The sequence below is a fragment of the Mesorhizobium mediterraneum genome, from assembly GCF_002284565.1.
GTDB lineage: Bacteria > Pseudomonadota > Alphaproteobacteria > Rhizobiales > Rhizobiaceae > Mesorhizobium > Mesorhizobium mediterraneum.
The window spans coordinates 55,281-112,068 of record NZ_NPKI01000011.1; the positions used below are offsets into that span (position 1 = coordinate 55,281).

Annotated in this window: 49 protein-coding genes and 1 tRNA gene (2 of these 50 only partly in view); 30 read left to right on the forward strand and 20 right to left on the reverse strand. The window is 63.1% G+C overall.

All coding sequences use genetic code 11. From position 1 onward, the window contains the following. A protein-coding gene (aceA, locus tag CIT25_RS05435) for an isocitrate lyase (RefSeq protein WP_095483543.1) crosses the window boundary here: on the reverse strand, positions 1-345 show its 5' end (the start). 945 nt of this gene lie to the left of the window's left edge; the window shows 345 of its 1,290 coding nt (coding positions 1-345); the start codon lies at positions 343-345; the stop codon falls past the left edge of the window. Positions 346-591: 246 nt separating this feature from the next. Between aceA and CIT25_RS05440 the strand changes: the two genes are divergently transcribed. The 6 genes from CIT25_RS05440 to CIT25_RS05465 all read left to right on the forward strand — a co-directional run bounded on the left by CIT25_RS05440 (position 592) and on the right by CIT25_RS05465 (position 7,606). Continuing rightward, a complete protein-coding gene (locus tag CIT25_RS05440; RefSeq protein ID WP_095483544.1) occupies positions 592-2,046 on the forward strand; it encodes a helix-turn-helix domain-containing protein in 1,455 nt (484 codons plus the stop codon). Between the two features lie 148 nt (positions 2,047-2,194). Beyond that, positions 2,195-3,136 carry a DMT family transporter gene (locus CIT25_RS05445; protein ID WP_095483545.1) on the forward strand — a complete coding sequence of 314 codons (942 nt, stop codon included), beginning with the start codon at positions 2,195-2,197 and terminating at the stop codon, positions 3,134-3,136. A gap of 358 nt (positions 3,137-3,494) precedes the next feature. Then, entirely contained in the window at positions 3,495-4,592 is a 1,098-nt protein-coding gene (locus tag CIT25_RS05450; protein WP_095483546.1) for a polyamine ABC transporter substrate-binding protein, read from the forward strand. 75 nt (positions 4,593-4,667) lie between these two features. Further along, complete coding sequence (locus tag CIT25_RS05455; RefSeq protein ID WP_095483547.1) at positions 4,668-5,807, forward strand: ABC transporter ATP-binding protein; 1,140 nt, start codon at positions 4,668-4,670, stop codon at positions 5,805-5,807. 9 nt (positions 5,808-5,816) lie between these two features. Further along, positions 5,817-6,791 carry an ABC transporter permease subunit gene (locus CIT25_RS05460; protein WP_095483548.1) on the forward strand — a complete coding sequence of 325 codons (975 nt, stop codon included), beginning with the start codon at positions 5,817-5,819 and terminating at the stop codon, positions 6,789-6,791. Further along, a complete protein-coding gene (locus CIT25_RS05465; RefSeq protein WP_095483549.1) occupies positions 6,788-7,606 on the forward strand; it encodes an ABC transporter permease in 819 nt (272 codons plus the stop codon). The genes CIT25_RS05460 and CIT25_RS05465 overlap by 4 nt, the downstream gene beginning before the upstream one ends. Before the next feature lie 69 nt (positions 7,607-7,675). Here CIT25_RS05465 and CIT25_RS05470 read toward each other — a convergent pair whose 3' ends face one another. Further along, on the reverse strand, positions 7,676-9,526 hold the full coding sequence (locus CIT25_RS05470) for an AsmA family protein (protein ID WP_095483550.1): 1,851 nt from the start codon (positions 9,524-9,526) through the stop codon (positions 7,676-7,678). Between the two features lie 182 nt (positions 9,527-9,708). Here CIT25_RS05470 and CIT25_RS05475 point away from each other — a divergent pair, with 182 nt between their 5' ends. Then, positions 9,709-11,679, forward strand: coding sequence for an acetoacetate--CoA ligase (locus CIT25_RS05475; RefSeq protein ID WP_095483551.1), 1,971 nt, complete (start codon positions 9,709-9,711; stop codon positions 11,677-11,679). 281 nt (positions 11,680-11,960) lie between these two features. Here CIT25_RS05475 and CIT25_RS05480 read toward each other — a convergent pair whose 3' ends face one another. Next, positions 11,961-15,647: a PAS domain S-box protein gene (locus CIT25_RS05480; RefSeq protein ID WP_095483552.1), complete on the reverse strand. Its 3,687-nt coding sequence runs from the start codon at positions 15,645-15,647 to the stop codon at positions 11,961-11,963. Positions 15,648-15,900: 253 nt separating this feature from the next. Between CIT25_RS05480 and CIT25_RS05485 the strand changes: the two genes are divergently transcribed. Together CIT25_RS05485 and CIT25_RS05490 are read left to right on the forward strand one after the other, a co-directional pair. After that, positions 15,901-16,359: a phasin gene (locus tag CIT25_RS05485; protein ID WP_095483553.1), complete on the forward strand. Its 459-nt coding sequence runs from the start codon at positions 15,901-15,903 to the stop codon at positions 16,357-16,359. A gap of 450 nt (positions 16,360-16,809) precedes the next feature. Next, positions 16,810-16,886 (forward strand) — tRNA-His (locus CIT25_RS05490). Between the two features lie 47 nt (positions 16,887-16,933). Here the strand turns inward: CIT25_RS05490 and CIT25_RS05495 are convergent. Together CIT25_RS05495 and CIT25_RS05500 are read right to left on the reverse strand one after the other, a co-directional pair. After that, a complete protein-coding gene (locus CIT25_RS05495) occupies positions 16,934-18,403 on the reverse strand; it encodes an ROK family protein (protein WP_095483554.1) in 1,470 nt (489 codons plus the stop codon). 150 nt (positions 18,404-18,553) lie between these two features. Continuing rightward, positions 18,554-19,459, reverse strand: a complete 906-nt coding sequence (locus CIT25_RS05500; RefSeq protein ID WP_095483980.1) for a tagatose-bisphosphate aldolase — start codon at positions 19,457-19,459, stop codon at positions 18,554-18,556. A 286-nt stretch (positions 19,460-19,745) separates the two neighbouring features. Between CIT25_RS05500 and CIT25_RS05505 the strand changes: the two genes are divergently transcribed. The 5 genes from CIT25_RS05505 to CIT25_RS05525 all read left to right on the forward strand — a co-directional run bounded on the left by CIT25_RS05505 (position 19,746) and on the right by CIT25_RS05525 (position 24,983). Further along, entirely contained in the window at positions 19,746-20,651 is a 906-nt protein-coding gene (locus CIT25_RS05505; protein WP_095483555.1) for a sugar-binding transcriptional regulator, read from the forward strand. 468 nt (positions 20,652-21,119) lie between these two features. Then, the gene (locus tag CIT25_RS05510; protein WP_095483556.1) at positions 21,120-22,100 is read left to right on the forward strand and encodes an ABC transporter substrate-binding protein; all 981 of its coding nucleotides are present in this window, start codon (positions 21,120-21,122) and stop codon (positions 22,098-22,100) included. Between the two features lie 101 nt (positions 22,101-22,201). Then, entirely contained in the window at positions 22,202-23,263 is a 1,062-nt protein-coding gene (locus tag CIT25_RS05515) for an ABC transporter permease subunit (protein ID WP_095483557.1), read from the forward strand. Then, complete coding sequence (locus tag CIT25_RS05520) at positions 23,256-24,011, forward strand: ATP-binding cassette domain-containing protein (RefSeq protein WP_095483558.1); 756 nt, start codon at positions 23,256-23,258, stop codon at positions 24,009-24,011. Before CIT25_RS05515 ends, CIT25_RS05520 begins: the two co-directional genes overlap by 8 nt. Before the next feature lie 717 nt (positions 24,012-24,728). Next, entirely contained in the window at positions 24,729-24,983 is a 255-nt protein-coding gene (locus tag CIT25_RS05525; RefSeq protein ID WP_095483559.1) for a DUF768 domain-containing protein, read from the forward strand. Between the two features lie 93 nt (positions 24,984-25,076). On the opposite strand, the gene CIT25_RS05530 is transcribed toward CIT25_RS05525, so the two are convergent. The 3 genes from CIT25_RS05530 to CIT25_RS05540 form a co-directional block, all read right to left on the reverse strand. Next, the gene (locus CIT25_RS05530) at positions 25,077-26,210 is read right to left on the reverse strand and encodes a DmpA family aminopeptidase (RefSeq protein ID WP_095483981.1); all 1,134 of its coding nucleotides are present in this window, start codon (positions 26,208-26,210) and stop codon (positions 25,077-25,079) included. 58 nt (positions 26,211-26,268) lie between these two features. Further along, positions 26,269-27,834: an exodeoxyribonuclease VII large subunit gene (xseA, locus tag CIT25_RS05535; RefSeq protein WP_095483560.1), complete on the reverse strand. Its 1,566-nt coding sequence runs from the start codon at positions 27,832-27,834 to the stop codon at positions 26,269-26,271. A gap of 68 nt (positions 27,835-27,902) precedes the next feature. Then, positions 27,903-28,859, reverse strand: coding sequence for a LysR substrate-binding domain-containing protein (locus tag CIT25_RS05540; RefSeq protein WP_095483561.1), 957 nt, complete (start codon positions 28,857-28,859; stop codon positions 27,903-27,905). A 231-nt stretch (positions 28,860-29,090) separates the two neighbouring features. Here CIT25_RS05540 and CIT25_RS05545 point away from each other — a divergent pair, with 231 nt between their 5' ends. After that, positions 29,091-29,381 (forward strand): DUF1127 domain-containing protein, encoded by a 291-nt coding sequence (locus CIT25_RS05545; RefSeq protein ID WP_095483982.1) that lies wholly within the window; start codon positions 29,091-29,093, stop codon positions 29,379-29,381. Positions 29,382-29,509: 128 nt separating this feature from the next. On the opposite strand, the gene CIT25_RS05550 is transcribed toward CIT25_RS05545, so the two are convergent. Further along, positions 29,510-30,601: a DUF937 domain-containing protein gene (locus CIT25_RS05550; RefSeq protein ID WP_095483562.1), complete on the reverse strand. Its 1,092-nt coding sequence runs from the start codon at positions 30,599-30,601 to the stop codon at positions 29,510-29,512. 269 nt (positions 30,602-30,870) lie between these two features. On the opposite strand from CIT25_RS05550, the gene CIT25_RS05555 reads away from it, so the two are divergent. Beyond that, complete coding sequence (locus CIT25_RS05555; RefSeq protein ID WP_095483563.1) at positions 30,871-31,614, forward strand: class I SAM-dependent methyltransferase; 744 nt, start codon at positions 30,871-30,873, stop codon at positions 31,612-31,614. Positions 31,615-31,637: 23 nt separating this feature from the next. Here the strand turns inward: CIT25_RS05555 and CIT25_RS05560 are convergent, their stop codons facing one another. The 3 genes from CIT25_RS05560 to CIT25_RS05570 all read right to left on the reverse strand — a co-directional run bounded on the left by CIT25_RS05560 (position 31,638) and on the right by CIT25_RS05570 (position 34,528). Further along, complete coding sequence (locus CIT25_RS05560) at positions 31,638-33,011, reverse strand: glutamate--cysteine ligase (RefSeq protein WP_095483564.1); 1,374 nt, start codon at positions 33,009-33,011, stop codon at positions 31,638-31,640. A 103-nt stretch (positions 33,012-33,114) separates the two neighbouring features. Next, positions 33,115-33,849 carry a 16S rRNA (uracil(1498)-N(3))-methyltransferase gene (locus CIT25_RS05565; RefSeq protein WP_095483565.1) on the reverse strand — a complete coding sequence of 245 codons (735 nt, stop codon included), beginning with the start codon at positions 33,847-33,849 and terminating at the stop codon, positions 33,115-33,117. A 31-nt stretch (positions 33,850-33,880) separates the two neighbouring features. Then, positions 33,881-34,528, reverse strand: a complete 648-nt coding sequence (locus tag CIT25_RS05570; protein ID WP_095483566.1) for a hypothetical protein — start codon at positions 34,526-34,528, stop codon at positions 33,881-33,883. Between the two features lie 87 nt (positions 34,529-34,615). Between CIT25_RS05570 and CIT25_RS05575 the strand changes: the two genes are divergently transcribed. Then, positions 34,616-35,314 (forward strand): type 1 glutamine amidotransferase, encoded by a 699-nt coding sequence (locus tag CIT25_RS05575; protein WP_095483567.1) that lies wholly within the window; start codon positions 34,616-34,618, stop codon positions 35,312-35,314. A 269-nt stretch (positions 35,315-35,583) separates the two neighbouring features. Then, positions 35,584-35,715, forward strand: coding sequence for a hypothetical protein (locus CIT25_RS38060; RefSeq protein ID WP_280953354.1), 132 nt, complete (start codon positions 35,584-35,586; stop codon positions 35,713-35,715). A 100-nt stretch (positions 35,716-35,815) separates the two neighbouring features. On the opposite strand, the gene CIT25_RS05585 is transcribed toward CIT25_RS38060, so the two are convergent. Genes CIT25_RS05585 through CIT25_RS05595 form a run of 3 tightly spaced genes read right to left on the reverse strand, consistent with a single transcriptional unit; the run spans position 35,816 to position 38,620 of the window. Then, positions 35,816-36,589 carry a metallophosphoesterase gene (locus tag CIT25_RS05585; RefSeq protein WP_095483983.1) on the reverse strand — a complete coding sequence of 258 codons (774 nt, stop codon included), beginning with the start codon at positions 36,587-36,589 and terminating at the stop codon, positions 35,816-35,818. A gap of 35 nt (positions 36,590-36,624) precedes the next feature. Further along, complete coding sequence (locus CIT25_RS05590) at positions 36,625-37,761, reverse strand: alpha-hydroxy acid oxidase (RefSeq protein WP_095483569.1); 1,137 nt, start codon at positions 37,759-37,761, stop codon at positions 36,625-36,627. A 55-nt stretch (positions 37,762-37,816) separates the two neighbouring features. Then, a complete protein-coding gene (locus CIT25_RS05595) occupies positions 37,817-38,620 on the reverse strand; it encodes a FadR/GntR family transcriptional regulator (protein ID WP_095483570.1) in 804 nt (267 codons plus the stop codon). A 196-nt stretch (positions 38,621-38,816) separates the two neighbouring features. On the opposite strand from CIT25_RS05595, the gene CIT25_RS05600 reads away from it, so the two are divergent. The 6 genes from CIT25_RS05600 to glcF all read left to right on the forward strand — a co-directional run bounded on the left by CIT25_RS05600 (position 38,817) and on the right by glcF (position 45,511). Next, the gene (locus CIT25_RS05600; RefSeq protein WP_095483571.1) at positions 38,817-40,139 is read left to right on the forward strand and encodes a DUF3422 family protein; all 1,323 of its coding nucleotides are present in this window, start codon (positions 38,817-38,819) and stop codon (positions 40,137-40,139) included. Positions 40,140-40,422: 283 nt separating this feature from the next. Further along, a complete protein-coding gene (locus CIT25_RS05605) occupies positions 40,423-41,919 on the forward strand; it encodes an FAD-linked oxidase C-terminal domain-containing protein (protein WP_095483572.1) in 1,497 nt (498 codons plus the stop codon). A gap of 50 nt (positions 41,920-41,969) precedes the next feature. Further along, positions 41,970-42,437, forward strand: coding sequence for an endonuclease domain-containing protein (locus tag CIT25_RS05610; protein WP_126103627.1), 468 nt, complete (start codon positions 41,970-41,972; stop codon positions 42,435-42,437). Between the two features lie 76 nt (positions 42,438-42,513). After that, the gene (locus tag CIT25_RS05615; protein ID WP_095483573.1) at positions 42,514-43,770 is read left to right on the forward strand and encodes an FAD-binding protein; all 1,257 of its coding nucleotides are present in this window, start codon (positions 42,514-42,516) and stop codon (positions 43,768-43,770) included. Beyond that, positions 43,767-44,168 (forward strand): DUF4870 family protein, encoded by a 402-nt coding sequence (locus CIT25_RS05620; protein ID WP_095483574.1) that lies wholly within the window; start codon positions 43,767-43,769, stop codon positions 44,166-44,168. The genes CIT25_RS05615 and CIT25_RS05620 overlap by 4 nt, the downstream gene beginning before the upstream one ends. Positions 44,169-44,179: 11 nt before the next feature. After that, the gene (gene glcF / locus CIT25_RS05625; RefSeq protein ID WP_095483575.1) at positions 44,180-45,511 is read left to right on the forward strand and encodes a glycolate oxidase subunit GlcF; all 1,332 of its coding nucleotides are present in this window, start codon (positions 44,180-44,182) and stop codon (positions 45,509-45,511) included. A 28-nt stretch (positions 45,512-45,539) separates the two neighbouring features. On the opposite strand, the gene CIT25_RS05630 is transcribed toward glcF, so the two are convergent. Together CIT25_RS05630 and CIT25_RS05635 are read right to left on the reverse strand one after the other, a co-directional pair. Next, positions 45,540-46,460, reverse strand: a complete 921-nt coding sequence (locus CIT25_RS05630; protein ID WP_095483576.1) for a bifunctional 5,10-methylenetetrahydrofolate dehydrogenase/5,10-methenyltetrahydrofolate cyclohydrolase — start codon at positions 46,458-46,460, stop codon at positions 45,540-45,542. 278 nt (positions 46,461-46,738) lie between these two features. Then, positions 46,739-47,485, reverse strand: a complete 747-nt coding sequence (locus tag CIT25_RS05635; protein WP_095483577.1) for a L,D-transpeptidase — start codon at positions 47,483-47,485, stop codon at positions 46,739-46,741. Positions 47,486-47,698: 213 nt separating this feature from the next. Here CIT25_RS05635 and CIT25_RS05640 point away from each other — a divergent pair, with 213 nt between their 5' ends. Next, positions 47,699-48,334, forward strand: a complete 636-nt coding sequence (locus CIT25_RS05640) for a DNA-3-methyladenine glycosylase I (RefSeq protein WP_095483578.1) — start codon at positions 47,699-47,701, stop codon at positions 48,332-48,334. Between the two features lie 175 nt (positions 48,335-48,509). Here the strand turns inward: CIT25_RS05640 and CIT25_RS05645 are convergent, their stop codons facing one another. Then, positions 48,510-48,764 (reverse strand): hypothetical protein, encoded by a 255-nt coding sequence (locus tag CIT25_RS05645; RefSeq protein WP_095483579.1) that lies wholly within the window; start codon positions 48,762-48,764, stop codon positions 48,510-48,512. Positions 48,765-48,979: 215 nt separating this feature from the next. Here CIT25_RS05645 and hisS point away from each other — a divergent pair, with 215 nt between their 5' ends. The 5 genes from hisS (at position 48,980) to CIT25_RS05670 (ending at position 55,069) form a co-directional block, all read left to right on the forward strand. Then, entirely contained in the window at positions 48,980-50,479 is a 1,500-nt protein-coding gene (hisS, locus tag CIT25_RS05650) for a histidine--tRNA ligase (protein ID WP_095483580.1), read from the forward strand. A gap of 171 nt (positions 50,480-50,650) precedes the next feature. Then, positions 50,651-51,772, forward strand: coding sequence for an ATP phosphoribosyltransferase regulatory subunit (locus CIT25_RS05655; RefSeq protein ID WP_095483581.1), 1,122 nt, complete (start codon positions 50,651-50,653; stop codon positions 51,770-51,772). Further along, positions 51,769-52,464 carry an ATP phosphoribosyltransferase gene (gene hisG / locus CIT25_RS05660; RefSeq protein WP_095483582.1) on the forward strand — a complete coding sequence of 232 codons (696 nt, stop codon included), beginning with the start codon at positions 51,769-51,771 and terminating at the stop codon, positions 52,462-52,464. The genes CIT25_RS05655 and hisG overlap by 4 nt, the downstream gene beginning before the upstream one ends. Before the next feature lie 289 nt (positions 52,465-52,753). Next, positions 52,754-54,526 carry an AMP-binding protein gene (locus tag CIT25_RS05665; protein WP_095483583.1) on the forward strand — a complete coding sequence of 591 codons (1,773 nt, stop codon included), beginning with the start codon at positions 52,754-52,756 and terminating at the stop codon, positions 54,524-54,526. 123 nt (positions 54,527-54,649) lie between these two features. Beyond that, on the forward strand, positions 54,650-55,069 hold the full coding sequence (locus CIT25_RS05670) for a VOC family protein (protein WP_095483584.1): 420 nt from the start codon (positions 54,650-54,652) through the stop codon (positions 55,067-55,069). Positions 55,070-55,234: 165 nt separating this feature from the next. Here CIT25_RS05670 and CIT25_RS05675 read toward each other — a convergent pair whose 3' ends face one another. Beyond that, the gene (locus CIT25_RS05675; protein WP_095483585.1) at positions 55,235-56,101 is read right to left on the reverse strand and encodes a haloacid dehalogenase type II; all 867 of its coding nucleotides are present in this window, start codon (positions 56,099-56,101) and stop codon (positions 55,235-55,237) included. A gap of 275 nt (positions 56,102-56,376) precedes the next feature. After that, a protein-coding gene (locus tag CIT25_RS05680; RefSeq protein WP_095483586.1) for a hypothetical protein crosses the window boundary here: on the reverse strand, positions 56,377-56,788 show its 3' portion. It continues 113 nt past the right edge of the window; 412 of the gene's 525 nt are visible here — the last part of the coding sequence; the start codon falls outside the window, past its right edge; it ends in the stop codon at positions 56,377-56,379.

Consider the following 56,788-nt stretch of genomic DNA (forward strand, 5'->3'; position numbering starts at 1 on the left):
CTTGACCAGTTCGGGCGCGGCATTGGCGGGATAAAGCGACTGGTCCGGATACATGGCGGAGGCGGTGTTGGCGTCGGCGGCGACCTGCCATCCAGACAGGTAGATCGCCTTCAGCCCGGCCCGGACCTGCTGCATCGCCTGGTTGCCCGACATGGCGCCAAGCGCGTTGACAAAGTCCTCCTCGTGGATGAGCTGCCAAAGCCGGTTGGCGCCCATTTCGGCGAGGCTCTGCCGGATCTGGACCGAACCGCGCAGTCGCTTCACATCGTCCGGCGAATAGGGCCGCTCGATGCCGTCGAAGCGGCCTTCCGGCGCCGAGGGGACGAGGTTGTAAAAATCGGTCATTGGTCGCTCCGGATAAATCGTTACTGGGAGAGAGAACGCCGCCTCATGCAGATTTCGCGCCGTTTTGGTGTGACAGCATTTACATTTTGGCGCGAAACAGGCGAGAAAAACCGTAGATTTGGCTGAGGAATAAGAGAAAACCTGTGTTGCGTTTGACAGCCAGGCGCTGTAAATTTGTCATGATTGTAAAGACCGGCGTGACATCGCCGTGCAGAAGCAATGTAAATTTCTGTCAAGGACAGTCGAGTGGCCGATCAAAAGATCTTCGCCGGGCCGCGCATCCGCCGTATCCGCAGCGCCAAGGGCCTGACCCAGACGGCGATGGCCGAAGGGCTCGGCATCTCGCCGTCCTATCTCAATCTCATCGAGCGTAACCAACGGCCGCTGACGGTCCAGCTGATCCTAAAGCTGGCATCTGTCTACAAGGTCGACCCGCATGAATTGCAGGGCGAGGCGAGGGGGTCGGTCGCCGCCCTGAAGGAAGTGTTTTCAGACCCGCTGCTGGTCGGCGAATTGCCTGGAGACCAGGAGCTGATCGAGCTTGCCGAGGCGGCGCCCAACGCTTCCGCCGCGGTGATAAAACTGTTTCGCGCCTATCGCGAGCAGGCCGAGCGCCTTTCCGACCTCAACGAGCTTCTCGCGCGTGACGGCAAAGCGACGGCGCTCTCCGGCGCCCGCTTGCCGATTGACGAGGTGCACGAGATTTTCGAGCGCCGGCCGAACCATTTTGCCGCGCTCGAAGAGGAGGCCGAGGCATTCACGTCGGTGCTCGATCCCGGCGACGATCTGCTCGGTGCGCTCAAGGCCTGGCTGAAGCGCGAATACGGCATCGTGGTCAAGGTGCTGCCGGTCGCCACCATGCCGAACTGGCGCCGCCGTTACGACCGCCACTCGCAGCGTCTGTTTCTGTCCGAGCGCCTGTCGCCGTTCGACCAGTTGCGCGAGGTGGCGATGGAGGCCTGCCTGATCCGCATGACGGTCGCGGTGGCAGGCGAGATCCAGGCGCTGAAGCTGACCACGGATGAGGCCCGCCGGCTCGCCCGCTTCGAGCTTGGCCGCTACGCCGCCCACGCGCTGATGATGCCCTACCAGTCCTTCCATGCGGCCGCGACCCGCGCGCGGTACGACATCGACGTGCTGCGCTCGCGCTTCGGCGTCTCCTTCGAGCAGGCGGCGAACCGCCTGACAATGCTGCAGCGGCCGGGCACGCCGGGCGTGCCGTTCTTCATGCTCGAGGTCGACAATGCCGGCAACCGCTTCCGTAAGGCGGGCAGCCAGGGTTTTCCGCAAAGCCGCTTCGGCGGCGGCTGTCCCAAACTTCCCGTGCATGCCGCCTTTACCCAGCCCGGCCAGATCTTCGTCGAGGCGGTGGAAATGCCCGATGGCGCCGAGTTCCTCTGCGTCGCCCGCACGCTCGAAGGGCCGCAAGGCTCGTTTTCGGAGCGCCCGCGCCGTACCGCGCTTCTGCTCGGCTGCGACATCGGCTTTCGTGACGAGATCGTCTACGGCACGGCACTGCCGGGGCCAGCCGCCGCAACGACAGGAAAAGCCGGACAGGGCATCAATCCGGCCACACCGATAGGCCCGGCCTGCCGGCTGTGTGAGCGCATCGGCTGCCTCGCCCGCGCCGAGCCGCCGGTGACGCGCCCGCTCGGCCTCGACGAAATGGTGACCGGGCTGAGCGCCTTCGATTTCCAGTGAGGCCCCAGATCGCCGACTGCCGCCTTTGCCACAACCGTCGCCGTCCGGTGGACCACGCTCCGCCGCTGCCTTTGCGCTACGCGAATGAAGCACGTTCTTGTCGTCCGTTGCGCATCGTGCCGCCCTGAAATCGTCGACAGTCGCGCCAATGACCGATACCGCATCATCACCGATTGCCGTCTCGCCGCGCGAGGAGCGCGTCGGCTTCCTGTTGATATTTCTGTCGGCGCTGATGTGGAGTTTCGGCGGCGCCATCGCCCGCTTCATCGAAGCGGGCGACAGCTGGACGGTGGTGTTCTGGCGCTCGGTCTGGGCCGCCGCCTTCCTGGTCTGCTTCATGATCTGGCGCGACGGCTGGCACGGCACGGTGAAGCTGTTCCGCGGCATGGGCCTGCCCGGCCTTGCCGTGGCGTTCTGCTTCGCCACTGCATCGACTTGCTTTGTCGTGGCGCTTGCCTACACCACCGTCGCCAACATCCTTTTGATGCAGGCCGGCGTGCCGCTGCTGGCAGCGCTGTTTGCGTGGGTGCTGTTTCGCGAACGGGTCGGCATGGCGACCTGGGTAGCGATTGCAGCCGTCATTGCCGGCGTTGCCATCATGGTATCGGAATCGCTCGATGGCGCCGTGTCGCCCATCGGCGACGGCTTGGCGCTGCTCATCGCGGTGATGTTTTCGATCGCCACCGTCATCACGCGGCGCTTTGCCCATGTGCGCATGACGCCAGCGACCTGCCTCGGCACGATGCTTGCCGCCGCATTCGCGGCGTCCCAGGCATCGCAATTCGGCGTTTCCAGCAGCGACATGGGCTTCCTGTTTGCGTTCGGCGTGGTCAATCTGGGTCTCGGCCTTGCCTTCTTCGCCACCGGCGCCCGGCTTGTTCCGGCGGCGGTCGCGGCACTCCTCGGCACCTTCGAGCCGATCCTCGGCCCGATCTGGGTCTGGCTCATCCATTCCGAGGTGCCGTCGGGACGCACCATCGTAGGCGGCGCGGTGGTGGTCACGGCGCTGCTCGTCCATATCGGCCTCGAATTCAAGCGTCAGGCGCGGCCCGTGCGGCCGGGTGTCACCGGCATGCCGTCGCCTAATTGATGCAGCGCACGCGCCAAAGCGAGATGAGCCATTGACAACGCCGCAGCCGCGCGGGCAGGCTGCCAATACGGCAACAACAAGACAGGCGTATCTTGCCAAGTCTCCCCTCCGGCCCGATCGAGACCGGACAACATCGTCGTATCCCTGCCCGCGTCGTGGCGAGAGCCTCTGACGGCGCTGGAACGCCATCCGGATCACGACATGGGAACGGGAGCCTTGGCCGCTGCACATCGAACCACCAAGGTGTCGGCGGTTCGCGCTTGTCGCTTGCCGGAAAGCCCAATAATCTGAAGCAAACGCCCAGCCGCGCAGCCCTGCGACGAGCTGGCGATGGAACACTCATCAAAGGAGAGACTCAATGACCCGCAAAGCGTTCTGGCTTTCGGCGACCTCGGCATTTCTGACGCTTTTCACCCTCGGCGCTCATGCCCAGGACCGTGTCGTCAATGTCTATAACTGGTCGGATTACATCGACAGCTCGATCATCGAGGATTTCACCAAGGAAACGGGCATCAAGGTCACCTACGACACCTTCGATTCCAACGAGCTTCTGGAGACGAAACTGCTTGCCGGCGGCAGCGGCTACGACGTCGTCGTGCCGACCGCCAATTTCCTCGCACGCCAGATCCAGGCAAGTGTGTTCCAGAAGCTCGACAAGTCGAAGCTGCCCAACATTTCCAACATGTGGGACATCGTCTCGGAGCGCACAGCCAAGTACGATCCGGGCAACGAATATTCGATCAACTACATGTGGGGCACGGTCGGCCTCGGCTATAACGTCAAGAAAGTGCAAGAAGCACTCGGGACCGACAAGATCGACAGCTGGGACGTGTTCTTCAATCCGGAAAAGCTGGCCAAGCTGAAGGATTGCGGTGTCTATGTCCTCGATTCCCCGAGCGACATCCTCCCGAACGCCTTCAAATATCTGGGCATCGATCCCGAGACCACGTCGCTGGACGATTTCGCCAAGGCGGAGGAACTGATGCTGAAGATCAGGCCTTACATCCGCAAGTTCCACTCGTCGGAATATATCAACGCACTGGCCAATGGCGACATCTGCCTGGCCGTTGGCTGGTCGGGCGACGTGTTCCAGGCGCGCGACCGTGCGACCGAGGCCAACCATGGCGTCGAGATCAGCTATTCCGTGCCGAAGGAGGGTGCCGAAATGTGGTTCGATCAGATGGCAATCCCGGCCGACGCGCCGCATGTCGCCGAGGCGCATGAATTCCTGAACTACATGATGAAGCCGGAAGTGATCGCCAAGTCGAGCAACTATGTCTTCTACGCCAACGGCAACAAGGCGTCGCAGCAGTTCATCAGCAAGGAGATACTCGAGGACCCGGCGATCTACCCGGACGAGGCGACGCTGGCGAAGCTGTTCACCATCTCCCCTTACGATTCCAAGACCCAGCGCGTGGTCACCCGCACCTGGACCAGGATCGTCACCGGGCAATAAGAGACGATCAAGGACCCCGGCACAGCGTGCCGGGGTCAAATCTTTTTTGGGGATAGAACCAGGACGGAGTGGGACATGAAATCGCTTGGCAGCATCCGCAGGGATTTCGCGCCATGGAACGATCCGAACGCCAAGCCATACATCCAGTTCGACAAGGTCACCAAGAAGTTCGGTGACTTCACCGCCGTCAATAACTTGTCGCTGACCATATTCGAGCGCGAGTTCTTTGCCCTGCTCGGGGCGTCGGGTTGCGGAAAATCGACGCTTCTGCGGATGCTCGCCGGCTTCGAGGAGCCGACCGCCGGCCGCATTCTGCTCGATGGCCAGGATCTGCGCGGCATCCCGCCTTACCGGCGGCCGGTCAATATGATGTTCCAGTCCTACGCGTTGTTCCCGCATATGACGGTCGAGAACAACATCGCTTTCGGCCTCAAGCAGGACGGCATGCCGAAGCCCGAGATCGCGGCGCGCGTTGGAGAGATGCTGAAGCTGGTCAAGCTCGAGCAGTTCGCCAAGCGCAAGCCGCACCAATTGTCCGGCGGCCAGCGCCAGCGCGTCGCGCTTGCCCGCTCGGTCGCCAAAAGGCCGAAGGTGCTGCTGCTCGATGAGCCATTGGGCGCGCTGGACAAGAAGCTGCGCGAGGAAACGCAGTTCGAGCTGATGGATCTGCAGCAGTCACTCGGCCTCACCTTCGTCGTCGTCACCCACGACCAGGAAGAGGCGATGACCATGGCCGACCGCATCGCCATCATCGACAAGGGCGAGGTGATGCAGGTGGCGACGCCGGCGGAAGTCTACGAGGCGCCTGGTTCCCGCTTCGTCGCCGGCTTTGTCGGCAACGTCAACATGTTCGAAGGCAAGATCGCGCGTGGCGAGGCCGGCGCGGCAAGCATCGACGCCGGCAACGGCATCACCATCCGGACCGAGAATGCCGGCGATGCCGCCACCGGCGCGGCCGTCGCTTTCGCGATCAGGCCGGAGAAGATCAAGATATCGTCGAAGAAGCCGGCCGGAGCCGTCAACGCCATCGAAGGCGAGGTCTACGATATCGCCTATCTCGGCGACATGACCGTCTATCACGTCAGGCTCGACGACGGCCACGTGGTGCGGGCAAGCACGATGAACGCGGCCCGCATCACCGAGGATCCGCTGAGCTGGAACGACCGTGCCTGGGTGTCGTTCCGGCCGGACGCCGGCGTTGTGCTGACGCGATAGGGGACGGTCATGTCGAATGCCGCTGTCACCGCCGCAGCAACCTCTCAGGCCACCGATGCTGGCAAATCCGCCTTGGCCAGATTGAGTGCCGCCTTCATTGGCCGTCTCGTCATCATCATCCCGTATCTCTGGCTGGTGTTCTTCTTCCTCATTCCGTTCATCATCGTCTTCAAGATTTCGCTGTCGCAGACGGCAATCGCCATACCGCCCTACACGCCGGTGCTTGACTTCGGCGACGGCCTTTCCGGTTTTCTCGCCCAGCTGAAACAGCTCAGCATCGATAACTACACATGGCTGACGCAAGATGCGCTGTACTTCAATGCCTATGTGACGAGTGTCATCGTCGCCGCCATCTCGACGGTGCTGACATTGCTTGTGGGCTACCCGATCGCCTATGGCATGGCCCGCGCGCCGGCGACGCTTCGTCCGACTTTGCTGATGCTGGTGATCCTGCCGTTCTGGACCTCGTTCCTGATCCGCGTCTACGCCTGGATCGGCATTCTCAAGCCCGAGGGGCTGCTCAATCAGCTGCTGCTCGCCACCGGCGTCATCAGCCAGCCGCTCATCGTCCTCAACACCTACACGGCGATCTTCATCGGCATCGTCTATTCCTATCTGCCGTTCATGGTGCTGCCGCTCTATTCGTCCTTGGAAAAGATGGATTACTCGCTGATCGAAGCGGCCAAGGATCTTGGCTGCCCGCCGACCAGCGCGTTCTGGAAGATCACCTTTCCGCTGTCGGTGCCCGGCGTCATCGCCGGCTGCCTGCTGGTGTTCATCCCCGCCGTCGGCGAGTTCGTCATTCCCGACCTGCTCGGCGGATCGCAGACGCTGATGATCGGCAAGACGCTGTGGAACGAGTTCTTCGCCAATCGCGACTGGCCAGTGTCGTCGGCGGTCGCGGTCATCCTGCTGTTGCTGCTGATCGTGCCGATCATGCTCTTCCAGCGGGCGCAGGCCCGCGCCCAGGAACAAGACAAATGAACCCGACCTGGAGCCGTTTCAACATCACTTCGATCGTGCTGGGCTTTGCCTTTCTTTACCTGCCGATCGTCCTGCTCGTCGTCTTCTCCTTCAACGAGTCGAAACTGGTCACCGTCTGGGGCGGTTTCTCGACCAAATGGTACGTCGCGCTGTTCCACAACCAGGGCCTCATGGACGCTACCTGGGTAACGGCCCGCGTCGCCGTCATCTCGGCCACCGTGGCGACAGTGCTCGGCACACTGGCGGCTCTCACCTTGACGCGCTACACGCGCTTCAAGGGCCGGATGCTGTTTTCCGGCATGGTCTTTGCGCCGCTGGTCATGCCGGAAGTCATCACCGGCCTGTCGCTGCTGCTGCTCTTCGTCGCCGTCGGTCTCGACCGCGGCTTCCTCACCGTCACGCTTGCCCACATCACCCTGACAATGTGCTTCGTCGCCGTCGTCGTGCAGTCGCGCCTGGTCACCTTCGACCGCTCGCTGGAGGAAGCCGCGATGGATCTGGGCGCGCCGCCGGTGAAGACCTTCTTTCAGATCACGCTGCCCGTCATCATGCCTGCGATCGTGTCGGGCTGGATGCTGGCGTTCACATTGTCACTCGACGATCTGGTCATCGCCAGCTTCACCTCAGGGCCTGGCGCCACCACGCTGCCGATGAAGATCTACAGCCAGGTTCGTCTCGGTGTGACGCCGGAGATCAACGCCGCCTGCACCATCCTGATCGCGGTCGTGGCGGTTGGGGTCATCATCGCCTCGCTCGCCAACAAGCGTCGCGAGGTGCAGCGCCAGCGCGACGAGCAGGCCGCTCAGCGGGGGTGACGAAAGAAGCGGCACCCAGAAAAAGCCGGCAGGACGCACTTCCGACGACGCCCGCAGCAGCCTCGTTGCCTATTCTCCGGAAACCCCGCGGCTTATCGGCGAAATGAACGGCGTGCTCCACGTTCCGCCGACGAAGAACGAAGATTGGTTGGGACCCTGGTTGTTTGTCTGCGTGGCTGGCTGGTCCGCCTGAATGATGCCGCCGGACAGCGCCAGCCCGCGCCCGGCGTAGGAGGCGATGCCGGAAAGCCAGACCTTGTACTTCGCCGAATTCGCTTCGGCCTTGTCGATCCTCGCCACACCGTTCGAAATGCTCGCCTTGAGTTCGGCCCCGTCGATCGGCAGCGTTCCGTCGGAGACATCGTCGAGCGCGAAGAACCCGCCCTGTTCGTTGTGCTTGAGAAACGCCGGCAGGTCGAGCCGGCTCAAGGCGCCCTGGCCGAATTTCGCTGAAACCGAGCCGTCGGCGTTTTCGAAAATGGAATCCCAGGTTCTGCCCGGGCCCTTGAGGATGACCGAAACGGTTCCCCTGCCGATCGGCACCAGCCGCGTCATTCCGGCTGCGGTGCCAAAAGCGCCGCCATCGACATCGGAGGCGAGCAGCCTGATCTCGACCTGCGTGCCGCCCGGCTTGCGGTCGAAACGAAGACTGCTCTGGATGTTGCCGCCAAAGGCCGATGCATCGGAAATATCGAAGACCGCAAGACCGTCCTTGACCTGGGCGGTGGCGGCGACGTCGGCAAGCTGGATGGTGCCTGCGGTGGCCTGCGCTGCCGACAATCTGAGATCGAGATCGATGCGGTCGGCGACGCTTATGTCGATTTCGCCGGGACCAGCGCCGTCCGCAGGCGCCAAGGGTGTGAAGGCGGAAAGAAACGATCGCAAGTCGAGCGTGTCGAAGGCGAGCGTTCCGGCGATCACCGGCCGCGCCTCGCCAAAGGAGAAGTCCAGCGCACCCATCCCTGGATTGTCGTCCAGAGCGATCTCAGTGTTTTCGAGTTTAATGCGGCCGGAGGTCGCGGTGACCTTGCTGGAAACGGAAACCGAGCCGATTGCCGCGCCCGGCGCGATGCCGGCCCGCGACCATTCGAGCACGCGCCTGAGCGAGGGCGCGGCAAATTTCGCCTGACCGTCGAAATAGGCGTTCTCGGACATGCTGGCCACGCCGTCGAACGAAAAACTGGCAGGGGCCGCCTTGAAGGAAAGCGTCATCGGCGCAGCACCGCCGCCAAACAGCACCAGCGGGTTCGACGAAGCGGCGTCCACGGCGACGCTTTCGCCGCGCCAGATCCCGGTCGCCGACAGCGTCGCATTGCTGTTCATTGCGGCCCAGTTCGCCTGTCCGCTCAGGCTGCTCAGTATCTCAGTGTCCTTGCCATCGACGGAGGTCACCACGCGGCCGTTCCTGAACTCCACGGTGCCGAACGGATCTGCCGGCAGCTTGCTCAAGTCCGGCTTGGCTGGATTGGCGCTGACCACGGCGCGAGCGGTGTCGATGGAACGCGTGATGCGCCCGCCCGACGGCAAGGCGGGCAGGAAAAGCCCATTTGCTGCGCGTTGAACCCTGATCGTCGGCCGGATCAGCCGCGCCGTCGAGAACACCACGTCGCCACGCAATGCCGCCATGGCCGAGAGATTGACCTCGACCCGTTCGGCTTCGATCACAGGCGGCGCGTCGGTCTCTGTCCACTGCGAGAGCGTCACGTCGGCCAGGATGGCTCGAAAATTCGGCCAGACCTCGATCCGCGGCGCGCCGTCAATGGTGACCCTGAAACCGCTCCACGCACTCATTTCCCAGGCGATGCGATCGCGCACGATGCGGGTCGAGGCAACGAGCGGCAGCGCGGCGACGGCCAGCGCGATGACGAGCACGGCAACGCCGATGGCCCATATTCCGCGCCGGATCAAAGATGATGACATGTCGCCCCGTATGCTTCCGTTCCGACAAAATCGCCCGACGGGTGTAACCCACGGCTGACGCATTTCAAGTCTTTATGGCCCAGCGATGGCATTTGCGCACATCCACATCGCTCGGCCGAACAAAATCTTGCTCTGCTGCGCTGCGATATGCATAAGCGACGGTGACCGCGGGAGGATTGATCATGGCTGGCGAAGCACCGCTCTGGGCACCGACGAAAGACCAGGTCGACGCGGCGCCGATGACCGCCTTTATGACGGCCGCCGCGGCTGGAACCGGCAAGGTTTTTTCATCCTATGCCGATCTACACCGCTGGTCGATCGACGATCGCGAGGCATTCTGGAGCCTGGTCTGGGATTTTTGCGGGATCGTGGGCGACAAGGGCGCCAGCGGGGGCGAGCGCGTGCTCGTCGATGGCGATAAGATGCCCGGCGCCGCGTTTTTTCCCGACGCGAAGCTGAACTTCGCCGAGAACCTCCTGAAGAAGACCGGGCCCAGTGACGCTATCGTCTTTCGCGGCGAGGACAAGGTCGAGCGCCGGCTCTCCTGGAATGAGCTGCATGCGCTGACCTCGCGGCTGCAGCAGCTTTTCCTGTCGCTTGGGGTGAAAAAGGGCGACCGCATCGCCGCCATGATGCCCAACATGCCGGAGACCGTCGCCGCCCTGCTGGCGACAGCCTCGATTGGCGCGGTCTGGTCGTCCTGCTCTCCAGATTTCGGCGAACAGGGCGTGCTGGACCGGTTCGGCCAGATCGAGCCTGTCGTCTTCATCGCGCCCGACGGCTATTGGTACAATGGCAAGGCGATCGAGGTCGCCGACAAGATCGCGGCCGTTGCGGCAAAGCTTCCCACCGTCCGCAAGGTCCTGATCGTCGACTATCTCGGCACTTCGAGCGATGTCGCGGCGACCGTCGAGAAGGCTGCGGCGCTGGACGAGGCACTCTCATCCTTCGCGGCCAAGGCGGTCGCTTTCGAACGGTTGCCGTTCGCGCATCCGCTCTACATCCTGTTTTCTTCCGGAACGACCGGCATCCCCAAATGCATCGTCCATTCGGCCGGCGGAACGCTGATCCAGCATGTCAAGGAAGAGCGGCTTCATGCCGGCCTGCTCGACGGCGACCGCTTCTTCTATTTCACCACCTGCGGCTGGATGATGTGGAACTGGCTGGTGTCCGGCCTCGCGTCGGGCGCAACCCTTCTGCTTTATGATGGCTCGCCCTTCTACCCCGACGGCAATGTGCTGTTCGATTTTGCCGACGCCGAGAAGATGACCTATTTCGGCACCTCGGCCAAATTCATCGATTCCGTGCGCAAGGCCGGCCTCAAACCGATCCGCACGCATGATCTTTCCACCGTGCGCACGATCTCCTCCACCGGCTCGCCATTGTCGCCGGAAGATTTTCGCTTCGTCTATGAGGGCATTAAGCACGACGTGCATCTCGCCTCGATCTCCGGCGGCACCGACATCGTATCCTGTTTCGTGCTCGGCGTGCCGACGGAACCGGTGTGGACCGGAGAGATCCAGGGACCCGGTCTCGGTCTCGCCGTCGATGTCTGGGATGACGATGGCCGCCCGCTCAGGCAGGAGAAGGGTGAGCTCGTCTGCACCAAGGCGTTTCCTGCTATGCCAATCGGTTTCTGGAACGATCCCGAAGGCAAGAAATACCACGCAGCCTATTTCGAGCGCTTCGACAATATCTGGTGCCACGGCGACTTCGCCGAATGGACCGCCCATGGCGGCCTGATCATCCATGGTCGCTCCGACGCGACGCTCAATCCGGGCGGTGTGCGGATCGGCACGGCGGAGATCTACAATCAGGTCGAGCAGATGCCGGAAATCCTGGAAGCGCTGTGCATCGGCCAGGATTTCGACAATGACGTGCGCGTTGTGCTGTTCGTGCGGCTGGCTGCCGGCGTTGAGCTCGACGCCGAGCTGGAAAAACGTATCCGGGCGAAAATCCGCAGCGGGGCGAGCCCGCGCCACGTTCCCGCCAGGATCGTCGCCGTCGCCGACATCCCACGCACCAAATCGGGCAAGATCACCGAACTCGCGGTGCGCGACATGGTGCATGGCCGCGCCGTCAAGAACAAGGAGGCGCTGGCCAATCCAGAAGCGCTCGAGCTGTTCCGCGATTTGCCGCAGCTTGCCGACTAAGCAAACAGAGCGGCGCCGCCATTCGGCTTGATAGGTGCTGGTCGAGCATGGTTAACGAAATATCTCGCTCGAATTTACCTAGATTTCATGAGTGGTACACATTGGTAAATTTTCGGCGACGCCGGTAAGGTTTTGTTAAGGGCCGGCACCGATAGTCGTGCGTAACTTGAGGGAGAAATCCCGTTCCTCGAAATCCCCAGAGGATCTGAATTCGCTCAAGCCCCCGTTGTAACAGCAATCCCATCATTCAAGGCGTCCTGTTGGACGCCTTTTCTTTTAGATCAATCCGCGAGCACGCGGGTCGACGGAAAAGCGACTTCGACCAGAGTGCCCTCGCCGGGCGTCGAATTGATGGTGAATCGAGCGCGGTTCGCCTCGACCATGGCCTTGGTCAGCGGCAGCCCGAGACCGGTGCCGTCGCCGCGCCCGCGCTTCAGCGCGTTGATCTGCTTGAACGGCTTCAGCGCTTGCTCGATCTCGGACTGGCTCATGCCGATGCCGGTGTCGCGCACGCGCATCACGACGTCGCCGGAGATCTCATAGGCGGTCGACACGATTACCTGGCCGCCGGCCTGCGTGTAGCGGATGGCATTCGACAGGATGTTCAGCGCGATCTGGCGCACGCTGCGCAGGTCGGCCACCACTTCCGGCAGCCGTGAGGCGAAGCTGGAGCGGATGATGACACGTTCGCGGTTGGCTTGCGGCTGCATCATCGCCACCGTCTCGGCCAGCGTGTCGTTGAGCGACACCGCCTCATAGGCCATCTCCTGCTGGCCGGCCTCGATCTTCGAGATGTCGAGCAGGTCGTTGACCAGGTCGAGCACATGGTTGCCCGACCGGTTGATATCGCGCAGATAGTCGCGGTAGCGGTCATTGGCGACCGGTCCGAATTTCTCGTCGACCATCAGCTCGGAAAACCCGATGATGGCGTTGAGCGGCGTGCGGATCTCGTGGCTGATGCGGGCGAGGAAGTCGGTCTTCTGCGAGGAGGCGCGCTCGGCCACGGCGCGCGCCTGGGTCAGATCCTCTTCGGCTCGCTTCCACTGGGTGATGTCGCGCACCACCGCGCAGAACCCGCTGTCGTTGGGCAGCCTGCCGATGGTCATGAACAGCGGAATGAAGCGCCCCTGTGCCTCGCGTCCGATCACCTCGCGGCCGTCATTCATCACGCTCGCCACGCCGGGCTCGGACAGTCCGTCGAGATAGTCGCGTGCCGCGCGCTGGCTTTCGATCGCAAACAGCGAAAAGAAGGGTTTGCCGGTCACCTCGTCGCTGTCAAAACCGAACAGCGCTTCCGCCGGGCGGCTGATCGAGCGGATCGTTCCGTCACGGCCGATCAGCACGACGCCGTCGGTCGCGGTGTCGATGATGGTGCGCATCTCGGCGATGCGCGCCTTTAGCTCGGAAACATCAGGCTGCGTCTGGTCGTCGGCGCCACCCTGCGGAATAGCCGCTGCCTCGTCGTCGCCGGAACGGCGCACGACCAGCATCAGCGCCTTGCCGCCACGCCACGGTACCGAGCGCAGAATAGCCTCGATCGGGAACTCCTGACCGTCATGCGTCTTCAACCGCAGCGCGTGATCGGTGCCATCGGTGGCGCTGTCGTCATAAGGATCGGCAAACAGCGCGCCGAGGCCACCTGCATCCTCCAGATCGTCGAGCGTGTCATAGCCGGTCAGGCTGAGGAATTCCTCATTCGCATAGTGAAGATCGTCACCGGAATGGATGAGCAGGGGCACCGGCAGCTTGCCGAGAATCGAAATGTCCGCAGCGTTGTTGTCGTCTGCGGTCGAAAAAGCCGATGGCACGAACCCTTCGAGCTTGAGCGACGGCACCTGCAGGCGCGGCCGCTCGACGGGCGCCGGCTCCATGTCACCGGCATGGCCGATGTCATCGGCTGACGAATCGGTTTCATCGTCATCGGACCGCGCCCAGTCCTCGCTGTCTTCTGCGTCACGGAAATCGGCAGCCGTCATGCTGTCGTCGTCTTCGGCGGCGATCGATCGACTGTCCGAGTCAGCGATTTCCTGCGTCGCCCTGTCCGGCTCTGCAACCGGCGCACCGCCGCTGTTGTCGGCGACATTATCCCGGTCGGCATAGTCGAGCAGCGAGCCTGAGATGTCGCGCACGGTTGATTCCGGCTGCTCGCCTTCGAGCCTTGCGACATCCTTCTCGTCTTCGCCATCGGTTTCGGTCGGTTCCGCCGCAGCCGGTTCTGCCGGCTTTGCAGCGTCGGGCTGCTCGGTCGGGGGATTGTCCTTCTTGAGCCGCTCGCCGATTTCACGGAATGCACTGCGTTCCAGCGTCGACAGGCCTTTATCATTGGCCGGCTGCCTGTGCTCGGCCAACCGGATCACCTTGTCGGCAAAGCGCCGCTCCGGCTTCGGCACGATGGTCAGCGCCGGCACCTCGCCCTTGAATGGGTCGGTGTCCTCAGGCGTTTCGGCGACTTCCGGCTCGACGGCTGCGGGGGTTTCGGCATTAGGGACAAGCGCCATGCCGATCGCTTCCGGATCGACCACCGCATCGCTGGAGCGGGCCACGCCGAAACCACGAAAACCTTCGAAGGCACGGCTTCGGCTGTAGACAGGCAGCGCCGCCAGGTCGACGGGTATCTTGAAATCGGTGCCGGCAACCGGCCACAGCACCGAGCGGCCGGACCAGGTGTCGCGTCGATCGAGCAGGCCCGCGATCTCGCCGGACGCATCGAGGTCGAAAGTGGCTGCGACGTCCCTGAAGCGCCGGCCGATCACATCGGCGGCAGGCTTGCCGACGAGTTCCGCGAATTCCGGCGACAAGGCACTGAACCTGCCCTCGGCGTCGGTGCGCCAGACGAAACGCAGGGGCGCCGCCGCGCGGTCGATCGGGGGGATGGCACGGTCGGCCGGGGAGGCGGCCCTGGTGGCATCCTGCGCGGTATTCTCCGCCGAAGCGTCCGACGCGGCCGGTGCCTCGACAGGCCCGGATGCGTTCGGTCGGCCCGGCTCTTGTGTCTCACCCTCGCTGGCGCTGAAATACCAATGGTCAAGCTGCGTGGGGGCTCCGCCGGCCGCAGGGCGGGCGCTATCGGCTGCTTCCGGGCTCTGCTCGGTCGCATCGGGCCCAGTCGCATCGAGTTGGGGCGAACTGGGAATGTCATGCTCCACCGACACCGCAGTGTCTTCGCCGGCTGCCGGAGCAGTCTCCGCTGCCGCATCCGCCTTCGCGACTGTTGCCGGCGCGTTGTCCTGTTCTGCTTTTGGCTGGACTACGGCATCGGCCGCAGCGCCATAGGTGTGCTCGCCAGCGGAGGCTTCTTCGGAGTCAAGCTGGTTCTCGTCGATCACCACCAGCAGGTGCCGCTCATCCGTCAGCCGGGCGAGACCGGCCGGATAGGAAGTGGTGCCGCCTGGAACGAGGCGTTTGACGATGCGATCGCTCTCGTTCGCCACATCGGCCACGAGCGCTGCCAGCGTCTCGGGCAAGATGCCGAGCGCCGAAAAACCATCGGAAGCGGCCTCGATATTGCCCTTGGCGTCGACGAAGGCGATGAAATGACCGTCTTCGGTAAAGCCGCTGATGGCCCGAGCGGCGATCTCGGCAGCGCTGCGCGAGCCGGTCTGTGCCGCCGGCACCGCCAGCATGATCGCGTTTTCGCCGTCAGGCATGGTCACGGCGCTGGCCAGAAAGCCAACCGCGCGGCTGGTTAGGCCGGTTGCCAGCCGCACCGTGATGGCGCGGTCGCGGCCGATCTGTGGAAAACCGCTTGTCGCCATGATCTGGCGCCGGGCGATCAGTGGCAGCCCTGTCGAGGCGCCGATGATGGCCTCGATGTCGGGGTAGCCGAACGCCGCCGCCCCTGGTCCGTTTGCCCAGATCACCTGTTCGAGATCTGCCGACAGAAGGGCGATCGCGTCGCCTGCGGCAAAGCGCTGGCGGACCGCGTCGAGCACGGCGACGTCGAGGAAGGAGTAGTTTTCGGACGGCATGCGCTTGGCGGACCCTCACGGAACGGGCAGTTTTTCCAGTTAACGTTTTGTTAATAAAAGCCGACGGCGCGAAGGTCCACAAGCCATAGCGTGCAACCGCTGGAATCTCTGGGCTCGTGGTTAACGCAGGGAAAGAATTTTATGGTGCACTGCAACAAGGATATTGCAATGCACAAAAATTGCCTTTATATTGCCATCATACATGAACGAGACGGCTTTCTGTCAAAGCCGCTGCCACTGCAAAGGATGGAAAATGTCCAGGACCAAGACTGCTGAAACGATCGAAAACGTTGAATTCCCGAGCTTCGATGCTTCCAAGGCCACCGACCAGATCCGCGCTTTCGCCGAAAAGGGCGTCGAGCAGTCGAAAGAGGCCTATGCCAAGCTGAAGACCGGTGCGGAAGAGACCCAGAAGGCTCTGGAGTCGACCTTTGAGACCGCCAAGACCGTTTCCAACGACCTGTCGCTCAAGACCATCGCTGCTCTGCGCGCCAATACCGAAGCCGGCTTTTCGCATTTCGAAGCCCTGATCGGCGCCAAGTCGCTGTCGGAAGTCGTCGAGCTGCAGACCGCATTCCTGCGCAAGCGCGTCGAGATGGCCGTCGAGCAGGCAAAGGATTTCCAGACCGTCACCTCCAAGGCGGCCGAAGACGTCTCCAAGCCGATAAAGACCGCCTTCGAGAAGGCGATGAAGGAAATTAAGGCCGCCTAATATTTGCGCATATTTCGAAGATGCAACAAAAGGTCGCATTTCTTCGAATAGGATTATGTGAAATATAGTGGTCAAGCGAAATACCCGGTGGGTGGAACCTCCTCCCTCTGCTCTCCGGGGTGACCAGCCAGCACCTCCTCCCGCTGGCTCGTAACAGGAAAAGGCCGGCACCTCCTCCCGCCGGCCTTTTTCTTTGCCCGGCGAAAAGGCGACGCCGTTGCCGGAGCGATCTTTGCCTACAGCACCGCGCGTCCTCTTGGAGGCGCACAGGACGGCGTAGAACTTTGGATTTTGCGCGTGATCCTTTCCGAAAATCGATTCTGATTTTCGGGGTCATGCGCGGCCAAAAGCCTTGAATTAAACTCCGATAGCCCGTATGGACGCATCGCCGAACGACAGAGCGGGTCCCGGAGAATGAACGGTCCATCTCGATCCCGCTCGGGCAAACGTGCCGTTGTAGCTCAGATGGTTAGAGCGCCGGATTGTGGATCCGGAGGTCGCTGGTTCGATCCCAGCCAACGGTACCATTGGCTTGTCGGTTAAATCACTGAATTTGTTAGGGCGGCTGCGCTGCCTATGTGTCAGCCGCAATCGTCGCCTTTAGCCACTGCGTGATGGCATCGAAAGCGATCGGTTTGGTCGTGTCGACGTCAAACAGCGGTCCGCGCCGCAGCGGCGCGGCACGCTTGGCCAGTTCGATCAGTTCGGGGATGTAGGCCGCGCCGGGATGGCCGGCGGGGCGCTGGTCGAGCCGTGCGCGATAGCGCTCGGCCAGAACCTCGCCGGGCGCGTGACACCAGATTTCGGCGGTCTGCTCGACGCCAGCCCTGCGCAGGTGATCCTCGAGCACCTGGCGCGGCTGGAAACCGAACCAGGCATCGACGATAACTGTGGTGCCCGCCGGAGCTTCGCCGACGATCGACCAGATCGCCTCGTAACTGGCGCGGCCGAGCGTGCGGTTGAATTCACGGTCGCCGCCGCCGAGCGCCTCGAGGAACGGGTTCTTGACCGTATCGAGCGTGAGCAACGGCCATCCCATCCGGTCGGCGATACCGCGCGAGACCGTGCTTTTGCCGCTGGCAGGGATGCCGTTGACCAGCACGGCGCGTCTGGTGGGCACGGCACGCCGGCCGGGATCGAGCCGAGCGGACGGCAGGGACACCGGCGACGCCTGCGTGACCGTCGCCTCAGCGGCGAGCGCTTGCAGACCGGCGCCAATGACGCCGGCGTCGTCGCCGAGTTGCGCCGGTTCCACCGGGCATTGGTACCAGGGAGCCAAAGCCGGGGCGTTGGCAAGTGCCCTGTGGGCCGCCAGGCCAAGTCCGCCGCCGAGCAGGACTAGATCGGGGGCGAACATGGCCACGGCCGAATCGATTGCGGCACGCAGCGGCCTGGCCCAGGCTTCGAGTATGCCGCGCGCCAGCGTGTCACCGCCCGCATCCCGGGCAAAAAGCTGATCGACCGAAACATCCGGACCGAGGCCTGCCCGCGCGATGTGACGGCCAAGCGCGGTGCCTGAGCTGGTGGTTTCAACGCAGCCGCGCCGGCCGCAGACGCACGCTTCGCCTGATATGTCGACAGTGATATGGCCGAGCTGCCCAGCCGTCCCCTTGCCGCGGACGATCTGCCGATCTAGAGCCACGGCACCACCAATGCCGGTCCCGATCGTGAACATGACGATGCTTTCACGGCCTCTGGCGGCGCCGAGAGCCATTTCCGCGACCAGTGCCATGTTGCAATCATTGTCGATCAAGACGGGCTTGCCTGCCAGGCTTTCCAGTCGTTGCGCCAGGGGGATCGAGGCGAGGTTGACGTAGCCTCCGGACAAGACCGCGCCAAGCCGGGCATCGACGCGTCCGGGGACGCCGATGCCGATGGCGGCAACTTCGGGAGAATCGAGCCGGCGCACCATTTCGGCGATCCGGGAGAGCACAAGCTCCGGATCCGGCGCGCTCTTCTCGGAAATACGATCGAGGATTTCGCCTGTGCCGGAAATACGGGCGGCGCGCAGATTGGTGCCGCCGATATCGATTCCTATGGCCATCGAACTAGAGCCTGTTCCATTTCGACTAAATCGAAATGGGGCTCTATCTTGCTGTTTGACCATGATCTTTTCCGAAAACCGGTCCCCACTTTTCGGGATCATGGTCTGAGGCATGACGTCCCGTGCGTGCCTGGTGTGAACGCCGAACGGCTAAGCGGCTTTCTGCCTGTAGTTTCCGATCACCGCCTGAAGCTCGCGCAATCTCGCCACAGCGATGGTCTTAAGCCTTTCCCGCTGAATGTCACGGTCAAGCGAGATGCAGTCCTTCCACAGCGACCGACCGGCGATGACACCTGATGCGCCGTTCTTCATCGCGATCTCGACCTGGCCCAGGAACGTTGCGTGGTTGACGCCGGCGGAGAGGACCGCCCATGGCACCTCGCCAGCCATGCTGCTGATCCTTGCGCAAGCTTCCGGCGTTCCGGGATAAGGAAGCTTGAGCACCTTTGCCCCGCATTCCAGCGAAATCCGGGTGCCCCCTTCGACTAGCCAGGGGATCTTGGCCGTATAGTCTTCAAGGCTTTCCCCTTCGACCTGATAGGTCAGGAACTCGACGACAAGCAGGAGGTCCTCTTGCGCGAAGTCGGCGATGCATTGGCGCAGAATGGCGATATTGTGCTCATTCGCCTCAGGCCTGTCAGCCCTGAGATAGACCATGATCTTGCCGCCGGTGCCGCCGAGCTCGCGGACGCGGCGCGCGTCGATGCCGGGAACGAGGCGCGACAGGCGGTAGCCGGCGGGCGAGACGTCGAAGCCTGAGGCGTCGAGGCCGATGAGCAGAGCCGTATCTCGGTTCAGCACCCCTTCATCGACAACCCGCGGCACCGCGCAGAGCGGGTCGAGCAGCACGCAGGATGCCTGGCTGGCGAGGTATCGCGTGATGTCCGACTTGGTGTCGCCGAGCATGTCGTTGGTGATCGTGGCCTGTTCTGCAGGGTCAGACGCAAGCAAGGTCCGCATGCCGCCGCGCTGGTCACAGGCGATGGCCATCATGGCCCCATCCTTGCCGCATATCTGCTGGTAGCCGCGCAACTCTGCGGTCGTCATCTTTGTCATGGTCTTCTGTCCGATGTTGGCGCCCATTCACCAGGGCGCAGATCCGTGGAACAAGAAAGGTTCAGTCTTTACCTGCCTGTCGCAGGGAGGTTTGCCGTTTTGATGCGTTATCGAACCGAGAAATCTGGCCTTGGCCCGCCATCTGCCGTGGAAACGGGCCCACGTTGCGAGTCAGCCGAATTTGCGCGATAACTCCCATCCATCGATGGGTCTGTAACACATTGCTGAAAGGAATTGCAAGCTGTCTGTCCCTCCCGCACAAGATGCAGCCGCCGCATCGCGGACGATGCTGCATACGGTCGCCAAACTGCACTACGAGGCGGAGATGTCGCAGGTCGATATCGCGCGGCGGCTTGGTGTCTCCACCGCGACCATATCGCGTCTTCTGCAGCGGGCGAGGGCAGAGGGCATCGTGCGGATCGAGGTTCTCGATCTTGCAACGCCCGAAGGCATCACCACGCAGCTGGTCGAAGGGCTGGGACTTCGCGACGCGGCGGTCATCGAAACGCCGGCAGCCGGTGCGCTGACGGCGCTCGCCGCGCCGCTCGGCGCCTTGCTCAAGCAAGCGGAACTGACGGCCGGGTCGGTGGTCGCCATCGGCTGGGGGCGAGCCATTCGCGAGGTGATCCGGGCAGGCCTGCCGCGCATTCCCGGCGTTCTTACCGTCGCTGCCACCGGCGGCATGCAGCAGCAGGCGCCGCATTTTCAGATCAACGAGTTTGTGCGGCTTGCCGCCGAAGAGTTCGGCGGGACGCCGCATTTCATCCATGCGCCCTATCTGCCGTCCACCGAGTTGCGTGAGGTCTTCCTCGGCGATGCGGCCATCCGCGACAGCGTCGCGCTTTGGGACCGGACCGACGTTGCGATCGTCGGCATCGGCCTGCCCCATGCCATCAATCCGCCCGAGGCGAGCGCGGCCACGCTGAGCGAGCAAGCCCTGTTCCACGCGGCTGGAGACGTTATCAGGCATTATTTCGACGCCGAAGGTTCCCTTATCCCGTGGGAAGGGGAGAGCCGGATGATCGCTATGTCGCCGGCCCAGCTTCGAGCCGTCCCTCTGGTGATCGGTGTCGCCGCCTCGCCGGAGAAGGCGACCGCCATTATCGGTGCCGTCCGCGCCAGGCTTATCAATGCTCTGGTAACGGACACGAAGACTGCCCAGGCCATTCTCGAGGCTCTCTTGCCTCAATAGAGGCGGGCGCGCCGATCGGCACACCTGATCGATCCCAAACGTGGCTCGCCAGCCCACCGCCGTGAAATCATCAGTTGTGCCGTCAAAGCGTTGGGGCAATAGTCTGCGTAAGGGGCTCTGCGGAGCAGACAAATGTCGTCCGGTTTGAAAGCGTTTCCAGCCAGGAAATACCAGGTTGCAATTTCTTTCAGCAAAGTGTTACAATTTTGCGGCTAGGCACGCATGTGCGCCGAGCGGCGTTATTCCTTCGACCTTGCGGAGGCTAGGAACGGGACTGCGCGTATCAGGCTGGTCGGGTTTCGACTGGCTGATCTAACGACTGGGGGGCGCTCGGGAGGAAGCTGCCCATAACAGCAAGCAGGCGAAACCCGTTTCTCGCCGCCAGCATTTCACGTAGCCGGAACGGATTGACGGCCATGTCGATGTCAATCGCAACGGCAAATCTGCCAACATTATGAGGAGGATGTTATGAAAAAGATTGTTGCCGCCCTTGCGGCTCTCGCCATCTGCGCAACGGCGCTGATCACGCCCGCTTTGGCGCAGGACAAGAAGTTCACCGTTGCTCTCGTTCCCGGCCTTACCACCGACGGTTTTTACATCACCATGCGCAAGGGAGCGCAGGCAGCAGCCGATGCCCTTGGCGTGACCCTGGTTTTCCAGGGCGCCCCTGATTTCAATCCGGTGACGCAAGTCCCCGTGCTTGACGCGGTCATCGCCAAGAAGCCGGACGCCATCCTGATTGCGCCGACCGACAAGGTTCAATTGGTCGAGCCGCTTCGCAAGGCCAATGATGCCGGCATCCCGGTGATCACCGTTGACACCTTCATCGGCAGCGGCGTCTATCAGACCGGTGCCGGCGAGGCGGATTTCCCGCTGTCCTATATCGCTTCGGACAACATTCTCGGCGGCGAGATCGCCGCCCGGGCATTGGCCAAGGCCATAGGCGACAAGGGCAAGGTCTACGTTTCGAACGTCAAGCCTGGCATTTCGACCACCGATCAGCGTGAAGAGGGCTTCAAGAAGGAGATGGCGGCCAATCATCCCGGCATCACCGTCCTCGAAACCCAGTTCAACGACAACGACGCCAACAAGGCCGCCTCGCAGCTTCAGGCTGTGTTCGCGCGCAACTCCGATCTCGTTGGAGTGTTCGGTGCAAACCTGTTCTCGGCGCTCGGCGCGGCGAATGGCGTCCAGCAAGCTGGGCAGACCGGCACCATCAAGGTCGTGGCGTTCGACGCGCCGACCAGCATCGTCGACAACATCAACACCGGCTTGGTGGACGTGGCGATTGCCCAGCATCCGGCTGAGATCGGCTATTTTGGAGTCGTTTCGGCCTATGCCCACCTGACCGGCCAGTCGATCCCGGTTGCGATCGGCACCGGCTTCACGATCATGGACAAGTCGAACATCGCCGATCCGAACATCTCAAAGTACCTCTATTCCGAGTGAGTCCAAACCAGCTTGATCTCCTTCCGGCTTGCCGGGAGGAGATCTGCGCCGGGTCTCTGGGACCCTGTTGACAGAGGCCGCGCCGCGGATCGGATATTCCAATGACCTCAACATCACCAATCGAGCAAAGCGAAACCCATGTCGCCCCTCAAGCCGACCACGGTGATCCGGCCAGGACCTGGCTTGGACGCATCGCTGAGGGGCGCGCCTGGCTGTTTCTCGCCGGCCTGATCATCTGTTTCGAGGTTTGGTCGAGGCTCTCCTTCGGCGCGACCTTCGTGCTCAATCCGTTCAACGTGCAATCCATCGCGATATTTGCCGTGGCGCCGCTGCTGCTTGCGACCGGACAGACATTCGTCATCATTTCGGGAGGCATCGACCTCTCGCTGGGCTTCATCATGGGCCTTGCGGCCGTCGTTGCGGCCCACGCTACGAACATGGCGGGAGCCGTAATCCCGCTGCCACTGGCAATGCTGGCGGGTATTCTGGCGGCCGTGATTGTCGCAGGCTTGCCTGGTGTCATCAACGGCTTGCTGATCTCGCGCCTGAGAGTTCCGCCTTTTATCGGCACGCTCGGCATGTTCGGCGTGGCGCGCGGCGTTGCTTTCCTGTTGGCCGGCGGCACGACGGTGCCGGTCCAGAATTCCTGGTTCGCACTGCTCGGCAACGGCAGGTTCTACGGTGTCCCTTATCTCGTCATCATCGCCGCCGTTTTCGTTGTCGTGATGCACTACATCCTGAGCCAGACCCGATTCGGTCAGCACAACTACGCTATCGGTGCCAATGTGCAGGCAGCGCGTCGTGCCGGCATCGACATCAGGGGCCATACCCTGCGTCTTTATGTGCTTTCGGCGATGTGCGCAGGCCTCGGTGGCGCGCTCTATGCAGCGCGTTTCACCGCTGGCGCGGCACAGGCCGGCGAGCCGTTGCTGCTCGACAGCGTCGCAGCCGTCGTGATCGGTGGCGCCAGCCTGTTCGGCGGATCCGGCACCATCTTCGGGACGGTTGCCGGTGCGCTGGTGATCGCGGTCATTCAGTACGGGCTGGTTTTCGTCAATGTCGAGCCGTTTTGGCAATTCATCGCCGTCGGCTTCGTCATCATCATTTCCGTTCTCATCGACCAGGCGCAGCGCCGGTTCAGTGGAGCCCGTCAGGATGAATAGCCCAGCCCAGACCATCCCCCTTCTGGAAGTCCGGAACCTTTCCAAGCACTTCGGCGCCGTCCGGGCGCTCAACGACTTCTCCATGGTCGTGCGGCCCGGCGAAGTGGTGGCCCTGGCGGGCGACAACGGCGCCGGCAAGACGACGCTGATCAAGGCGATATCGGGCGTCTTTCAGCCGACGGGCGGTGAAATTCTGCTGAGGGGTCAACCGGTGACGTTTGCGACGCCGCATGAGGCGCGCGAAAAAGGCATCGAAACCATCTATCAGGATCTCGCTCTCGCCGACAATTTGTCCATCGGCGCCAATATCTTCCTCGGTCGTGAACCCATGCGCAAGGCCTTCGGCTTCCTGCCGGTGCTCGATCGCAAGGCCATGGCGGTTGCCGCCAAGAAGACCATGGGCCGGCTGGATTTCCATGTCAGTCGGCTCGACGCCCCGGTCAGCAATTTCTCCGGCGGTCAGCGGCAGGCCGTTGCTATCGGCCGGGCCGTCTATTGGGACGCGCAGATCCTGATCATGGACGAACCGACTGCGGCCCTCGGCGTTCCCGAGCAGCGCAAGGTCATCTCGCTCATCCACCAGCTCAAGGCGCAAGGCAGAGGCGTGATCTTCATCTCGCACAATCTGCAGGACATTTTCGCCGTTTCCGACCGCATCGTCGTGCTGCGCCGGGGCGTTCAGGCCGGCGAGCGCAAGATCTCGGAAACCAACCATGACGAAGTCGTCAAGCTCATGGTTGGCGGATAGGCCGAACTTTTCGACTGCTGAAACAAACTCACGTCCCGAGGGAGTGAGCTTCCGGGTGGCGAGCTGGCAAAGTGGGCCGCTCTCCGGTGAGAAGCGACCGGCATAGCTACCGAGCCTAAAGCGCGTCGCGCTCGACCGGCCTCATGCGACGCGCTTTAGATTGTTGTTTTATGCATGTCGTTATCGCAAAACCGCTGCACGCTTTTGCGCGACATGCATTTAGCCGCTGCTCAGCATCGCAATGCGATCGGTCGATTCCGGCGAAATATGCTCGCCCCCGATGATGATGATATGCCATCCAGACACCCTCGGGGCAACGGAAAGGGGCAGGATGGCGAGCAGAGTCGACATTGAATGAGGATGTCACTATATAGCGGCGGCTTTGGCCGCGTATCATAGGGTTGCGCAGCGAACGGCGCTACGTATTATGACACCTATTGTCATACAAATTGACTGGAATACCGGAAAAAAGCAAGTAGAAACAATGGCGCGATCCGGGACATGATCCCAGCCAACGGTGCCAATCTCCCAAGAAAATAGAATCTCCTCAAGAATTACAATGTGCTCCTTGAACCTTCGATTTCCTTCAGCTCTGTGGAGCTTGGGCAAGATCGGCTTGCCGGGTGACGACGACTCGGTTGGAATGGGAGCGTGCATCTTTCCGGGGATACCGGCGTTTATGATTACCAACCGGCGCAGCCGCCAGGGAACAGCAGTATGAGTGAACACGCGATCGAGTTCTTGCAGGAATGGATCGGCGAAAAGGTCCACTGCCACGCCTCGCCGGACAGGATCGAGAAGCAAGCCGAGACCCTCGCCAGGGAATGTGCCGCCAAGGCGGCTGAGGCCGGCATACCGCTGGAGGATATCCAGGAAGAGGTCGGCGATATCAAGGAGCTTATAGCGTCGAAGCTGGAAGAGGCGGCTGAGGCCGACCAGGACGAAAAGAATTCGGACAAGCCTGCCGGGTGATCTGCCGACCCGGCGAAAGGCCGTGGAAAGCATTATTGACCCGGCTCAACCATATGCAAGACCGGTGCGGCGCGTGTGACGCGCCAGGCAGTCTTACGTCCCCTGACGACTTGCATCGAATCTGCCCTCGAGCCATGCCTTCGGCAGCGCCGGCACGAAATTGCCGTCGCGCCCGGTCATGTCGTCATTGGCGACCAGCGCATTGAGGACCGCTTCCTCCACGCCTTGGATCACGGCGTCGAAGAACGGATCGATCTCGCTATCCGGGACAAAATCGGCGCTGGCGATGCGGCCTGACGGCGCCAATGCCGCCTCGCGGTTGGCGGTCGAAAAGCCCAGGAAAATATCGCCCGAGCTATGATAGCCAAAGCCGCCGGTCATGGCGACGCCGAGCGGCACCCGGCGGGCCAGCCGCTTCACTTGATGCGGCAGGAACGGCGCATCGGTGGCGACGACCCCGATGATAGAACCCTTCTCGGCGCGCGGCGTGCTTTCGCGGATCGCCGGTTCCACGAGATCGGGCCCGGCGCGCAGGCCGCGAATGGTAAAATTGCTCCGCTTGCCGAAATTCGCCTGCACGAACGCGCCGACGGTGTAGCGCCGGCCGTGCCATTCGACGATGCGCGATGCCGTGCCGGAGCCTGCCTTGAAGCCGAAGGCGATCATGCCGGTGCCGCCGCCGACGCTGCCTTCCTCGATCGATCCGCTGGTCGCGCCATCGAGCGCCGCGGCAACATGCTCGAACCTGAGATGGTGGCCGTTGATGTCGTTCAGGAAGCCGTCATAGGTTTCCGCCGCTACCGGCAGGCCCCAGGCGCTGTCGAGCGCGGCCGGCAGCACGCGCTGCATCCAGCGCAGCGTTGCGTCGCGTGAAACGCCGCAGGAGTGCGTGTTGGTGATGGTGATCGGGAAATTGAAGGCACCCGTCTCCTCGATGATGTGCGAGCCGGTCAATTCGCCATTGCCGTTCTGGCTGAAGATCCCGGCAAAGACCGGCGTGGCGAGATCTGCGTGCGGTCTGGGCAGGATAGCGGTCACGCCGGTGCGCACCGGTCCCTTGCCGACCACCAGCGCACCATCGCCCGAAATCAGCGTCGAATAACCGACCGCAACGCCAGGCACATCGGTGATGGCGTTGAACGGTCCGGGCGTGCCGTCAAAACTTATGCCGAAGGCTCTCGCGCGCGGCTTGCCGGAAGGCGTCGTCTGGTGATGATTGTCGGTCATTGCCATTCAGAAAGTCATGCGCGCTCAGAATTCATGGGCGCTCGGAAATAATGGCCACTCAAAACAGAGAGCCTTGATTGCCAGGCTCCTTGGCTTTGGCGGCCGGCTTTGCAATTGTTTTCGGCCGTGCGGCACCGCTGGTCGCAACCGCATCGGCGGTTCCGTCGGCGAACTCCAGCGAAAGTGCCATGCCCGACGTCACTTCCGCCGCTTGCTTGATCACCGCACCGTCGGCGTCTTTCACCAAGGCAAAGCCCCGCGCCAGCACCGCCTTATGCGACAGCGTCGCCAGCAGCCGGTCGGCCTGGGTCAGTTTCCCGCGCAAGCGTTCGAGCCGCACCGAAATCATCCGGTCCTGTCGCCGCGACAGTGCCGCCAAGATATCTACCTGCAATTTCTGCCGCCTTGCGATCGGCGCGGGCGACAGCCGTGCGGCGGCGCGCGAAAACCGCGTTCGCCGCTCGCGCACGATGGCGAAGAACGCCGCTTGCGCGCGGGCGAGATCGCGGCCGGCCAATGTACGGGCCTCGTTCATGCGTCGCGACAGAGTGGCCGGCGTCAGCCGCTGCGCCTGAAGCCTGGCGCGCTTGCGTTGGACGCTGACGGACAGCGCCCGGCCAAGCCGGCTCGTCGCCTCGTCGAAGCGCCGGCGCGGCAGCGCCAGCAACTGGTCGGGCGAGGGCAGCGCCCGGGCGGCGGCACGGACCGCCTGGCGCTTGCGTTCGAAATTGCGCGATACCGCGGTCTTGAGCCGCGCACCAAGGCCGGCAAGCGTCAATTCGAGGTCGGCGCGCACGGGCACGGCGATCTCGGCGGCACCCGTCGGTGTCGGCGCCCGCACATCCGCCGCCAGGTCGATCAGCGTCCAGTCCGTTTCATGGCCGACAGCGGAGATCACCGGAATACGCGAGGCGGCGACGGCACGAGCCAGCGCCTCGTCATTGAACCCCCAAAGATCCTCGAGGCTGCCGCCGCCGCGCGCCACGATCAACAGGTCGGGCTGCGGGATGACGCCATCGTGCGCCAGCGCGTTGAAGCCGTTGACGGCGGCGGTCACTTCCTTGGCCGTCGTCTCGCCCTGCACCCGCACCGGCCAGACGAGCACATGCAGCGGAAACCGGTCCTTGATGCGGTGGATGATGTCGCGAATGACGGAGCCTGTCGGCGAGGTGACGACGCCGATGACGCGCGGCATGAACGGCAGCAAGCGCTTGCGGCCGGCATCGAACAGGCCTTCGGCCTGCAGCCGGCGCTTGCGCTCTTCCAGCAGCGCCATCAGCGCCCCGGCGCCAGCCGGCTCCAGATTGTCGATGACGATCTGGTAGTTGGACTTTCCGGGATAGGTGGTGAGCTTGCCGGTGGCGATCACCTCCATGCCCTCTTCGGGGCGGAATTTCAGTCGGCCCATCGTGCCCTTCCACACCACGGCGTCGAGCCGCGCGCGGTCGTCCTTCAGGCAGAAATAAGCATGACCGGAGGAATGCGGCCCGCGATAGCCGGATATTTCGCCACGCACCCGCACATTGCCGAAGACGTCCTCGACCGTGCGCTTCAGCGCGCCGGAAATCTCGCTCACCGTGTATTCGGTGGCGTTGGTGCGTGATTCGGATGCTGCGTCGCTCATTGGCCGATTGGGGGGCGGTTGTGCGTCCGCGTCAAGCCGTAGGTGCTCAGCGCCGACCCCCGGGTCCTTCACCAGCCCGGCAAGATCTGGTTCGGCTTGTTCCGCTTCATCTTCGAAAAGGCGAGTGCGGCGAAGTCGAAGGTTCCCGTCTCTTCGCCGAGCGGCACGGAAATATTATCGAGGCTTTCCGAAATGTGGCGGGCTAGCGCGTCGACGATCTCCGGCCGCGACGTCTGGCCGCGCATGATGCCTATGCGGCAATCGGGCAGGGCGCCGAACCCGTCGGCGTCGCCCAAAACTCGCATGCCGGGCCGCAGCGCACATTCCGGCAGCACCGAGATCGCCAGGCCGGAAAGCACCGCAGCTGTGATGACGGTGGCCGAGAAGCTGGTAAACAGGATGCGGTAGTCGCGGTTCTGCCGGTCGAGCACGTCGACAGCAGCCCGCCGCCAGATGCAGTTCGGCCGGCCGAAAGCCATCGGCAATGTGTCCTGCTCATGTGTCGCGTGGTTGGCCGAAGTGACCCACAGCAGCGGTTCGCGCCGCACCACTTCCGACTGGCCGTGCGCGTCATTGTGCGTCACCAGCGCCAAATCGAGATTGCCGCGCTTGATATGGTCGACCAGCCCGGGTGTTGGCTCGCAGATGACCGTCAGCTCGACACGTGGATTGGAACGGGCGAAGCGGGCCATGATCTCGGGCAGGAAGCGATCGGCATAGTCGTCCGGCGTGCCGATGCGGATCGTGCCTTCGAGCCGCCGGTCGTCGAAGGCGGCCAGCGTTTCCCGATTGAGGAACAGCAGCCGTCTTGCGTAGGACAGCAGCCTGTCGCCATCTTCGGTCAGCCTGTTGGTGCGCCCGTCCTTTTCGAACAGCGGCTTGCCGACCCGTTCTTCCAGCCGGCGCATCTGCATGGACACCGCCGACTGCGTCCGATGCACCTCTTCCGCCGCGCGGGTAAAACTGCCGGTGTCGACGATCGAGACGAAGGTCTGCAACTGATCGAGATCGAGTGGCGCTTTCATCGGTCCAATCCATCATTAGTGTTGATGCTAAAGATTAGAAACATTCGTTGGATTAATCAATCAAGCGGTGGCAGATTCAGCATTGTCCACATCAAGGCAGTGCATGTCGCCTAAGTGGTCACCGTTTTTGGGACGACGACGTGCATCTTCTACGTGGATCGGGACCGGAACGGCCGCTGTTGCCAGCGCCGATCGCCCCGTTTCGTCCGTTCAAATATGAAGGAGGCTGATATGGCTACGTTCGACTTCGCCACCGAGACTTCGCGCATCACGTCGCGTCCGGCTATTGCGACGCGCGCGGCCAATGCCATTTCCAACGTCTACCGCGCCTGGAAAAACCGCCGCGCCTTTTATCGCCTTGGCGAGATGTCGGACTCCGAACTCGCCGATATCGGCCTGACGCGCGCCGACCTGCACGTCGCTATCGACGTGCCGTTTGGCCGCGATCCGACCGAAAGGCTACGCGTCATCGCGACCGATCGCATGGACACGATCGAGGATCTTGCCCGCAAGGTGGCCTAAGGGGGCGCGCTGTAGGATTTCGCAGGCGCCCACTCCCTGCCGGTTCCCCGCCGGCCCGCCTGCACACTGCCCGGCCCTCTCGAGGGCTGGGCATTTTTCTTTTTGGGCGGCGCTGACCTGATGTTGGCCTACCGCCGATCCATGCCTCGCTTGAACTGATCGAAGATCGATTCCATGCCCTTCTGGTAATCGTCGCGCTGCTGCGCGCCTGTCTCGAACATCTTGCCGAACAAGTCGTCGAACGGATTCTGTGGCCTGCCGCTTGGGCTGGCCTGCGGCTGCGGCGCCTGGCGCTGCTGGGGCGCCTGACGCGGCTGCGGCTGAGACTGCTGCGCGCCACCGCCGAAGATATCCTGCAGCACCTTGCCGAGCGGATTGTCGCCGCCATAGGGATTGGGTGCCTGCTGCGGCTGGGTCTGCTGCGGCTGCTGCATGCCGCCGCCGAACATATCCTGCAGCACCTTGCCAAGTGGATTGTCGCCACTGGGGTTTTGCGTCTGCTGTGGCTGGCCTTGCGGCTGCTGCGCGCCGCTGCCGAACATGTCTTGCAGCACCTTGCCGAGCGGATTGTCGCCATAGGGGTTCTGCGTTTGTTGGGGTTGCGGCTGCTGCGCGCCACCGCCGAACATGTCCTGCAGCACTTTGCCAAGCGGATTGTCGGCTGGGCTTGCAGGCTGCGGCGCCTGGCGCTGCTGTGGTGCCGGCGCCTGTGCGCCTCCACCGGCCTGCCGCATCATCTGCTCGATGATCTCGCCGAGCGGATTGCTGCCGCCGCCGAATCCGCCTGCTGCCTGCATCTGATTTGTGGTCTGCTTGAACAGGCCGCCCATCACCATCGAAGCCACCGCCGGCAGCATCTGCTGCAAAACCTGCTGGCTGACGCCGCTCGCCTGCGCAGCCTGGCTGGCAACGGCGCGGGACAGGTCCTTGGAGCCGAACAGATGCCCCAGAATGCCGTTGCCTTCATCGACGCCCTGCGGCGAGAAGGCCCGGCTTGCGTCCTCGAAATACTTGGCGTGCTGGCCGCTGGCCATTGCCGTCATGAACGAGCCGAGCCCGTAAGGGTCGGAGGTGTTGCGCTTCAGGCCCTGTGAAAAGGCCGGCAGCAGCGCCTCGACCGCCGATTGTGTTTGCTGCTGGGAAAGCCCGAACCGTTGGGCCAGGGCCTGCATGCCGTTGCCGTTCTGCGCCTGCGTCAGAATGTCGAACAAGGAAGGCATTGGCTTCTCCTCGAAAATCCGCGCCTGCAGAAACCTAGACCGTTTCCCACGTTTGTTGAAGGGGCACCGCAAGCGTGCGTGCTCCATCGCCTTACGGAACTTCAAACATCCTGAATGAAGTTCTGACATCGGTGTGCACGGGTGCCCTCCGACATGGCGGATCTGAGGCTCCTGTCACGCCATCAGCGTCAGGTGGTTTTGAAACGATCATTGCGTCTTGCTCCGGGTTCCGAAACGATGCGAGAACGAAAAGGAGGGCAACCCGGTATTTGATCGAGCCGACCATGCATCATGATTACTTTGCCGAAAAGTCCTTCTCGCATGACTGGACATCTACGCATATCCCGAAATGGCAGCGCTTGTTCAAGGCTATCAAGAACAGAGATCTTGAAATACTTGAGATAGGCTCGTTCGAGGGTCTGTCGGCTGTGTTTTTCCTTTCGTTTTTCAAACGGTCGAAGATTTGCTGTGTCGACACATTCGCCGGGAGCAAGGAACACGTGACGAGCGGTTCTGAGTATGAAGCGGATATGAGTTCCGTCGAATCAAGGTTCGACAAGAATCTCGCTCCCTTCGGAAGCAGGCTGGAGAAGCTCAAGGGACTATCGATCGAAATCCTGCCGAAGCTTCGTCGTGAAGGCCGGACATTCGGGCTGGTCTATGTCGACGGCGACCACCAAGCCGCCAGCAGCTTTGCCGATGCGTCGCTGGCCTGGCAGATTCTGGAAACGGGCGGCATCATGATTCTGGACGACTATGTCTGGATGCCGGATCGACCTGCCGCGGATCGGCCGCAGGCTGGCATCGATGCGTTCCTTGGGTCGATAGAAGGCCAGTTCGAGGAGCTGCGGCGAGGTTATCAGATCATTATTCGCAAGACGCCATCGCAAGCCCGCCTGGCCGGTTCGGATTTGTTCGGATCTCGGCCGCAGGAAATCATGACTGGCGGGGCCGTCGAATTGACCTTGGCGGGGCGTCTCCGTGCAGCTTTAAAGAAATTCGGGAAACGCTAAGTCGCCTCCTCCGACATAAACCCTTAATACGCATATTCCATGAACACCGGCTCGATCGAGCCGCCCCAGCGCGTATGATAGGCGGAGAGCAGCTCTTCGGCGCTGGTGGTGCCGCGTGCGACGACTTCGTCCAGCGTGCTGAGGAACGAAGTTTCGTCGTAGCCGTCGCGGTTCTTGCGGCCGCGGTTCTTCAGCCCCATGCGCGAGATGACGAGCACGTCGCGGGCGATCTCGCGCAGTGTCGTGTTGCGGAACGGCGCCGAAATGCCCTGTTCCGGCACGGCGTTGCGCATCGCCAGCACTTCTTCATAGCTCCAGCTCGAGGTCAGCGCCTCGGCCGCGTCGAGCGCCGCCGCATCATAGAGCAGCCCGACCCAGAAGGCCGGCAGCGCGCAGATGCGCCGCCACGGTCCGCCATCGGCGCCGCGCATTTCAAGGAAACGCTTCAATCGCACGTCGGGAAACAGCGTCGACAGATGGTTCGCCCAATCGCCCATCGTCGGCAGCCCGTCGGGAATCTCGTTGCGGGCAGCGCCTGCCATGAACTGACGGAAGGTGACGTGCGTCATGTCGTGGTAGTGGCCGTCGCGGATGACGAAGTACATCGGCACGTCGAGCGCCCAATCGACATAGTCGGCGAAGCCGAAGTCGGGCGAGAAGCAGAATTCGAGCAGGCCCGAGCGCTGGTTGTCGGTGTCGCGCCAGATGTCGCCGCGCCAGCTCTGGAATCCGTTGGGCCGACCCTCGGTGAAGGGCGAGTTGGCGAACAGCGCCGTCGACAGCGGCTGCAGCTTCAGTGACACCTGCATCTTGCGGCGCATGTCGGCCTCGCTCTCGAAGTCGAGATTCACCTGGATGGTGCAGGTGCGGTACATCATGTCGAGGCCTTTGGTGCCGACCTTGGGCATGTAGCGCGTCATGATCTCGTAGCGCGATTTCGGCATTTTCGGCGTCTCGGCCAGCGACCATTTCGGGCTGCCGCCGAGGCCGAGGAAGCGGATGCCCATCGGTTCGGCGATCTCGCGCACCTGTGCCAGATGTGCATTGCCTTCGCGGCAGGTCTGGTGGATCGTCTCCAGCGGCGCGCCGGACAGCTCGAACTGGCCGCCGGGCTCCAGCGAGATCGCGCCCTGGCCGGTCGGCTCGACCAGGCCAATGATGCGACCGGCATCCATGATCGGATCCCAGCCGAGTTTCTCCTGCATGCCTTCGAGAATGGCGCGGATGCCGCGCTCGCCGCCATAGGGCACCGGCGCATTGCCGTCGACATAGAACGGGAATTTCTCGTGTTCGGTGCCGATGCGCCATTTGTCGCGCGGTTTGTTGCCTTCGGCCAGATGCTCGACAAGCTCGTCGACGCCTTCGATGGGCCGGAAATCGGTTGTGTCGCGCGCCATTACAAGTCCTCTGCAGCGGCCGGACGACCGCCGGCGCTAGATGGACGAAATGTCAGTAGACGATCAAGCGAAAAATCCTGAGCCACAGGGTAACTGGAATTGATCACCAATCCCCGACCGTCGCCTGTATCACCGCCAGTGCCGCCACTGCAGCCGTATCGGCGCGCAAGATGCGCGGACCGAGCGGGATGGCGGTTACGAAAGGCAGCGCCCTCAGCATCCTTCGTTCCTCGTCGGAAAACCCGCCTTCAGGCCCGACCAGCAGCCCGAGCTTCTTCTCCCGCACCGCTTGCAGCGCGGGCAGAGGATTGTTGGTCGAGGCATCCTCGTCGCAGAAGATCAACCGCCGCTCCTTGTCCCAGCCTGTCAGCAGGCGTTCGAACTTTTCCGCTTCGCGCACGTCCGGCACCGCCAGGATGCCGCATTGTTCGGCGGCCTCGACGACATTGGCGCGCAGGCGCTCGATGCCGGGCTTTGCCACTTGCGTGTGCTGGGTGATGACCGGCTGCAGGACGCCGGCGCCCATCTCGACCGCCTTCTGCACCAGATAATCGACCCGTCCCTGTTTCAATGGCGCAAAGCAATAGACGAGATCGGGCAGCGGCGGCTGCGGCCGCTGCAAGGTAAGCACCTTCAGGCGTACCGCCTTCTTGGATTTGGCGGCGATTGCCGCCGACCATTCGCCGTCACGGCCGTTGAACAACAGGATTTCGGCGCCCTCGCCGAGCCGCAGCACATGCATCAGGTAGTGGCCCTGCTGCGGGCTCGCCTCGAACTCGATATCCGGTCCGAGGTCGTCCGGCACGAACAGCCGCTGCATCTTGTAATTGGCGCGCATCGCCGAGGAATGGGCGAGCCGGCTCTTGGCGTCAAGTCTCGGCCGAGGGATGCCAAACCGGCTCGTAGCCTTGCCTCAGCACGGAAACGGTGGTTATCGGCGTGAGCAGGCGGAATGGGCGGCCGGCAAAACCGCCGAACCCCACCGGTTCGCCATAGCCGGCAAACGACCAGCGCAATGCCTCGCCGCCACGCATCGCATAGGCGTTGCCGCCGTCCGCAACCATGGCGCCGTCCGGCAACCCGGCAAGTTCTTCTGCGGATACGACGGGTGCCCGCCCACCTGCGGCGAGCCGCTCCTTATGCAGCCGCTTGTCGACCTGCGGTGCGCGTGGCTCAGCAATGGCGAAGGCCACGCCGAAGCGCTGGACGAAATCCCTCGCCCGCGCACGCCGGCAGAAGAAGCAGGGCCGATGCCCGGCAGAGAGCGCGGTCACCTCGTCCAGGAAGAACAATTCGGTCCAGCCGGGTTTTCCCCCTGGCCTGTTGCGGCCCATCGGCTCGCGCCGCACATCGCGGAATTCGCAGACGCAGATGATCCAGGCATGCAGCGCCCAGCGCTTTTTCAGCAGCGTCTTCGTTTCGGGGTCATGGATGATGCCGCGATTGCCCATGAACAGGCCGCGCTCCGGCACGGCATGGAGGACGCCGAACGGGTCTACGCGGTTCTGCAGTGGCATAGCTTTCTCCCCGGACACGCATCTTGGCTGGAATGATGACGGCATGATATCGCTCGTCGCATCATTTTCATGTCAGCAGGTTTTTCAATGCGGGTGCTGGTGGTCCAGAATTTCGACAATGAGGGCCTTGGCCAGATCGGCGCAGCTCTTGTCGAGGCGGGTGCCGACATCGATCTGCGCCGGCCCTATTGTGGCGAGACGCTGCCGCAGGACAGCGATGCGCACGACGCCATGGTCGTGCTCGGCGGCGCCCAGAATGCATTGGACGACGAGATTTGCCCGTATTTTCCGGGGTTGCTCGACCTGACGCGCGATTTCGCCGACAAGGATCGCGCCGTTCTCGGTATATGCCTTGGCAGCCAACTGGTCGCGCGCGCCTTCGGCGGCGAGAACCGGATCGGCGGCGCCTCGGAATTCGGCTGGCACAAGGTCTCGCTCACTCCGGCCGCCAAGGCCGATCCGGTGCTCGGCGCGCTACCCGAAAAATTTCCCATCTTCGAATGGCACGACGACACCTTTGCACTGCCTGAAAACGCTGTGCGGCTCGCCGGCAACGACGTCGCCGAGAACCAGGCGTTTCGCATCGGCCGCGCCGTCTATGGCTTTCAGTTCCATTTCGAGGCGGACCGGCCGATGGTCCGCGACTGGAGCAGGTCCTTCGCCCCGCTCATAGCCGAGCGGCATCCTGACTGGAGTGACCGGCTCGACGACGAAATGGCCCGCAACGGAGCGGATGCGGATGCCGCCGGGCTGGCCATCGCCCGCGCCTGGGTGGCGACGATCTGACGGCTTGTCAGGGCCGACGTTGCATATTTGGCACGCTGACAAAAATCCGCTGTGGACAGCTTGTTTCGTCCTTGGCTTGTGGCCGGCCGCCACCCTAGAAGGCACGCGCTCTGCATCTTCCGTGCAACCGCGATGAACCCTTTGTGTCACTCGCGCGACACATCGCCGATACAGAACATCCCTAGAAGCGCGAAATCGTATTTTCGTTTCAACCCATTGGTAACCCGCCTCGTGCACAGATGCAGAAAGCTCAACAAGAGATGACGTCCGTGAAAGCAGCGCTTCTGTCCTTTGCCATGTTGTCGGCCATCGTGTTGTGCGGCCTCGGCACTTATTCCGGCGACGCAGCCGCCAACCACAACGCCGTCGACGGCTACGGCGTCACCGCCGCGCTTCGCTAGCGCGTGCCACCCAGAAGCCTGCCTTTGGGCTTGACCCGAGGGTGCGCAGCGGTTTTGGGATAACGACATAAACAAACTAAGACTTGAAGCGCGACCCGCCTTAAGCCCTTTCACCTGACACCACCAGGATACGCTTGTCGGCGCCGTCCACGACGAGCGCGGTGAGGTTTCCCGTCTGGTAGGCGAGCGTGTCGATATTGACGCGGTTGATCATCACCTCGGCCTCCGGCACCGGTGTGTGGCCATGCACCACGATCTTCGGATGGAGGCCTGGATGGTTGTGGAAGATATCGCGGATCCAGATCAGGTCCTGCGTGGTCTGACTTTCCAGCGCAATGCCTGGCCGGATGCCGGCATGGCAGAAGAAGAAGTCGCCGAACGTCAGTGAAAACGGCAGCGACTGCAAGAAGTCGACATGGCTTTTCGGCACGGCCTCGACAAGTGCTGCATGGCCTTGCCGCAGTGCCGCCTCGGACCTGCCAAACCACGCGCCGCCGCCTTCATTGATCGCCACCCCGTAGGATTGCGCGGTCTGGATGCCGCCATAGCGCATGAAAAGTCCGTCTGCGTCGGGGGCATCGAGGAAGTCGAGGAAGCCGATGTCGTGGTTGCCCGCGAGCATCAGGTGACGCCGGTCGCGTTTTCGCGCTTCGATCAGGAAATCAAGGACCCTCTTGGAGTCCGGGCCGCGGTCGACATAGTCGCCGAGATAGATGACACGCCAGTCGGCTGGTCGCGCCTGGATGATCTCGGCCGCAATCCGGCGGTACATGGCGACCAGCAGATCGAGCCGGCCATGCACATCGCCGACCGCATAAAGGCGCATGCCTTCCGGTCCGCGCGCGTCGAGAAAGTGGATGCCGGGGGCGGTCAATGCTTCCATCTCCGTGATCATGCCGTCACGGGAGTCTAACGCCGAAGCTGATCCTTGCCCATGTCGGTTACCAGACGCTTTCCGCACAGCGCCAGCGTTATGTCCATCTCCTTGCGGATAATTTCCAAGGCTTTTGTAACCCCATCCTTGCCGAGCGCGCCCAGGCCGTAAAGGAAAGGCCGGCCGATATAGGTGCCCTTGGCGCCGAGGCACAGCGCTTTCAGCACATCCTGGCCCGAGCGGATGCCGCCATCCATATGGACCTCGATCGTGTCGCCGACCGCGTCGGCGATCTCTTCCAGCACTCCGATCGATGACGACGCACCGTCGAGCTGGCGTCCGCCATGATTGGAGACGATGATCGCGTCGGCGCCCGTCTTGGCTGCCATCAGCGCGTCCTCCTTGTCGAGGATGCCCTTCAGGATCAGCTTGCCGCCCCAGCGTTCCTTGATCCAAGCAACGTCCTTCCACGACAGATGCGGGTCGAACTGCTCCGTCGTCCATGACGACAGCGAGGTGAGGTCGCCGACGCCCTTGGCGTGACCGACGATGTTGCGGAAGGTCCGACGCTTGGTGCCCGCCATGCCAATGCACCAGCCCGGCCTGGTCGCCATCTGCCAGATGTGTTTCGGCGTGAAGCGCGGCGGCGCCGAAAGCCCGTTGCGGATATCCTTGTGGCGCTGGCCGAGGATCTGCAGGTCGAGCGTCAGCACCAGTGCCGAGCATTTCGCAGCCTTCGCCCTGTCGATGAGATCGAGGACGAAATCCTTGTCGCGCAGCACGTAGAGCTGGAACCAGAACGGCTTCTTGGTCACGGATGCGACATCCTCGATCGAGCAGATGCTCATCGTCGACAGCGTGAACGGCACTCCGAATTCCTCGGCCGCCTGCGCCGCCAGCATCTCGCCGTCGGGGTGCTGCATGCCGGTCATGCCGGTCGGCGCCAGCGCCACCGGCATCGCCACCTTCTCGCCGATCATGGTCGATTCCAGCGAGCGGTTGCTCATGTCGACCAGCACGCGCTGGCGGAATTTGATCTTTTGGAAATCCTCCTCGTTGGCCCGGTAGGTGCTTTCGGTCCATCCACCTGAATCGGCATAGTCGAAGAACATCTTCGGCACGCGGCGGCGCGCCAGGTCCTTGAGATCGGCGATGGTGAGGATCATGCTCATGGGCTTCCCGCTGGTTCTCGCTAATTCGTCGTTGTTGATTTTGTCTGCCCGGCGCTCACGTGCGTTTCCTTGCCGGCTCGCCGTCGCCGGCTTCGGAGCGCTGCATGAGCCTCAGCCGCGACACGCGCTGCCAGTCGCCGCTGCGCTCCGCCTCGGCCATGGCGCGTTCGACATGGGTGATGTGGTCCATCGCCGCCTGCCGTGCGGCCGCCGGATCGCCGGCCTTCACCGCTGCGTAGATCGCCCGGTGCTGCGAAAGCAGCGCCTCACGCGCGCCCGGCACGTTGAACACCAAGAGCCGGTTCTGGAACACGCCCTCCGACAGCAGCCGGTAGCACGAGCGCAGCGTGTGCAGGAGGATGATGTTGTGCGCGCATTCGCAGATCGCGTGGTGGAACTCGACGTCGATTTCCGCCTCGTCGTCGAAGTTGCCGGTCCGGTGCGCCTCGTCCATGCGCGCCATGATGCGGTCGAGCAGCGCCAGGTCGTCGGCTGTGGCGCGCCGCGCCGCATACTCGGCCGCCACCGCCTCGATCTCGCGACGGTATTCCAGATAGTCGGTCGCCGCCTTGCGGTGCATGGAGATCAGGTCCGTCACCGGCTTGGTGAACAATTGGCCGATGACGTCGGCGACATACGTGCCGCCGCCGGGCCTCGTCGTCAAAAGTCCGCGCCCCTCCAGCGCCTTCAGCGCGCCGCGCAGGATCGGCCGCGACACCTCGAACTGGCGTGCCAGCTCGCGTTCGCCCGGCAGCCTGTCGCCGGTGCGCAGAACGCCTTCGAGGATCAGGCTCTCGATCTGCTGCACCACCTCGTCGGCGGTGCGGGAATGCTCGATCCTGGAGAAAATGTCGCTCAACGGGGATGCCTGGGGATTGAAGCGGTGTCGCAAGATAAAGCCAGCGTCGCCAACTGGTCAAATTATTTATCCAATTTTCCCGACCGAGTCGGTTTCGCTGCTGTCGCCGCATATCGCGTTCGGCTAACTTGTTGTTTGCGTCCCTTGGCAATTGGCTCTAGAGGGACGACGATTGCGCAAGCCCGGGGGACCAGCCGTGGCAGATGACCCGTCCAATCTCGAATTTCAGCCTCGCGTCAAGGGCAGCGTCATGGGCTTTCCGGCGCATGAGGGACGGCCTGGCGCGCTTGGCGAGGTTCACGCCCGTCCGCATCCGCTGGTCGAGAAACCGCGCGTGCTGGTGCAGCTTTCCTTCATGACCGAAGCCGGATCCGGCGTCGACCAGGCGGTGCTTTCCGAACTGTCGCGACGCCTCGGCATCGCCGCGCCCGACCCCCACGCCCGCCACCATGCGATGAAGTGGGGCAAGGGCTCGCTGCGCTGGGAACGGCACACGGAATTCTCGACCTACCTGTGGGAAGGGCCGCTCGCCGCGAGCGGCCAGCGCCAGGAAGATTCGCCTTTCGGCAACGGGTTTTCGCCGCCGGGAACGGTGATATCCGGCATCAGGCTCGAAATACGCAAATGGACGCAGGCGAGCGAAAAGCTGATCGCCGGCTTCGACCCGACCAGCCTGTGCTATTCGCTGGTCGAGCGCGGCAACGCCGCTATCGTCACCGATTTCCGCCAGGACGGCGACGGCATGACCCGCATGCTGGTGCTCGACCGCGGCCTGACGCCGGCACGCACCGGCGCGCTGGCGCAACGGCTGATCGATATCGAAACCTACCGCACGCTGGCCATGCTTGGCCTGCCGCTGGCGCTGACCTTGTCCGGTCGCGCCCGCCGCATCGAAGACAGGCTGGCTCAGACCACGCTGGAAATGAAGGTCGCCGAGACCCGCGACAGCCAGACGCTGCTTGCCGACCTAACCGAGCTGGCCGCCGAGTTGGAGGCCGACGCCGCCTCCAGCCTCTACCGCTTCGGCGCCAGCCGCGCCTATGACGGCATCGTCCGCGAGCGCCTGGAGGCGCTGGAGGAGGAGGCGGTGCCCGGTTACGACACCTGGGGCGGATTCCTGCAGCGTCGCGTCGCCCCCGCCATGCGCACCTGCCGTTCGGTCGAGGAGCGTCAGGCCAATCTGTCGACGAAGCTCACCCGCGCCACCACGCTGCTGCGCACCTGGGTCGATGTCGAGGTCGAGAAGCAGAACCGCGGTCTGCTGGCGTCGATGAACAACCGCGCCCGTCTGCAATTGCGCCTGCAGCAGACGGTGGAAGGTCTCTCGGTCGCTGCTGTCTCCTATTATGTCGTCGGCCTCATCGGCTATGTCGCCAAGGGCGTTTCGATCTTCGGCCATGTCTTTGCGCCGGAGGTCGTCACTGCCGCCTCGGTGCCGCTTGCCATCCTGCTCGTCTGGTGGGGCGTGCGCCGTGTCCGCCGCATGCACTCAGAACCGGCGAAGCATCCAGGCGAGTAGTCTCCCCCCTTGAGGGGGAGATGTCGCCGAAGGCGACAGAGGGGGTCGCCTCGGTGGAGCGCCAACGCTCTACCGACAAGAAATGACGTTGGCACTTTACGCGCCTGGACCCCCTCTGACCGCTTCGCGGCCATCTCCCCCTCAAGGGGGGAGAAAGCCAGCGGCAGATTGCCGCCGCAGAAGCCGGTCCCGGCGTTGGCTTCCGATTTCGGCCAAGCAGGATTTGCAACACGCACCCGCCACTGGTAAAAGATTTTTACCAGTCAATCGAAGGAGGCTGTTGATGTCCGGCCTGCTGATGCCGAAGCCAGACGACGCCACGATGCGCCGGCGCGACGAGATCGTCGCCGATATGCGCATGATCGTGCCCGGCGAAGGCGTGGTCGACGCTGCCAATTCAATGCGCGCCTTCGAGAGCGACGGCCTCACCGCCTATCGGCAATTGCCGCTGGTCGTGGTGCTGCCCGAAACGGTGGCGCAGGTCTCGCGCGTGCTGAAATATTGCAACGACCGCAACATCCGCGTCGTGCCGCGCGGCTCCGGCACGTCGCTGTCCGGCGGGGCGCTGCCGCTCGAAGACGCGGTGCTGCTAGTCATGAGCCGGTTCAACCGCATTCTCGAGATCGATTTTCCCAACCGCATCGTCGTCGCCCAGCCGGGCGTCACCAATCTCGGCATCACCACCGCCGTCGAGCAGGAGGGTTTTTACTACGCCCCCGATCCATCCTCCCAGATCGCCTGCTCGATCGGCGGCAATGTCGCGGAAAATTCCGGTGGCGTGCATTGCCTGAAATATGGCCTTACCGCCAACAATGTGCTCGGTATCGAGATGGTGCTGATGAATGGCGAGGTGGTGCGGCTCGGCGGCAAGCATCTCGACGCGGAAGGCTACGACCTGCTCGGGGTCATGACCGGTTCCGAAGGGCTGCTGGGTGTCGTCACCGAGGTCACCGTGCGCATCCTGAAGAAGCCGGAGACGGCGCGCGCGCTTTTGATCGGCTTCCCGACCAGCGAGCAGGGCGGCCAATGCGTCGCCGACATCATTGGCGCCGGCATCATCCCGGGCGGCATGGAGATGATGGACCGCCCGGCGATCCACGCAGCCGAGGATTTCGTCCATGCCGGCTATCCCTTGGATGTCGAGGCGCTGCTGATCGTCGAGCTCGACGGGCCGGGCGTCGAGGTCGATCATTTGATCGGCCTTGTCGAAGCCATCGCCTACAGGAACGGCTCGACCACCTGCCGCATCTCGCAGTCGGAGCAGGAGCGGCTGAGCTTCTGGGCCGGCCGCAAGGCAGCCTTCCCGGCGGTCGGCCGCATCTCACCCGACTATTACTGCATGGACGGCACCATCCCGCGCAAGGAACTGCCGCGCGTGCTCGCCGGCATGCGCGAGCTCTCCGAGAAATACGGGCTCGGCGTCGCCAATGTCTTCCATGCCGGCGACGGCAACCTGCATCCGCTCATCCTCTATGACGCCAACATGCCGGGCGAGCTCGACAAGGCGGAAAGCTTCGGCGCCGACATCCTGCGGCTCTGCGTCAAGGTCGGCGGCGTGCTGACCGGCGAGCACGGGGTAGGGGTGGAGAAGCGCGACCTGATGCCGGAAATGTTCAACCAGATCGACCTCGACCAGCAGATGCGGGTCAAATGCGCTTTCGATCCCAACCATCTGCTCAATCCGGGCAAGGTGTTTCCGCAGTTGCGCCGCTGCGCCGAGCTCGGACGCATGCACGTGCATCGCGGGCAAATGGCGTTTCCGGACATTCCGAGGTTTTGATGGCAACGTCTCAAAATGACGGTTCCTCGCCCCCGCGAAGCGGGGGAGAGGTGGCTCGGGCGAAGCCCGAGACGGAGAGGGGGCCTGCGGCCGACGTGCCAAGCCGACGCTCACCTGAAAGGATCGCGCGTGCCCGCGCGCTTCGCCATGGCGACAATCCGGCGGAAGCAACCCTCTGGAACGAGCTGAAGGCCAAGAAGCTGGGCGGATACAAATTCGTGCGTCAGATGCCGATCGGGCCATATTTCGCCGACTTCGCCTGCCGAAGCGAAAAGCTGGTCGTTGAACTGGACGGAAGTCAGCATGCCGGGAGTTCCTACGATAGGCGACGCGACGAATTCATGCGTGGCGAAGGGTTCTCGGTCGTGCGGTTCTGGAATGTCGACGTACTCAAGGGCCGGACGAGCGTTTGCGAGACTATCCTTGCGGTGCTGGAAGGGCGATTGGCCGAAGACGTGATCGCCTCGGACCTGAGGTTCGTTTTTGCGGCCAAGAAGGTTGGGGGTGGCGCTCTATGATTGCCCCCTCTCCGTCTCGGGCTTCGCCCGAGCCACCTCTCCCCCGCTTCGCGGGCGCGAGGAACCAGAGATCGCCATGACCACCTTCACCCCCTCGACCGCAGCCGAAGTCCTCTCCACCGTCGCCTGGGCTGCGGCAGAAGAATCGCCGCTCGAAATCCTCGGCCATGGCTCCAAGCGCGGCATCGGCCGTCCGCTGCAGACCGAGCACACGCTCGACCTGTCGAAACTGTCCGGCGTCACGCTTTACGAGCCGGCCGAACTGGTGCTGTCGGCGAAGGCCGGCACGCCGCTCGCCGAGATCGAAAAATTGCTTGCCGAAAACGGCCAGCAGCTGGCCTTCGAGCCGCTGGACTATGGCCCGCTGCTCGGCGGCGAAAAGGGAAAAGGCACGATCGGCGGCGTGCTGGCCTCGAACCTGTCCGGCCCGCGCCGGCTGAAGGCGGGGGCGGCGCGCGACCACATCCTCGGCATAGCAGCCGTCTCTGGTCGCGGCGAGGCGTTCAAGTCCGGTGGCCGCGTGGTCAAGAACGTCACCGGCTATGACCTGTCCAAACTCATGGCCAACAGCTGGGGCACGCTGGCTGTATTCACCGACGTCACCTTCAAGGTGCTGCCAGCCGCCGAGACCGAAGTCACGCTCACTCTGCGCGGCCTGCTCGACGATCACGCCGCAGCCGCCATGGCGCTGGCGCTCGGCTCCAGTGCCGAAGTGTCGAGCGCTGCCCATCTTCCCGAACGCGTTGCCGGACGGGTCGCCGGTGGCAGTCTCGGCAGCGCTGCCGCTACATTGCTGCGCGTCGAGGGTTTCGGTCCGTCGGTCGCCTACCGCATTACTGCGCTGAAAGATCTGCTCAGGAATGCCGGCCCGCTCGAGGAAATTTCGGGCGATATCTCGCATTCTGTCTGGCGCGATATCAGAGATTGTGCGCCTTTCGTCGACGGCCTGGCAAAGCCGGTATGGCGCGTCTCGATGGCGCCGGCGCAAGGCCACCAGATGGTGTTGGCGCTGCGCATGCAGGCGGCGGTCGATGCCTTCTATGACTGGCAGGGCGGATTGATCTGGCTGCGCATGGAGCATGGCGATCCCGAAGCCGATCTTCTGCGCGGACTGGTGAGACAGCATGGCGGCGGCCATGCGACGCTGGTGCGCGCCGCCCCGTCGCATCGCGCCGCTTTGCCGGTGTTCGAGCCGCAGGCGCCGCAACTGGCGGCGTTGGCGGCGCGGCTCAAAGCCGAGTTCGATCCTAAGAATATCCTCAATCCCGGCCGTATGGCGTCGGCTGCAAGCTCTGTTACTCTCGGCCCGGCAACCGAGGGAGGAGCATCATGAGCGACATCAATCCAGGCCCGACCGACTCAAGCAAACCCGCGCCGCGCCAGACCGACCGCTGGCTGGAGCCCGGTCCGACCAACGCACTGATCATTTACATTCTGTATCTCGCCGGCCTGGTGATCGGCGTCACCGGCCTTGTCGGCATCGTTCTTGCCTATATCAACCGCGGCAAATCGGGCGGCTTCGTCGAGAGCCACTACACATTCCTGGTCCGCACCTTCTGGATCGGCCTGCTCTACGCGCTGATCTCGGTTGTGCTGATGATGGTGGCGATAGGCGTCGTGCTGATGTTCGCCGTCGCCGTCTGGTTCATCGCCCGCTGCATACTCGGCCTGCAGGCGCTGCAGCGCGGCGAGCCGGTCAAAAACCCGGAAAGCTGGTTCCTCGGACTTTAGGATTCTTTTGCGTGCAGACCAATTTCTCAGCTGCCCAGCTTGCCGATCCGCATGTCGCGGAATCGGAAAAGATCCTGCGCAAATGCGTGCATTGCGGCTTCTGCACAGCCACCTGCCCGACCTACGTGACGCTTGGCAACGAGTTGGATTCGCCGCGTGGGCGGATCTACCTGATCAAGGACATGCTGGAGAACGGTCGCCCCGCCGACAAGGAGATCGTCACCCATATCGACCGTTGCCTGTCCTGCCTCGCCTGCATGACCACCTGTCCGTCGGGCGTCAACTACATGCATCTGGTCGATCATGCCCGCGCCCATATCGAAGGGACCTATAAGCGCCCGCTGCTCGATCGCCTGACACGCGCCATGCTGGCTTTTGTCCTGCCTTATCCCTCGCGTTTTCGTGCTGCGCTCAAGCTGGCGAAGCTCGGCCAGCCATTCGCCGGACTGTTCGAAAAGATCCCGGCGCTGAAGCCGCTGGGCGCGATGCTCAAGCTCGCTCCGGCATCAGTCCCGGCGGCCTCGCCAAAGGCTTCGCCGGGCATCCATGCCGGGCAGGGCACGAGAAAAATAGGCCGCGTCGCCATACTCACCGGCTGCGCGCAATCCGTGCTCGATCCCGCCATCAACGACACGACGATCGCGCTGCTCACGCGGCTTGGAGTCGAGGTCGTGGTGCCCGAGGGCGAGGGCTGCTGCGGCGCGCTGGTGCATCATATGGGCCGCGAGGAGGCGGCCCTTGCCTCGGCCAGGCGCAACGTCGACGCCTGGACGCGAGCCATCGACCAAGGCGGCCTTGACGCCATCGTCATCACCGCGTCCGGCTGTGGCACCACGATCAAGGATTATGGTTTCATGCTGCGCCTCGATCCGGCCTATGCCGACAAGGCGGCGCGGGTATCGGAGTTGGCCAGGGACATTACGGAATATCTGGCGAGCCTCGACCTGCCGGAACCCGTTCGCAAGCCGGGCACCATCGTCGCCTATCACTCCGCGTGCTCGATGCAGCATGGCCAAAAAATCACCCGCCAGCCGAAGGAGCTTCTGGCCAAAGCCGGCTTCGTCGTGCGCGAGCCGCGCGAGGGCCATCTCTGCTGCGGCTCGGCCGGCACCTACAACATCCTGCAGTCCGAGATTTCGGTTCAGCTGCGTGATCGCAAGGTCAGGAATATCGAGGCAACGGGTGCTGAAATCGTCGCCACCGGCAACATCGGCTGCATCACCCAGATCGCTTCTGCGGCGAAGATGCCGGTGGTGCACACGATAAAACTGCTCGACTGGGCTTATGGCGGACCGCAGCCGGAAGGTGTCCCGAAAGACAGGGCAGTCGTGGCAGCGGAGTGATCCACTGACGCTCCGAAACGCTGCCGTCTTATTCCGCCGCGAGCTTGTCCACCACACCGTAGGTCGCCTGGTAGCGTGCGCGCTGGCGGCTGAGTGCCACCATCGTATTGCGCAAAAGAATCGCCACGGTGATCGGACCGACGCCGCCCGGCACCGGTGTGATCCAGGACGCCACCTCCTTGACGCTCTCGGTATCGACGTCGCCGACGATGCGGCTCTCCCCGTCCGGTCCGATCTCGGCATTGATGCCGATGTCGATAACGGCCGCCCCAGGCTTGACCATGTCGGCCTTGATCAGCCGCGGCTTGCCGACCGCGACGAACAGCGCGTCGGCGCGGCGGGCATGCGCTGCCACCGAGCGCGTCATGTGGTGGCAGACCGTCACTGTCGCGCCTTCGCTCATCAGCAGGAAGGCGATCGGCTTGCCGACGATCTCGGAGTGACCGACGATGACGACCTCGAGCCCCTTGAGATCGAGGCCGGTTTCCCTGAGCAGCTCGACCGAAGCGGCGGCCGTGCACGGCGCGAGGTCGAGCTGGTTGTAGACGATGTTGCCGATCGAAGCTGGATGCATGCCCTCGACGTCCTTGAGCGGATGCACCGCCGCCTGAAGCGTCTTGATCGGGATATGCGCCGGCACCGGCCGCTGGATGATGATGCCGGTGACGCGCGGATCGGCATTAAGGCCGTGGATCGCCGCTTCGAGTTCGCCGGCGGTGATGTCGGCGGGAAAGCGCCTTTCCTCGAAACCGATACCGGCCAATGCTGCCTTGGCGCGCTGGTTCCGGACATAGACATCCACCGCAGCTGTGTCGCCGACGGTGATCGATATCAGTTTGGGCGGAAAGCCTTCGGCGGTGGCGATCGCTGCATCCACGCGCACCGAGGCGATGATGCGTTGGGCGACCGGGCCGCCCCTGAGATAGCGGCTGTCATCGGACAGGGACATGCGTGAACCTTCTGTCTGAAAGTGTTGCTGCCGACATAGCAAAACTCTTGGGATAATGGCAGCTCGAAAGCGAACCGCTATGACTGTCGCGCGACGTACCGGCGCGAAGATATGCCCGCCAAGGGATGTCAGCAGAAACAAAAAGGGCAGCACGGCTTGCCGCGCTGCCCTTTCGTGACTGGCCGCATCCCCACACGGCCCGTCCCCCGTTGTTCTTTCGTCCGGCCTCAAAAAGCCAAAGCTAATGTCTTTCTAGCCGAGATGATTCGTGACCGCAACTATATCACCACAACCGTTGTGCCAACATTGACCCGTTCATAGAGGTCGACAACATCTTCGTTGCGCATGCGAATGCAGCCCGACGACACGGCGCCGCCGATCGTCCATGGCTGGTTTGTGCCGTGGATGCGGTAGAGCGTCGAGCCAAGATAAAGCGCGCGTGCGCCGAGCGGGTTCTCGCTGCCACCGGCGACATAGGTCGGCAGATAACGGCCCTTGGCGGCCTCGCGCGTGATCATCTCCGCCGGCGGCCGCCATTCGGGCCAGACCTTCTTCTGCGAGATCTTGTGCTTGCCGGCCCATTCGAAGCCCGGCTTGCCGGTCCCGACGCCATAGCGCCGTGCCTTGCCGTTGTTCTCGACCAGATAGAGAAAATTCTCTGTCGTATCGATGACGATCGTGCCCGGTTTGTGCGGACCGTCATAGGCGACTTCCTGCGGCAAGTAGATCGGGTCGATCTGCGGGCGCGCGACCATGCGCTTCTTGGACGGCGCCTGCACCGCGGCCGTATGCAGCTGAGCCGGTTGCGCCTGCCGTTGAGAACGGCGCTGCGGCTTTTGCATCTCTTGCCGGTTTTGGCGGACGATGCCCGGCGCGCGGCCAAGCTGCAGCACCCAAGGCGCCGAAAGGTCGGGGCTCACCATCACCGGCGGCCTGTCGGCATAACGGTCATTGGCGCTGGAGGATGTAGCGGCAGCGGCCAGCGCGGCTGCGGCGCCGAGCAGCGGAAACAAAAATGTCTTCATTGGAACGCACCTTGATCGTCGAACATCCGGGGGCGCAAAAGCGTCCCCGATTTCGTGGACATTGGGCGCGGAGCGGCAACCGAAACGTGAATCGGAATGCGTAAAATGCTCCATTGTCAGTAAACCTTTCGGTGTGGTTACTGGCCGGTTCAGGAATCTGGTAAAGCCGGAGTAAAAGGCGCGCTAAGGCGCATTAACGAATGGAATTCCGCCATGGATGAGAAGACAGGCCTGCTCGCCGGCCCCGATGGTATCGCGCGCTGCTTCTGGCACGGCAATCTGCCGGATTATCTGCACTACCACGACCATGAATGGGGCCGGCCGGTCACCGATGACCGCAGACTGTTCGAAAAGATCTGCCTCGAAGGCTTTCAGTCGGGTCTGTCCTGGCTGACCATATTGCGCAAGCGCGAGAATTTCCGCGAGGCGTTCGCCGGCTTCGATATCGACAAGATCGCCGCCTTCACCGACGAGGATGTCGAGCGCCTGCTCGGCAATGCCGGCATCATCCGCCACCGCGGCAAGATCGTCTCCACCATCAACAACGCCAAGCGCGCGCGTGAAATGGCGGACGAGGCCGGCTCGCTGGCCGCCTGGTTCTGGAAGTTCGAACCCGGCCCGGACGAACGGCCCGGAATCGTCGATCTCGCCCATCTGCGCGCCAATCCGACCACGGCGGTTTCTGTGCGGATTTCGAAGGAGCTGAAGAAACGCGGCTGGAGCTTTGTCGGCCCGACCACCGTCTACGCCTTCATGCAGGCCATGGGGCTGGTCAACGACCACCTTGAAGGCTGCGTCTGCCGCGAGCAAGTCGAGGCGGAACGGAATGCGTTCAAGCGGCCGAAGTGAGCTCCTTCTTTCCTTCTCCCCTTGTGGGAGAAGGTGGATCGGCGCGCAGCGCCGAGACGGAAGAGGGGTGTTGGACGGAGTGCTGTCGCAGCCAAGCTGGAACACCCTTCATCCGACCGAGCTTCGCTCGGCCACCTTCTCCCACAGGGGGAGAAGGAAAGGGGCGCTCAAAAACTCAAGCGCCGCTGGCGCCGGCCAGGAAAAGTCCGGCGACAATGGCCGCAAGCGTGGCAAAAGCCGGATAGATCACCAGCAGGCTGGTCACCAGCGCATCACGCATGGTCGGTCCCTTGCGCTCGTCCGCCGCGACCTCGAATGGTCCCGCCGTTTGGCCTGCCGGTCTCGGCGCATGGCCGTCGGCCGGCCGCAAACGAGCGGGCAGCTCGCGGGCGCCACTGTCGATGATATCGAATTGCCGTGCCGTGGTCATGGCCCGAACCCCTTGTTTCGGCGCGCTTTATCGGCTGCGATTGTGTCGGCACGATGCCGCGCTTATGGCGGAATTGTTTCGTTTTGGGTCCGGTTTGTTTCAGGAAACGTGCAAACGCTTGCCGCTCCCGGCTGCATCGGTTAGGACACCCGCGCTGTGGAGTTCAGGAGTTTTGCCGATCCACGGAGCGCCACGAAACACCGAGTACCCATGCCATGGCCGACAAATCGGAAAAGACGAAAGCGCGGCTGCCGCGCGGCTTTGCCGACCGCAGCGCCGACGACATCCGCGCCGTCGAAAAGATGATGGCGACGATCCGTGGCGTCTACGAGCTTTACGGCTTCGAGCCCGTCGAGCAGCCGCTGATCGAATACACCGATGCGCTGGGCAAATTCCTGCCTGATCAGGACCGGCCGAACGAAGGCGTGTTCTCGTTCCAGGACGATGACGACCAGTGGCTGTCGCTGCGCTACGACCTGACCGCGCCGACGGCGCGTTTCGTCGCCGAGAATTATGACAGGCTGCCGAAGCCGTATCGCAGCTATCGCTCCGGCTGGGTGTTCCGCAACGAAAAGCCCGGTCCCGGCCGCTTCCGCCAGTTCATGCAGTTCGACGCCGACACGGTCGGCACGCCGGGCGTCGCGGCCGATGCCGAAATGGCGATGATGATGGCCGACGTGATGGAAGCGCTCGGCATCAAGCGCGGCGACTACGTCATCAGGGTCAACAACCGCAAGGTGCTGGACGGCGTGCTGGAGGCGATCGGCCTTGGTGGCGACGAGAACATCGGACGCCGGCTGACCGTGCTGCGGGCGATCGACAAGCTGGATAAATTGGGTGTCGAAGGCGTGCGCCTACTGCTTGGCACCGGACGCAAGGACGAGAGCGGTGATTTCACCAAGGGCGCCGGGCTGGACAACGTTCAAGCTGAGGCCGTTCTTTACGCTACGGCGAAGCCTCAGCTAGGTGATTTAGGGCACCCGGATTCCACGGTGAAAGCCAGCCAGTCCTTCAACGAAGGCGTTGCCGAACTATCAATCATTGAAGACTTGGTAAGGGCAGCTGGATATGGCGAAGACCGCATAATTATGGATCGTTCCGTCGTCCGCGGCCTAGAATACTACACCGGCCCGGTCTACGAGGCCGAGCTTCTGGCTGAAATCCCCAATGAGGATGGCCAGATCGTGCGCTTCGGCTCGGTCGGCGGCGGCGGTCGCTATGACGGTCTCGTCTCGCGCTTTCGTGGCGAGCCAGTGCCGGCGACCGGCTTTTCCATCGGCGTCTCCAGGCTGATGACCGCGCTGAAGAACCTCGGCAAGCTCGACACCTCTGATGTCGTCGCTCCGGTCGTCGTGCTCACCATGGACAAGGACACCGAAAGCCTCGGCCGCTACCAGAAGATGGTCGCCGAGCTGCGTGCCGCCGGCATCCGTTCCGAAATGTATCTCGGCGGCGCCGGCATGAAGGCGCAGCTCAAATATGCCGACCGCCGTGGCAGCCCCGTCGCCATCATCCAGGGCGGCGACGAGCGCGCCAAGGGCGAGGTGCAGATCAAGGACCTGATCGAGGGCGCACGCATGTCGGCCGAGATATCAGACAACGCCGAATGGCGCGCAGCGCGGCCAGCGCAGGTGACGGTGGCGGAAAGCGAGCTGGTTGCCGAGGTGAGGAAGATACTGGCGGCGCAGGCCGAGGAGCGGGCGCGTGGCAAGTAGGGCGCCGCTCCCTTCTCCCCTTGTGAGAGAAGGTGGCCGAGCGAAGCTCGGTCGGATGAGGGGTGTTCCAGGGAACGCCGACGCCTCATTTCTTCCAGCACCCCTCATCCGTCTTGGCGCTGCGCGCCAATCCACCTTCTCCCACAGGGGGAGAAGGCAAGGTGGCGTCTCGTGACCTCCCGCTACCCCGCCATCGCATCAGACATCACCAATCTCTTCGCCGCGCGCAACACCCATGCGGTGGAAGTCGCGGTGCTGCAGCCGGCCGACCCGTTCCTTGACATGGCGGGAGAGGATCTGCGCCGCCGCATTTTTCTCACCGAAAGCGAAACCGGCCAGACGCTTTGCCTGCGGCCCGAATTCACCATTCCGGTTTGCCTCGACCACATTGCCAGCCAGGCCGGCACGCCGCGCCGCTACTCCTATCTCGGCGAGGTGTTTCGCCAGCGCCGCGAGGGCGGCAATGAGTTTTTCCAGGCCGGCATCGAGGATCTCGGCGATCGTGATATGCCGCAAGCCGATGCCCGCTCGCTGGCCGATGCACATGCGCTGCTTTCCCTGGTGCTGCCGGGTCAGGTTCTGGCGGTCACGCTCGGCGACCAGACCATATTCGAAGCGGTGCTGGCAGCCCTCGGCCTGCCGCGCGGCTGGCGCATGCGGCTGGCCCGCGCCTTCGGTTCGGCGGCGATGCTGGAGGCAGCGCTTGCCGACCTCGCCAATCCGCCGCGCAACGGCCAGCTCGCCGGCGCGGTCGCTGCCCTCGTGCTCGATGGCAATCTGGAAGGGCTTTCGTCGCACATCGCCGGCGGCATGGAGCAGGCGGGCCTGTCGGCGTCGGCCGGGCGCTCGCCATCCGACATTGCGCGGCGCTTGATCGAGAAGGCCGCGTTACGCAGCGTGCGGCTGTCGAACGAGGCGTTTTCGGCGCTGAAGACTTTTTTGGCGATCGACGTGCCGCTCGACGGCGCAGCAAAAGCGCTCGAAACCTTCGCGGCCGGTTCTGGTCTCTCGCTGGGAGCGGCGCTGGACAGTTTCGCGGCCCGCGCCAAGGCGATCGAAGCGCATGGCCTGCCAGTCAAAAAAATCCGCTACGATGCCGCCTTCGGCCGCCCGCTCGACTACTACACCGGTCTGGTGTTCGAGATCGCGGCGGAAGACGGCGACCGGCCGCTGGCCGGCGGCGGCCGCTATGACCGGCTGCTGACACTGCTCGGCGCGAAAACGCCGATCCCCGGCGTCGGCTTTTCCGTCTGGCTCGACCGCATCGAAGCGTTGCGGGAGCCGGCGCAATGATCACGCTGGCGATCCCGTCGAAAGGTCGGCTGAAGGAGCAGGCGCTGGAGATGCTGGCTCAGGCCGGGCTCGCCGTCAGCCTGCCCGGTGACGAGCGCAAATACCGCGCCCGTATCGAAGGCGAGGAAGCCGTCGAGGTGGCGTTCCTGTCGGCGTCCGAAATCGCAGGCGAGATCGGCCAGGGCTCGGTCGATCTTGGCATCACCGGCGAGGATTTGTTGCGCGAAAGCCTCGCCGACTGGGAGGCGCGCGCCGAAATCGTCGCCCGCCTCGGCTTCGGCAACGCCGATGTCGTGGTGGCGGTGCCCGACATCTGGCTCGATGTCGACACGATGGCCGATCTCGACGACGTCGCCGCCGATTTCCGCCAGCGCCACGGCAGGCGGCTCAGGATCGCCACCAAATACTGGCGGCTGACCCAGCAATTCTTTTCGCAAAAGCACGGCATCCAGGTCTATCGCATCGTCGAAAGCCTGGGCGCCACCGAAGGCGCGCCGGCGGCGGGATTGGCCGATGTCGTCGTCGACATCACCACATCAGGCTCGACGCTGCGCGCCAACCATCTGAAGGTGCTGGCCGACGGCGTCATCCTGCGCTCGCAGGCCTGCCTTGTTTCATCGAGGAAGACGCGTGCGGCTGCGGATGAAGCAGTGTTGCGCGACATCGCCGCGAAGATGGCTTCGGTGGCGTAAATCTCTTCCCCTTGTGGGGAGCTGCGGCAGAGGGGTGGGAAGGATCGTCCTGGGGCAGAGCATATTTGCTCTTGCTTTGTGCCGGCACTTATGCTACCAAACTCCGCATGGTGCTGATTTGCGCCGCCACCCGCCGTCGAGGCGGGTTTTTTGTTTCCGGAGCTATCCTCACCGGACTCCGAACCGACTTGGCGGCGCGACCTGACTTCGAAGCTCCGGCCATACCATCGACGGGATTTCCACCACCCCGGCAGGCTGATAGACTCGGTCGCCTGCGGAGGAGACGGCGATGCCGATCAATCTCGACGAGTTGAAGAATGCCACCAATCTGCGCAGCCGCCGCCCGCGCAATGGCGCCTCGTTTGTCGCGCCGGTAGACGGCAGGGCGCATGTGTCGGGCGAGCGCACCGTGCCGCTGCTGCAGCAGACGATCCCGGCGTTGCTTTCTGACACCGTCAGCAAATACGGCACGCTCGATGCCGCCGTCTTCGTCGAGCAGGACAAGCGCTTCACCTGGAGCGAGCTTTCAGACACGGTGGACGCGCTGGCCGCCGGCTTCCTGGCGCTCGGCCTGGCAAAAGGCGACAGGGTCGGCATCTGGTCACCCAACCGCTGGGAATGGCTGGTGACGCAGTTCGCCACCGCGCGCATCGGCCTTATCCTGGTCAACATCAACCCAGCCTATCGGCTGGTCGAGCTGGACTATGCGCTGAACAAGGTCGGCTGCAAGGCGCTGGTCACATCAGCCGAATTCAAGAGCTCCGACTATCTCGGTATGATCGAGACACTGGCGCCGGAGATCGCGACAGCGACGCCCGGCAAGCTCGACGCGAAGAAATTGCCGGCGCTGAAGATCGTCATCCGCATGGGCGAGGAGAATTCGCCCGGCATGTTCAATTTCGCCGATGTGCTGGCGATGGCCGGGCGCGACGAGCATGACAGCCTCGACCGGATCTCCGAGGGGCTGAAGCCCGGCGACGCCATCAACATCCAGTTCACCTCGGGCACGACAGGCGCGCCCAAGGGCGCGACGCTGACCCACAACAACATCGTCAACAACGGCAATTTCGTCACCTCGGCGATCAGGCTGACCGCCGACGACCGGCTGTGCATCCCGGTGCCGCTCTATCACTGCTTCGGCATGTCGATGGGCACGGTCGGCTGCGTCACCAAGGGCGCCGCCATGGTTTTCCCAGGCGAGGGGTTCGATGCCGGCGCCACACTGAAAGCGGTGGCGGGCGAACGCTGCACCGGTCTTTACGGCGTGCCGACCATGTTTGTCGGCCTGCTCGACCATCCGGATTTCGAGGCGTTCGATCTCACCAGCCTGCGCACTGGTATCATGGCCGGCTCGCCGTGCCCGATCGAGGTGATGAAGAAGGTGGTGTCGATGATGCACATGGCGGAGGTAACCATCGCCTATGGCATGACCGAGACCAGCCCGGTCTCGTTCCAGAGCAGCGTCGACGACCCTCTGGAAAGGCGCGTCTCGACGGTCGGGCGCGTCCACCCCCATGTCGAGGTCAAGGCCATCGATGCCGACGGCGCCACCGTTGCAGTCGGCGCGCCGGGCGAACTCTGCACGCGCGGCTATTCCGTGATGAAGGGCTATTGGGACGACGACGAAAAGACCCGCGAGGCGATCGACGCCGATGGCTGGATGCACACAGGCGACCTCGCCACCATCGATGCCGAGGGCTATTGCAACATCGTCGGCCGGGTCAAGGACATGGTCATCCGCGGCGGCGAGAACGTCTATCCGCGAGAGGTCGAGGAATTCCTCTATCGCCATCCCAAGGTCAGGGAAGTGCAGGTGTTCGGAATTCCCGACCCGAAATATGGCGAGGAGCTTTGCGCCTGGATCGTGCTCAAGCCCGGCCAGATCGCCACCGAGCAGGAGATCAAGGCCTTCTGTACGGACCAGATCGCCCACTACAAGATCCCGCGCCACATCCGCTTCCGCACCGAATTGCCGATGACGGTGACCGGCAAGCCGCAGAAATTTCTCATGCGCAAGGCGATGGTCGAGGAGTTGGGGCTGGTGGCGGCGAAGACGGCGTAAAGGAGCGGGGTGCCGCGTCGCGCCACAAGCGGCCGTTACGCGCCCACGATTCCAAGGCGGGGTTCGGTCACCGCGATCTGGCCAAATCAGCAATAGAATTGCCGTCAGGATGGAGTGTCCAAAATGAAGGTCTTGTTCATTTCGAGTATGGCCATCGTTGCGCCGGATCCAGCCGAGAGCCGCAAGCTCTTCATCGACGTGCTGGGCTTGCCGCTCAAGCGCCACGAGGGCGATGAGTACTACTTCAGCGAGAGCGTCGGCGGCAGCAAGCATTTTGGCGTATGGCCGCTCTCGCAGGCTGCCGAAGCGTGCTTTGGCACACGCGAGTGGCCGGCGGATCGGCCGTTACCGCAAGCCTGTATCGAGTTCGAAGTCGAGGACTTGGACGGCGTCGCTGCCGCCGCGCAGGAGCTTCAGGAAAAAGGGTATGACCTGCTCCATGGCGTACGCACCGAACCTTGGGGCCAGACCGTCGCCCGACTCCAAACAATTGAAGGAGCGATCGTCGGCATCTCCTATGCACCCTGGATGCATGAGGTTTAGCCGGGCCTGCAGGAGCCCTCAACAACCCAAATGTAATGGGGAGTTGAGCAATATGTTGCCCGTTCTCATACGAGCACCCTCGATGCGCAATGCGATGGTCGAAGAGCTCGGACTGGCGACGGCGACGACTGCTTGCTACCGGCTGCCGGAGCGCGCCCTCGCAACCTACTTCAGAATCGCAGCGAGTTCGATCAAGTCATTTGCCATGTATTCCCAACCATCGAGCGGCTCGATGGCGGCAGCCTTCGACGGGTCGTGCGCATTTGAGCGGACGACATACGCCGTCTTCAATCCGCATCGACGCGCGGCATCCAGGTCGTAGTCGTGGGCGGCAACCAGCATCGCCCTGTCCGGCTCCACGCCCAGCAGCTCACAGGCACGAAGATACACCTGTGGCATCGGCTTATAGGCCTCGGAGATATCAGCGCCGAGGATCGTATCCCATGGCAGCCTGGCATGTTTTGCCATGTCCACCAGAAGTCGGGTGTTCCCATCGGACAGCGGTGCGACGATGAAGCGTTCCTTCAATCTGGAGAGGCCCTCCACCGAATCCGGCCACGGCTTGAGGCGGTGCCAGGCCAGATTGAGGTCTTCCAGTTCGGCGCTCGGAAAAGCCGATGGCGTCAGCCCGAACCCCTTCAGGCACGCTTCCAGGTTCTCCATATTGAGCAGATCGAGCGGGACAAAGGGCCGCTGACCACACCGGACGGCTTCAACCGATGGGTCATAGCGTCCAACCCAAGCATCGGCAAAAGCACCGGCATCGATATGCAGGGCGTCATGGCGCTTAAGAAACGAACTCGCCTCCGCCGCTATGCTGCCGCGCCAATCGACAACGGTTCCCAAGACGTCGAAGAACAATACCTCAACTTTCGTCACTTTTAGCTCTCCATGCTCGTCGGTCTGGTGGTCCGTCAGTCGCGGTAAGAGGGATCGAACTTGTTGCCGCTTGAGATAGTCGAAATGCGTGAAAGCCTGATCGTTGTAAAGCAGCCAGCCGTCCGCTGTTTTCAGCGCCAGATCGTCGGACATGACCCAGATCGTCGGACATGACCCAGATCGCCGGACATGACATTGAGCGGTTGCCCGTCGGTCGGCCTCCCAGTACTGACTCGATCTATCGGCCGCTGCGAATACCTTGAGTGCGTCGGAAACATCGGCGGCGACGGCGAGGCCCTCGCTACCCTTGCTTTCGATTTCCGCTGTCAACTGGCTGAGCGCGTTTGTGGCGGGCGAGCAGAGGCGCCGGTGACCACCGCTGTCATTCCGCTTTCAATCCGACGGCGCCAGGTCGGTGTTGGCAAAGTCTAAACCGCCGGTCCTTCGAGCCCGCTTCTCTCGTGCGATTTCCACAGGAACCAGCCGAGGACGGTGCCGAAGAAGAATGTGTGGGCAACGAACTGCAGGACCGGGCTTGCTTCCAGGAACCACGGGAATGCGATCGGCGCGATCACATAGAAATTGACGAGCCACAAGGCGAGGCCAAAGACGCTGCCGAGACCAATGAAGGCGGCGGATCCTCGCAGCATTGAGGCAATCTCCCCGAACACGATACCGTAGATGATGGCCAGGATCAGATGCACGATCACGCCGGCAATGCTGGCCGTCAGGAGCGAATAGCCGGGATCGAGAGCTTCCGGTCCAAGCGCGATGGCGCCGATCATGCGCAGGGGCATGAAAAACGCTTCCGCCCCCATCATGAACGCACTCGCCGTCATC

What these genes read in the sequence shown, in the direction of transcription:
- hisG (WP_095483582.1), top strand. Translation starts at nt 51,769, where the DNA reads ATGATCACGCTGGCGATCCCGTCGAAAGGTCGGCTGAAGGAGCAGGCG.
- CIT25_RS05630 (WP_095483576.1), bottom strand. Translation starts at nt 46,460, where the DNA reads ATGTCCCTGTCCGATGACAGCCGCTATCTCAGGGGCGGCCCGGTCGCC.
- CIT25_RS05450 (WP_095483546.1), top strand. Translation starts at nt 3,495, where the DNA reads ATGACCCGCAAAGCGTTCTGGCTTTCGGCGACCTCGGCATTTCTGACG.
- CIT25_RS05475 (WP_095483551.1), top strand. Translation starts at nt 9,709, where the DNA reads ATGGCTGGCGAAGCACCGCTCTGGGCACCGACGAAAGACCAGGTCGAC.
- CIT25_RS05485 (WP_095483553.1), top strand. Translation starts at nt 15,901, where the DNA reads ATGTCCAGGACCAAGACTGCTGAAACGATCGAAAACGTTGAATTCCCG.
- CIT25_RS05575 (WP_095483567.1), top strand. Translation starts at nt 34,616, where the DNA reads ATGCGGGTGCTGGTGGTCCAGAATTTCGACAATGAGGGCCTTGGCCAG.
- CIT25_RS05505 (WP_095483555.1), top strand. Translation starts at nt 19,746, where the DNA reads ATGCTGCATACGGTCGCCAAACTGCACTACGAGGCGGAGATGTCGCAG.
- CIT25_RS05480 (WP_095483552.1), bottom strand. Translation starts at nt 15,647, where the DNA reads ATGCCGTCCGAAAACTACTCCTTCCTCGACGTCGCCGTGCTCGACGCG.
- CIT25_RS05615 (WP_095483573.1), top strand. Translation starts at nt 42,514, where the DNA reads ATGACCACCTTCACCCCCTCGACCGCAGCCGAAGTCCTCTCCACCGTC.
- hisS (WP_095483580.1), top strand. Translation starts at nt 48,980, where the DNA reads ATGGCCGACAAATCGGAAAAGACGAAAGCGCGGCTGCCGCGCGGCTTT.
- xseA (WP_095483560.1), bottom strand. Translation starts at nt 27,834, where the DNA reads ATGAGCGACGCAGCATCCGAATCACGCACCAACGCCACCGAATACACG.
- CIT25_RS05495 (WP_095483554.1), bottom strand. Translation starts at nt 18,403, where the DNA reads ATGGCCATAGGAATCGATATCGGCGGCACCAATCTGCGCGCCGCCCGT.
- CIT25_RS05520 (WP_095483558.1), top strand. Translation starts at nt 23,256, where the DNA reads ATGAATAGCCCAGCCCAGACCATCCCCCTTCTGGAAGTCCGGAACCTT.
- CIT25_RS05540 (WP_095483561.1), bottom strand. Translation starts at nt 28,859, where the DNA reads ATGAAAGCGCCACTCGATCTCGATCAGTTGCAGACCTTCGTCTCGATC.
- CIT25_RS05590 (WP_095483569.1), bottom strand. Translation starts at nt 37,761, where the DNA reads ATGAGCATGATCCTCACCATCGCCGATCTCAAGGACCTGGCGCGCCGC.
- CIT25_RS05640 (WP_095483578.1), top strand. Translation starts at nt 47,699, where the DNA reads ATGGATGAGAAGACAGGCCTGCTCGCCGGCCCCGATGGTATCGCGCGC.
- CIT25_RS05445 (WP_095483545.1), top strand. Translation starts at nt 2,195, where the DNA reads ATGACCGATACCGCATCATCACCGATTGCCGTCTCGCCGCGCGAGGAG.
- CIT25_RS05455 (WP_095483547.1), top strand. Translation starts at nt 4,668, where the DNA reads ATGAAATCGCTTGGCAGCATCCGCAGGGATTTCGCGCCATGGAACGAT.
- CIT25_RS05465 (WP_095483549.1), top strand. Translation starts at nt 6,788, where the DNA reads ATGAACCCGACCTGGAGCCGTTTCAACATCACTTCGATCGTGCTGGGC.
- CIT25_RS05645 (WP_095483579.1), bottom strand. Translation starts at nt 48,764, where the DNA reads ATGACCACGGCACGGCAATTCGATATCATCGACAGTGGCGCCCGCGAG.
- CIT25_RS05675 (WP_095483585.1), bottom strand. Translation starts at nt 56,101, where the DNA reads ATGTCCGACGATCTGGCGCTGAAAACAGCGGACGGCTGGCTGCTTTAC.
- CIT25_RS05670 (WP_095483584.1), top strand. Translation starts at nt 54,650, where the DNA reads ATGAAGGTCTTGTTCATTTCGAGTATGGCCATCGTTGCGCCGGATCCA.
- CIT25_RS05515 (WP_095483557.1), top strand. Translation starts at nt 22,202, where the DNA reads ATGACCTCAACATCACCAATCGAGCAAAGCGAAACCCATGTCGCCCCT.
- CIT25_RS05525 (WP_095483559.1), top strand. Translation starts at nt 24,729, where the DNA reads ATGAGTGAACACGCGATCGAGTTCTTGCAGGAATGGATCGGCGAAAAG.
- CIT25_RS05605 (WP_095483572.1), top strand. Translation starts at nt 40,423, where the DNA reads ATGTCCGGCCTGCTGATGCCGAAGCCAGACGACGCCACGATGCGCCGG.
- CIT25_RS05545 (WP_095483982.1), top strand. Translation starts at nt 29,091, where the DNA reads ATGGCTACGTTCGACTTCGCCACCGAGACTTCGCGCATCACGTCGCGT.
- CIT25_RS05570 (WP_095483566.1), bottom strand. Translation starts at nt 34,528, where the DNA reads ATGCCACTGCAGAACCGCGTAGACCCGTTCGGCGTCCTCCATGCCGTG.
- CIT25_RS05550 (WP_095483562.1), bottom strand. Translation starts at nt 30,601, where the DNA reads ATGCCTTCCTTGTTCGACATTCTGACGCAGGCGCAGAACGGCAACGGC.
- CIT25_RS05635 (WP_095483577.1), bottom strand. Translation starts at nt 47,485, where the DNA reads ATGAAGACATTTTTGTTTCCGCTGCTCGGCGCCGCAGCCGCGCTGGCC.
- CIT25_RS05500 (WP_095483980.1), bottom strand. Translation starts at nt 19,459, where the DNA reads ATGACAAAGATGACGACCGCAGAGTTGCGCGGCTACCAGCAGATATGC.
- CIT25_RS05560 (WP_095483564.1), bottom strand. Translation starts at nt 33,011, where the DNA reads ATGGCGCGCGACACAACCGATTTCCGGCCCATCGAAGGCGTCGACGAG.
- CIT25_RS05530 (WP_095483981.1), bottom strand. Translation starts at nt 26,210, where the DNA reads ATGACCGACAATCATCACCAGACGACGCCTTCCGGCAAGCCGCGCGCG.
- CIT25_RS05665 (WP_095483583.1), top strand. Translation starts at nt 52,754, where the DNA reads ATGCCGATCAATCTCGACGAGTTGAAGAATGCCACCAATCTGCGCAGC.
- CIT25_RS05460 (WP_095483548.1), top strand. Translation starts at nt 5,817, where the DNA reads ATGTCGAATGCCGCTGTCACCGCCGCAGCAACCTCTCAGGCCACCGAT.
- CIT25_RS05620 (WP_095483574.1), top strand. Translation starts at nt 43,767, where the DNA reads ATGAGCGACATCAATCCAGGCCCGACCGACTCAAGCAAACCCGCGCCG.
- CIT25_RS05470 (WP_095483550.1), bottom strand. Translation starts at nt 9,526, where the DNA reads ATGTCATCATCTTTGATCCGGCGCGGAATATGGGCCATCGGCGTTGCC.
- CIT25_RS05510 (WP_095483556.1), top strand. Translation starts at nt 21,120, where the DNA reads ATGAAAAAGATTGTTGCCGCCCTTGCGGCTCTCGCCATCTGCGCAACG.
- CIT25_RS05565 (WP_095483565.1), bottom strand. Translation starts at nt 33,849, where the DNA reads ATGCGCGCCAATTACAAGATGCAGCGGCTGTTCGTGCCGGACGACCTC.